The following is a 56,659-nucleotide window of genomic DNA, read 5'->3' as shown; positions in this document are numbered from 1 at the left end:
CTCGCCCACGACGCGCGCGGAGTCGACGCGCGAGTCCATCATGGCGCGGAGGTTGTCGTCGGTGTAGCGGCAGCTGACGCTACGTCCCGCAAGGTTGATCACCACGTCACTGCCGTCGACCACCTCCGCCCAAGGACCGAGCGTCCGGCCGTCCCAGGGGACTTCGCCGTCCCGCCCCGGACGTCTGGTCAGGACCACGACCTCGTGACCCGCAGCGGCGAGCGACCGACGCAGCACGCCGCCCACCTGACCGGTCCCGCCTGGCAGCACGATCTTCACTACGCCTCCCGGGTTGTGACTCTGCCTCTGGGGCCCAGTTGCTTGGACCGCTGATGTCAGCATTCGCCCCGAGCATACGTAGCCGAGCCGGCGCCCGGAGGCTGGGGCGCCCGGGGGGGCGGAGGGGCGGATGGGCGGGTGAGTGAAGGGGGGACAGCCTCGCGCATGCCGCCCACCTCAACATCGCGCCTGCGAAATGATGTTGCTGTGGCAGACTGCGGCGCGCCAAGCGTCTCGCAGCAGCAACGGAGTAGGCCATGACCCCAGGTGCACCCAAGCCGACGATCGACACCAGCAACCCGCACCCCGCCCGTGTCTACGACTGGCTGCTCGGCGGCAAGGACAACTACCCCGTCGACGAGGCCGTGGGCGATAAGCTGCCGCCCGAGGCGAAGGACGCCGCACGGCAGAACCGTGCCTTCATGCACCGCGCCACGGCCTGGCTCGCGAGTCAGGGCGTGGACCAGTTCCTCGACATCGGCACCGGAATCCCCACCGCTCCGAACCTGCACCAGATCGTCCAGGAGATCGTGCCGTCGGCACGGGTCGTCTACACCGACAACGACCCCATCGTGCTGCGGCACGCCGAAGCCCTGCTGGTCAGCCGACCCGAGGGAAAGACGGACTACATCCAGGCGGACGTCCGCCAGCCGCTGGAGATACTCGACCATGCCCGCACCCTGCTGGACTTCGACCGGCCGATCGCGCTCTCCCTCATCGCGCTCATGCATTTCCTGCCCGACGACGAGGACCCGCACGGGATCGTGCGCACGTTGGTCGACGCCATGCCCTCAGGCAGCCACCTGGTCCTGTCGCACGCCTCTTCCGACCTCTTCCCGGAGCTGTCGGCGCAGGTCACCGCGGAGTACGCGAAGGGCGGCATCCAGCTCGGCTTCCGTACCCGCGCCGGGGTCGCCCGATTCTTCGACGGGCTCGACCTTCGCGAACCCGGCCTGGTGACGGCCACCGAATGGTTCAACGGCACGGCGCAGCCGGACACGGAGGACTGCGGGATCTACGCGGCGGTGGCGCGTATCCCGTGACGGATAGAGGGGCGGGCCGGCCAGGGGCCGGGCCGGCCTGGCGGGCACGTCCCGCGCCCCCGAAACCCGCCCCCCCCGAACGCCGTACGCCCGACCCCGGACCCCGACCTCATCCGCTAGGCGTCACTTCCAGGGATCGGTGAATGACCGTCCTGGCACCGGCTTGGCGATGAGCGCCACCGAGATGAAGAAGCTGACCTGACCGATGGCGAACATCAGGGTGGCGAGCGCCTTGTCCCCGTAATGCTCGGTCGCCTGCGCGTACAGCTCGTCGGAGACCCTCTCGCCGTCCATGGATGGCTGAAGCACCGCCTCCACGAGCGCCAGCGCCGCACGCTCGGCACTGGTGAAGTACGGCGAGTCCTGCCAGGACGCCACCGAGGTGATCCGCTCTTCGGACTCCCCGGCCTTGCGCAAGAATCCCGTGTGCAGAACGGTCAGGTAGGTGCTGCCGACGATCTGACCGGCGCGCAACTGAACCAGACCGATCGTGGAGCGCGGTACCGAACCGTTGCCGGTGACCTTGAACAACGCTGCCGACACCTCCGCCAGCTCGGGAACAAGCTCCGCGGGGTCCTCGGACATGCGCGGAACCATCCGGGGCTCCGTCGTGATCGAACGTGCTGCCATCACCATCTCCTCAGAGGCTCTCAAGTTGCTGTCACTGCCACGACGGAGCACGAGAGGGAAAGGTGACAAGCGGCTGCCCGACGCGCAGGATTCCGGGCGCGGGCCGGCGCCTTACTGAGGTCGGTACGGGCGCGCCGGCGCGAGGGGGAGAGCCGCGGTGTGCCGCCGACGTTCCAGGTCAGGTCAGTCGGTGGGAGCCGGCACACGGAGGTTACGTGCTGGGCCGAGGCAGCCCGGTGGACATCCTGACCTTGATGTTGTTCTCGCCGTGCCGAGCTTCTTCGTGCAGGCCAAGCCGCCGGTAGAGGGCCTGGGCCCGCTCATTGACGACGAGGACGTCCAAGGTCAGGTCCCGGCCCTGCCGACGGGCCTGGTGCAGGAGGCCGCGGACGAGCCGGGCGCCGATGCCGCGTCCCTGGTGGTCCGGGTGGAGCTCGATCCGTGCCAGGTAGATCTCCGTCGGTCGGTGCTCGACGTGCAGCATGCCGACGTCCGTGCCGTCGGCCGTGATGATCTGCCATCGGGCCGGGGAGAACGCGTGGGCATGGAAGTCGCGTTGGGTCTGTTCGTCCCAGCCCCAGACGGATGTGACGTAAGCACCCATGGCTGCCCTGTGCAGCTGGAAGCAGTACTCGCTGTCCGCGGCAGTGGCCGGTCGCAGGTCGATGACGGTCATACAGCTGTGTCTACCGGAATTCCCCTGTCGCAAGCTCTGCTGAGATACGGGGCACGGACCCCCTGCTGTCTGGCCGGCGCCGAGGTGCCCATCTCCCCCTGCATCGGGAGGTCGCGGAGCAGCGTCCGCATGTCCTCCTGGCGCACACAGGGATGGTCAATAGGCGGAGGCCGCCGTGCCCTCTTGTGTCGATCGGACACGTGCGGCCTGCTGCGGGGATGGGGGGGAGAAGCTGGTCTGCGTGCCTGCGGGGGAGTAGTTTTGGTGGTAGGTCAGCCCTCGGCGGGTGGTATGACACCCAGCCCCCGTAGCGTGCTTCCGGCCTCGGTCGCTGATCTTTCCTCGACCGGAGGCCGTCATGTCCCATTCCCCTTTGCCCTCGAGCCCGTCCTCGATGAACGGGCCGCCTCGCCTGCCGCGCGAGGCGCGGATCACCGCCGCGTTGATCGATCTGGCCGACACCCTGGTCGAGGATTTCGACCCCGCGGAGTTCCTCTACCGGGTCGCCGAACACTGCATGGACCTCCTCGACATCGGCGATGCCGGCGTCATGCTGGCCGTGCCCAAGGGGCCCCTTCAGCTGGTCGCGTCCTCTTCCGAACGCGTGCGCCTGGTCGAACTCTTCGAGCTCGACGCCAGCGAGGGCCCGTGTTTCACCGCCTTCCACGAGGCGGCCGCAGTTGATCACACCATCAAACCCGCCCCCTCACCGCGCTGGCCGCGCTTCGACACCCGCGCGGGCCGCTCCGGCTACACCTCCGTCCACGCCACCCCTGTCCGCCTGCGCGGAGAAGTCATCGGCGTGCTGAACCTCTTCCGCCGCGTCCCCGACCCGCTGTCGGAGGCCGACCGGGACCTGGCCAGGGCCCTGGCCGATGCCACCGCCATTTCCCTGCTCCAGCAGACCACTCTTGACCAGCACCGCACCGTTCGAGCCCAGCTCCAGACGGCGCTGGACAGCCGCACCAACATCGAACAGGCCAAAGGTTTCCTGACCGCCCGTCACGGGACCGACCCCGACACCTCCTTCAACCTCCTGCGCGCCCATGCCCGCCACCACCATCTGCGGCTGGTCGACCTGGCCCGCGACATCGTCGACGGAACCACCACCCTCTCCCCGCCTCCGCGGGGGCCCAACCGGGATGCCGCCCAGCCCTGAAACCGGCCTTCATCGGCATGGGCGGGAGCCGGCTCGGCACATGGTCTCCGAGCCGCTGCTGCCGCCCGGGCACTCTCCGTTGGAGACCTTGATGGATGTTCAGCCGCAGTCCTCCATGAGGGAGGACAGAGCCAGGCGCTGGGCATGGAGTAGTTTCGGTATCGCGGCTGCCCTGAACTTGCTCGCGGGGATCGTTGATCTCGAGGGCCCGGCCTGGTTCATGCTTCGGAGTGTCGTCGCGGTCGTATTCACCGCCTCCCTTGTGGCCTACCTCATTCCAAGAGTCCAGCGACTCCGCAACCGTCGACGGAAATGAGGCAGGGGCCGAGGGTGGGATAGAGCACCCCACGAGGGCTCCAGCCCCACAACTGATCATGATCGCCGAGCGGCAAGGAGGTCAGGATGGGGCTCATGCTCTGCCCTGCAGATGACGAAGTAGCCGGCCCAGATATCTCGTGGTCGTACTACGGGTTCAACCTGTTCAGGGAGTGGCTGGCGCAAACTGAGGGGCTCCGCCTCTGCGAGATGGTTGGCTTCGGCGGAAACCGCCCGTGGAGCAGCGTCACGACCACGCTGACACCGCTACTTGACCACCCAGATGACGACGGCGACCTCACAGCCGCTCAGTGCGCGGCCATGCTGCCCCGACTGGAAGCAATCTTCGGTGAGCGGCCGCACACCGCCGACGACCCCATTCTCCAACGACGCATCGAGGACGTCCGCCGGCTGATCGACGTCATGAAGTACTGCGTGGACGAGGACATCCCGCTCGATTTCTGCTGACCACCCGGCCACGGAGCGGGCCCCCGCCAGGCAGGGCCCGCAGTTACGGGACATCCCTTACAGCCTGTTGCATCAGCTCTTGGGACGGCAGGTCTCCAGCTGTTCTGATCCGACACGGATCAGCCTGGGAACCGACTTCGGACGAACGTGGAAGCTCGGAACTGACGTCAGCGTTGCATGCGCCGGACCGGTAACCGCCCGCGACGCCCCCGGGCCGAGCGCCGCATCCCACCATCCGTGGGCAGGCGGTCATCTCTGCCTCGCAGCGCGGCCTGGACCGTCACGCCGTCGGCACCCTAGCCCGAGGGTCTTCCTGGGACGCCTCGGCGGACGAGGCGAGTCGCTGTTGCATGCGCAGATGACGGAACTCGTAGTGCGCGCCGGACTGTCGCAGCACTCCCCGGCGGTGCGCTTCGTCGAGGAACGTCATGATCCGCCAGGGCAGCCGCCCCGTCAGAGCCAGCCAGACACGGGCGACCGCCAGTTGCCCCCACGCGGTGAGCGCGAGTGCGGCGGTACCCATCGGCACCCACATCTGCGCCGCGACATGGTCGAGCCCGCCCTTCGATGCGAACGCCCAGGCCAGGACGACACACACCCCGCCGGTCATGACCGCCACGACGCCGGACCGGGACAGCGACGCCACGCGGTCCGTGCGCAAGGTGACTTGCGGATTGGCCGCCCGGATGAGATCGGAGGGAGTACTGAGCGCACGGTAGAGACCCGAAGCGGGGCCGCCGATCAGCGCGATCAGGACTCCGCCCATGGCACCGGGGAGCAGGAACCGATCGAGCGGGTGCCGGGCGGCGGTCTCAGCGAGCCAGATCCGGGACTGCTCGGGCAGCTCCGGCAGCATGTTCACCGCATTGGCCGCGGTATCGCCGGCGACGAGGATCCGCAGGTCGCCCTCGGCAACGCGGAAGGTCACCCGGGTGTCGAACGACTCGCACTTCCGGCCGCAGCTCGGCGGACGGCTGCCGTGCGGGTATGCCGTGGGCCGGACGCCCGCGCGTGGGTACACCAGGATGACAGCGATCTCCGTCGAGGACTCGACGGTGCGGACACCGTCAGGTGTTTCCTGGTGCGACCACTTCCCGAGCCGTTTGCCGTCCAGGTCGGTCGCCTGCGAGGTCTCCACCGCGGAGAACGCGCAGGCGACGGCGCCCACCGTGCCGCCTGCCGCCACTCCGACGAGCAGGCACACAGCCCAGCCGTGCAGAAGCCCGGTCATGAAACGCCGGGCGATACGGTCCTCGCCGGCAGGGGAAACGCCTGTCCGCACTCCCTGTCGTCCTGCCGCCGCCCACAGGCACAGGGCCGCGGCGAAGCACAGGGCGCCGGCCACCATCGGCCATGTGCCGAGGTCGTGCCCGAGCAGCCGTGGCTTGACGAAGAAGAGCCCCGCGAGGGCGAGGAGGCCACTCCCGGCCTGCGCCGCGAGCCGACCGGAAGGGCTGCCCGCCCAAGGCAGCCCTAGTGGCACCGCATGGCGGGCGAGCCCCGCGACCCCGAAGTACAAGGCGATGAGTACGCCGAAGACCGCGCCCCCGAACAACTCGGCCGCCCAGCCGTCGGTGACCGTGCCGAACTGCAGCCCGAACTGCACGGAGCCACCCGTGAGGCCGTACCCGAGGGTGGCCGCGGCGGCCGTCGCCATGCAGACGGTGAGCTGCCGGGGCAGGGCCGTGCGCCCTTCGCGCCGCGCCACCGACACGGGCAGGAGCAGCGCCAGTCCACCGGCGAATCCGACCAGGTTGCCGACCAGATTGGCTGCCAGCGACGGCTTGTCGTCGAAGACGAAGACGTCACCTCCGACGCTGGAGAGCAGGATGGGGATGGCCAGCACGAACGTGAGCGCCTGCGCGAGCAGGGCGGGCGCCGCAAGGCGCAGCGCCCGCGGCACACAGAGATACAGCTCCCACCAGGCGAGCCGCTTGGAGTCCCGCCGCTGCAACTCGAGGGCCAGCCAGGACAGCCAGCGCTCGGCGTCCGCGGAGCGCCACCGTGAGTCGGCGCCTCCGTCGACGAACGCGGCCGGTACGAACGCGTCGAGAAGGTGCTTCTCGATCCCGGCCGTCGTCCGGAAACGCCGGTCGTGGAGGAGCTCTTGGGGATCGCGGGACGCGTCGCCGTACACGGTGCGGGCCAGGGCCACCATGAGCGGGTTGCTCAGAATCTGCAGGAGCGGAGCGGCGGCTGCCTCGGTGCGCGAGTCCTCCTGCAGGGAATCGAGCACCTGGGTCCACACCGTCGTGCGGCTACCGCAAGGACCGCGTAACGGACGCGCGGTGCGCTCCAGATAGGACTTCGCCTCGGCGAAATCCAGCGGCAGCAGCTCGAGGACCTCCGCACCTGTCAACACGTCGCTGCACGCGACCGTGGAGTGCCAGGCCGTGGTCCGTGAGGTGACGAGCACCGGCATGCCGTCGTCCAACTCGGCGTTGAGCCTGCGCATCGCGGTGCCGTACAACGCCGGGGGCAGTTCGTCGAAGCCGTCGAGGACGGGCGCGATCAGCCCGGCGTCGAGCAGTGCCCCGGCCAGAGAGGTGCCGTCGGTGGTGGCCGCCAGCGGCCGGTACTCCGCCACGAGCCGCTCGAGGAGCCAGGTACGCAGCGGAGTGGTGCCCGGGTCCCAGGCCGCCACGGGGAAGATCACGGGCACCGCCGCCCCGGACGTACGCATCCTCAGCAGATCGAGCGTGCAGCACACGGCGAGCACACTCTTGCCCGAACCGGGGCTTCCGAGTACGACCAGGCGCCTGGACGGCACCTCCTCGAAGGCCGTGGCGATCGACGCCAGACTGTTGTCGTCGGGCCGGGGCCCCGGTACCGGGCGACCACGCCGGATGTTCCGTGTGTCGTCCGCGAGCAGCCTGTCGGCCCACTGCCAGCGGACGTTCAGCGGCTCCGGGTCCTGCAGCCGCCGCAGCCGAGCCTCCTGCGTCCACTGGATCCGTACCGCCTCGGCGAGCGCATCAGCGGTCTGCCGCAGCACGGCGCCGGGTTCCGGGGGTGTGTCGGTGCGCCGCAGGACGTCCACGAGCAGTGCCGCGACGGACACCATGACGCCGACGACGGATACGACGAACGCGGGGCCGTCGTACTGCACTTGCTCACCGTGCCCTCCGCCGACCAGACGGAGCGTGAAGGCCAGCACGCCCAACGCCGCACAGCCGACGCCGATCCACAGCCTCCGTTGTGTCCACACTTCCCGCCCACGCATGCCCGCCCCTCCGTACCCCTCGCCCCGTGTGGGACCGAGCGTTTCAAGGAAGAAGCGCCTGGCGGTGGGGGAGTGCACTTCTACGGCGGGGCGCATAGTGGTGAACCGGGGGCGCGTACGTCGTGCGCGCTCCGGGCTGGGCCAACTGGGAGAACGCCGTGTCTGTGTGGGCTCCCGGGCTGTCAGCTCGTTGCTGATGAGGCCAGGGCCTGCGCGAATTCGGCGTCGGTGACGGGTCCCAGCCAGGTGGTGCCGTCTCCGTCGGCATTGCCGACGACCATGGCGATGTGGGCCATGAGCGTGCTGTCGGTGCCACCGTGCCAGTGCTCCTCACCCGCCGGGCACTTGATGACCTGTCCGGCGCTGACCCGCACGACGTGGCCGTCGCGGGTGCCTACCAGGCCGACGCCGTCGGTGATGTAGAGGGTCTGCCCGTTGGCGTGGGAGTGCCAGTTGGTGCGGGCGCCGGGGGTGAAGCGGACCAGGGCAGTGGCCAGGCGGGCGGGTTCGGCGGGGGCTTCGATCATGTTGAGGTAGACGTCGCCGGTGAACCGCTCGGCCGGCGCCTTGGCCGTCGGGGTCGAGGTGATGTGCTCCATGACTTTGTCCTTTACAGATGGGGTGTTGAGAAGTGGGGGGTGTTGAGGGGCGAGGGGGTGTTGAGGAGTAGGGGACGGCAGGGTCAGGCGAGGTCGCGTTGGTCGGCGATCTTCTTGAGCTTGTTGATCGCGGTCATGGCGTTGGGCCAGCCCGCGTAGAAGGCGAGGTGGGTGATGGCTTCGGACAACTCCTCGACGCTCAGTCCGTTGTCCAGGGCGACGCCCAGGTGGTGGTCGAGTTGTTCGCCGCGGTAGAGGGCGGCGAGCGTACTGACGGTGACCAGGCTCCGGTCGCGGGGGGAGAGGCCGGGACGGGTCCAGACGTCACCGAAGAGGACGTCGTTGGTGACCTCGACGAGCTTGGGAGCGATGTTCGTCAGTTCCTCGGGGGCGGATTGGTGGGACATGGACGGCTCCAAGTAAGTGGGGGGCGGTGGTCGGGTCGGTTCAGGTACGCGCCGATTCCGCGTCCGTGCTCGTACGTGCCGCCGGGACGGCCTTGTCGGGAGCGCGGTGGGCGATGACGGCGCGCGTTGTCGTACGTCGGGTCGTGAGGGCCAGGGCGGTCAGCGGCAGCAGGGTCAGGCCTGCGAGGACGGCGCCGACCAAGGCGGGTCCGGTAGTGCCGAGGGAGGAGCCCAGGGCTTGACCGGCGAGCGCGGAGCCGGCGGCGATGCCGGTGTTGTACGCGGACGTGGTCAGAGCGGAGGCCAGGGTGGGGGCGTCGCCGGCGAAACGGACGGTGAGGGCGGTGACGACCGGGTTGACCGTGAATCCGGCCAGTGCCATGAGGAAGATCAGGGCGACGGCGCCGGTCGGGGTGTCGGACAGCGGGATGAGGGCGAGCAGGACGAGTGCGGTCACCGCGGCGGCCGGGATCGTCGTGGCCATCGGCCGATGGTCGCCGAACCGGCCGCCGACCGCGGTGCCGCCCAGCGCGCCGGCTCCGAATGCGATCAGTACAAGCGGCACGGCGTCCTCGGGGACGCCGGCACGGTCGGTCAGCAGGGGGGTGATGTAGGTGTAGACGGCCAGCACGCCGCCCATGATCAGCACGGCCGCGGCCAGGGCCAGCCACAGGCGGCCCTGCCGTAGCGCCCGGAGCTCGTCCCGTACGGAAACTCGTTGCCGCTGCGCCGTGCGGGGGATGAAACGGCCGATCACGACGGCGGCCAGTGCGGCGAGCGCGGCCAGGGCCCAGAACAGTCCGCGCCAGCCGGTGACGTGCCCGGCCAGCGACCCGGCGGGGACGCCGACGACGTTCGCGAGAGTCAGGCCGCCCATCATCACGCTGACGGCGCGGGTGGCGTTCGCGGGCCCGGCCGCCGCGGTGGCGATGACGAATCCGACGGCCCAGAACGCGCCGGTGGCCAGCGCGGTGAGGAACCGGGCGGCCAGGACGACGGTGAAGGAGCTGGTGAGGGCGGCCACGACGTGCCCGGCGGCGAAGACGGCGAGGGCGAGGATGAGGGTGAGCCGCTGAGGCAGCCGCAGGGTGGCCAGGGCCATGGTCGGGCCACCCACGATCATGCCGACGGCGAAGGCCGTGATCAGCAGTCCGGCGTGGGAGACGCCGACGCCGAGGTCGGGGGCGATGTCCGGGAGGATCCCGGCGATGACGAACTCGGTGGTGCCCATCAGGAAGGTGCCGGCGGCGAGTACCCACACGACGAAGGGCAGCTTGCCCGGCGCGCGAGCGGCGGGAGCGGACATGAGGAGAACTACTCCTTGCGAAGAGGGGCGGCGGTCAGGTGGCGGGTCGGAGAGGGTCGGTCAGTCGTGGTCGGTGTGGGCCAGGCATGCTGTGTCGCTCCGGGGCGGTGAGGTGACCGGCGGGCGGGCGGACGGCCGGGCCCCGGGCCCCGGGACCCATCGGATGCGGGGCGTCGGTCGGCTCGGTGCCGCGGTAGGGCCACAGCTCCGAGCCGCACACGCAGGTCACCGCGGTGCGGATGATCGCATCGGTGGGGTGCAGGATCTTCGGATCCTCGAGAGTCTCGAAGCGGATGTCGCCGGGGGCGTAGATCATTGCGCCGCGCATGAGAGGGATTCCTTTGCGTGCTGATGAGCGCTGAAGAGCGCTGATGAGTGCCGAGGCAACGTGTCGGGGGCCGGCCGTCGCCGAGTGCGGAGCCTGGTAGCTGCCGCCCGGCCGTCGGCTCCCTGGGCCGAACGGAAAGCACCACGTCATCCAGGGAACCCGCTTTCGGCTGGCGGAGCGAGGCACGGTCAAGGGGTGTACTGCCAGTACATCGCTGCGGGCCGAGGCGGGACGTACCGTCGAAGACGTGGACAACCAAGCAGAGGTCCGCGAGTTCCTGACCTCGCGGCGAGCGAAGATCACCCCCGAGCAGGCGGGTCTGCCCTCAGGCAGCCGTCGCCGGGTCCCCGGACTGCGCCGCAGCGAGGTCGCGGCCCTGGCCGACATGAGCGTGGAGTACTACTCCAAACTCGAACGCGGCAACCTCGCCGGCGCCTCCCCGGCCGTCCTGGAGGCCCTCGCCCGCGCCCTGCGACTCGACGACGCCGAACGCGCCCACCTGCTCAACCTCGCCCACGCCGCCGACGGCTCCGACGCCCTCACCCGCCCCCGGCGCCGAAGCCCGCAGTGGAAGGCCCACCGCAGCCTGCGATGGGTGCTGGACGCCATCACCGCGGGCCCGGCCTTCGTACGCAACGGACGCATGGACCTGCTCGCCACCAACCAGCTCGCCCGCGCCTTCTACGACGACGTCTACGCCACTCCCCACAACCAGGCCAACCTGGCCCGCTTCAACTTCCTCGACCCGGCCTCCCGCCGTTTCTACCCGGACTGGGGCCAGGCCGCCGACGTCGCCGTGTCGATCCTGCGCACCGAAGCCGGCCGCAACCCCCACGACAAGGGTCTGCACGACCTCGTCGGTGAACTGTCCACCCGCAGCGACGACTTCCGCACCCGCTGGGGCGCCCACAACGTCCGCCACCACGGCACCGGCACCAAACGCTTCCACCACCACGCCGTCGGCGACCTCACCCTCGCTTACGAGGGGCTGGAGATGGCCGCCGAACCCGGCCTCACCCTCACCATCTACACCGCGGAGCCCGGCTCACCCGACGAAGAGGCCCTACGCCTCCTCGCCTCCTGGTCCGCCACCCAACAGGCGGACCCCGCACGGCCCACGACCACGAGCTGACGGGGCCTGCCCACGCTGAGATCGTGTGAGGAGCTTCAGGCGTGGTCTGCTTCGGTGGGCGCAGGCCCGTCCGTCCCGCTTCGGTGCGGGCCGTCCGGCATGCCGTAGGCGTCGGCGATGAGCTCGACGGAACGCAGCCGGGCCCGGACGGAGTGCCCGACACCGCCGATCATGAGCTCGTCGGCGCCGGAATCCCGCTGGACCTGGTTGAGGTGGGCGATGACCTGTTCCGGGGTGCCGTGCGGGACGTGGGTCAGCCAGCTGTCGACTGCCTGGCGTTCCTGCGCGTCGTAGGAGTAGGCGTCCACTTCTTTGGGGGAGGGCAGCAGGTAGGACTTGCGCTGGAACATGCGGAGCATGGCGTGAGCGAGGGTGCCGGCTTGGCGGCGGGCCTCCCTCGCGTCGTCGGATGCCGCGACGGTGAAGCTGACGAGCGCGTATGGCTCACTCAGGGTCTCGGACGGAGTGAACCGTTCGCGGTACAGACGTAGGGCGGCCACCACGTCGCGCGGGTTGAAGTGCGCGGCGAAGGCGAAGGGCAGGCCGAGCCCGGCGGCGAGCCGCGCGGAGTAGCCGGAGGAGCCGAGCAGCCACACCGGCAGGCGGCCGGTGGGCGGGGTGACGCCGTTGAGCCGGTCCTGGGCGGGTCCGGGAACGGCGCACACGCGGTCGGCGTAGGGGTGCTGGGCGGGGAAGTCGTCGCCGAGGAAGTGCAGCAGCTCGGCCACCTGTTGGGGGAAGTCCTCGGTGTCGCTCGCGCCGCGGCGCAGGGCGGCGGCCGTGGCGTGATCGGTGCCCGGGGCGCGGCCCAGGCCCAGGTCGATGCGGCCGGGGGCGAGGGCGTCCAACAGGCCGAACTGTTCGGCGACGACCAGTGGTGGGTGATTGGGCAGCATGATCCCTCCCGCGCCGAGCCGCAGTCTGCTGGTCTCAGCGGTGAGCCGGGCCAGCAGGACGGGCGGGCTGGAGGTGGAGACGCCGGGCATGGCGTGGTGCTCGTTCGTCCAGTAGCGGGTGAAGCCGCGCCGGTCGGCGAGCCGAGCCAGTTCGATGCTGCCGGCCAACGCCTCCGCGGCGGTCTGGCCGGTGCCGGTCATGGCGGAGTCCAGGACGGACAGGGCGGCGGGTGCGGAGCCGTGGCGGGTGCCGCGGATCGGATCGGTCATGGTCGTGCGGTCCTTCGGTGACGCGGGAGGTAAGGGGGGAAGCCGGGCGTCGGCCGGCACCTGCGGCGGGTGCCGTTGGCCGACGCCCGGCCCTGCCCGGCGTACGCGTCCGGCGTACGTGTTCGACCTACGTGTCCGGCGTACGTGGGGTCAGCCGCGGACGCCGAAGTCGACGCGGTCGGCGAGACCGGCGGCGGCAAAGGCGGCGACGAGCTCGTCGCTGCCCTCGGTGAAGTGGGCCCAGCTGTCGTAGTGGACGGGGACCACGCGGCCGGCGTCGAGGATCTTCGCGGCCCGGGCGGCCTGGGCGCTGTCCAGGACGAGCACCTCGCCGTCGAAGAGTTCGGTGAAGCGGGGCGCTCCGGCGAAGAGGAGGGCCGTGTCCACCGGGGCGAAGCGCTCGGCGATCTCCCCGACCGCGTCGAGCGATGCGTTGTCGCCGCTGACGTAGACGGTGGGCAGGTCATCGCCGGTCAGGACGAATCCGACGACCTGGCCGGTGATCGGCTCGACCTCCTCGCGCGGGCCGGGGCCGTGGATGGCGGGCACGCCGGTCACGGTGACCGTGCCGGGCCCGCCGTCGCGGCGCTCGAGCTCGATCGCCTGCCAGTCGGCGAGGCCGGTGGCCGCCCGGCCGAGACGCTCCCCGCCGCCGGGGGTGGTGAGCGTCAGCGGGACGTCGGCGAGCAGGGCCCGGCCGGAGGTGTCGAGGTTGTCGGCGTGTTCATCGTGCGAGAGCAGGACGACGTCGACGGGGCCGAGGTCGACCGGGCTGCCGCCGGCCGCCGCCGTCTTGGTCAGGAAACCGCCCGGCGCAGGGTGGTCGCCGGGGCCGTCGAAGGTCGGGTCGGTGAGAAAGCGCAGGCCGCCGTAGTCGAAGAGGGCGGTCGGGCCGCCGAAGACACGGACCGGGAACGGGGCGGTCTGCAGGGTCTGGGAAGACATGAAAGGAACACCTCACGGATAGAGTGCGTGTTAACCGTGAGATGGACTGTACGCATGTCTCACGGATGGAGGCAACCCGTACCATGAGAAGCATGGAAGAGTTCGTGTGGGAAGAAGCCGCCCTGCCGTCGGCGCCGGGCGAGGCGGAGCACCCCTCCCTGGCCCTTGCCAACAGCGCCGTCGCACTGCCCGGCGGGCATACGGCCGACCTCCTGGGCACCCCGGCGCGGGCCGAACAGTGGTTGGTGCGGCGCGACCTCGCCCCGGCCGACGTCGGCCTCGCCGAGGTGTGCGCGACGCAGCTGCGCTCTCTGCGCGAGCAGGTCAGGTCACTGCTGGCCTCCCGGATCGCCAAGCAATCCGCCCTGCCCGCCGCCGTCGCGGCGATCAACGACGCGATGACCCGCGTACCCACCGCGTCTCTGCTGGTGTGGGACGAGAAGACCGGGCCGCGCCGCGCCGCACCCCACCCCACCACCGCGATCGTCGAGCACGCCTTGGCCGTCATCGCCGCCGATGCCGCCGACCTGCTCACCTCTCCCGACGCCGCACGCCTGACCGCCTGCGCCTCCCCGCCCTGCACCCGCTTCCTGCTCAAGCACGGGCGCCGCCAGTGGTGCTCCACCCGCTGCGGCGACCGAGCCCGCGCCGCCCGTGCCTACGCCCGCCGCACCGCGACGGACTGACGGCGCAGGGCAGGCCGCTGCCCGCGGCTTCAGGCTCGGCATCAACTCCAGCCGCCGCGCATTCCTCGTCCTTGCGTTTCAACCTCTGCCTCGATCAGTTTTCGGCTGGTCGAGGCGGACAAGAGCGCTCGCGCGGCGCCCTGTGCCGTCGGAGCTTGGGCGCGTGCCGGCGCGAAGCCGCCGCCAACTGCCCGTACTGCGTCGGCCTCTCCTCGGAGTGGGGAAGCTTCCCTCACGTCACCAAGCGGATCGCCTTGTTCGCAGTCGGCCAGGGCGAAGTAGACGTTCCGCCGCCGGTCACATCGAGCGCTGGGTCAGTAGTGCCCCTCCCAGGGGCGGCGCGAACCCGGGCCTCGCCGAGCGCATCCCCACGACCCTGGCCGCATCGCAGACCGCTACCCCTACTCGCACCACGGCGAACAGCATCACGTCCAGGGCAGCACGGTACGCGGAAGGACGGCCGCCGGTTCTACGTCCACCAAGCACGCTGACAGATCACCTCGATTGGTGATCAACGCTTCGTGACGCCGGGACGGGCTGTCGGTGAACAAACCACGTGCACCGGTTGATCAAGTTGGGTGACACTGTGCGGATGAGCTCCGCAGCCTTCCGGACATCGCAGGAACGGGCCCTTCGGCATGTAGCGGAACTGGCGTCGGGCCCTCTGATGGACCCGACGCTGCGGGTGACCCTCAACTTCCACCCGGACCGTCTGCTGCACGGCGAGCCGATCCTGGATGCCATGGCCGAGGACGGCGTCTACCGCTCGCAGTTCGTCACGGGGACCAGCAACGGCGGACTGACCGCGCATCCGGGCGGCGACCGGTGGCGCTGGGAGAGCCGGATCTTCGACGGGGCGTACGACGAAGCGGCCGCTCATGAGCGGCCCGTCTACGGAGCGTTGAACTTCCGCCGCAAGCCGGTCGGTGGGGCGCCCAGGTTCGGTTCCGCCCACTTCCGGCTGGCTGCCGAGACGCTGGCGCGGACCACGTTCTGCTACCCGGACAGTTTCCTTGAACCTTCGGATTTCGGTGTCGCGGCCCGCATGGGGCTCGTCGAGCTTGCCCTCGCCGATCGTCAGGACGAGCTCGACGACTACATCGAGGCACAGGTGCACGGGCCGGTCCGGCTGCGCTGCCATGTCGAGGCGCTGGTCCTTGATCCCTGCTACCGAGGCACGACCGTCGAGGCCGCGGCCCTGCGCCTCGGCTGCCCGGTGGAGTGGCACCCCGGCTTCCGGCTCGGGGTCGAAGAACTCCGACGTCACCCTGGCTGCCGCGGCCAGGAATACGTCGACGTGGGCACGCAGATCGCGGTCGACGGCGTGCTCGATCCTCGGATCGTCGGAGAGGGCGCACGTGCGGGTTGCTACGACCCCCAGGCGGTCAAAAAGGTGTGGCACTACCTGGCGCGTTTCGGGGCGCCCCGGGCGGCTGCTGAGAGACCGGTGACTCCTGCACCGGTGGCGGGAGCTGCCCTCCATGGCCTTGGTTGAGGGGCTGGTTCCGTAGAGCTGTGGGAGCTGTTCCGGACTGTGCCGCACGGCTCGTCCCCTTCCGCCGTGAACCGCGTCGCCGTCGTCCCGCCACGCTGTACGGCGACAAGGGCTACGACTATGACCACCCGCGGACATGGTTCCGCACTCATAGGCGTTGTCGTTGCCGCCGTGGACCGGGTCGGTCTGCAGGAGATCGACGTCGTCCTTGCCCGCTCGGCTGAACTGCTGGGGCGATGAAGGGCGTTGACGAGGGAGAGAGGTGGGGGGAGGAGGGGCGGTGACTCGAGTCGCCGGTCGCCCCTCGGTTGATGTCCGGCAGCCGAACGGTGGCGCGCCCGCCGGCGGGCCGTCAGGTGCGGTGCGCGGGGAGCCATCCGTTCTGGACCGCGTGGACGCCCGCCTCGAAGCGGCTGCGCGCCTGGAGTGCGTCCATGAGTTCGGCCGCGAAGCGGCGGGCGGTGCGGGTGGAGACGCCGAGGCGCTTGGCGATCGCATCGTCCTTCAGCCCCCGGGCGAGCAGCCGGAGGGCCTCGCGGTGCTGCGGGGTGAGGCCGTCGTTGTCCCGTTCCACCGTGGGCACCAAGGGGTTCGCGGCCTGCCAGGTGCTGTCGAACAGCTCGCACAGGGCCGTGATGACGCCCTGCCCCGTGAGGACCACGGCGCCGAAGCTCGCGTCCGCGGGGTCCAGGGGGAGGACGGCCTCGGTCCGGTCTGCGATGATCATGCGGATCGGCAGGCTGGGAGCGGTGCGGACGTGGCCGCCGCGCTCGTGGAGCCACTGGACGTGCCGGAGCGTGGGCTGGTGGTTGCGGATGCTGTCGAGGTAGATGGTCCGTACGGTGACACCGCGGTCCAGCAGGGTCGCGTTCGGCTTGCGGCTGGCCTTCAGGTCGCTCTCCGAATGGGCGCCGCCCGGAGCGAGGGTCATGATCTCGTGGCGGACGTCGGAGGCGAGTCGGGCGAGCCGGTCGCGTATCTCCTCCGCGCCGGTCAGCTCCTCGGTGTGGAGGCCGGCCGAGGGTCTGTACAGGGAGGCGCACTCCGCGACGAGTTGCGCGGCCGCGACCCTAGCGGTCTCCAGACGCTCCTGGTGGGCGGCGAGTTCGGCCTGCTGGCGGGCGAGCAGCAGCTTCATGGCCTGTTCCGGGCCCAGTACCCGGAAGGCGCTGTCGGCCTTGGCGGACGGCCGGACGAGTGCGAGGGAATGGAGCCGGTCGAGGCAGTTGCGTAACCGGTCCTCCGGCAGTGCGAGTCGCTGGGACAGTGCGGATATCCCGTCGTCACGATGGTCCAGCATGGCGCGGTAGACGCGTTCGGTGTCCGTGTCGAGTCCGAGTGCGGCCAGCATGAGGTGTTTCTCCCGATCGGTGAACGTGTCCGGCAAGGCGTGGAGGAGGGGGGTGCGGTGGTCTCCGCGACGGTCGGGGCAACCGGGGCGATCAGCCTTTGGGTGGTCCTGCGGACACGGTGTGACGATTTCTGGTGGATGCATGGGGCATGGAATGAACTTCCGATGCGGGCGTGATCTTGTCAAGGTCGCCTTTCGGCCCACGAACCCATCCGTACGGGGCTGCCGAACCCGGCTGCCACCGTGCAGGACCGGCCTCGTGAAGTCGGCTTCCGCCGTTCGGCCGACAGGTCGTCCGGGACGTACTGGCTCTGTCCGTTGCCACGGAGGGCCGGGCTGACCATGACGGATGCCGAACCGTCGGCGGCCCGCGACGACTTCGCGGGCCGCGGGCGCGCGGCCCGCGGCCCGCTCGTGCTCGTGATGTCGTGCCAAGTGCGGGGCTGAGGGGCCTGTCATCAAGCCTGCCCGCGAAGGCGGATTCTTTACGACGTTCTTTACGACGTTCTTTACGACGGCTTGGCCTTCGGCAGGCGCCGCGTGGACGGGTGGTGGCGTGCCGAGCCTCGGGTCAGCCCTTGGCCGGTGGCGCAGGCGGGCGAACGGGGCGTCACGGCGGCGGGGAGCAGGAGTTTCGGGGTGACGGTCTCGGGGACCACCACCCCGTTCGTGGGGCGGAGGCGCCTGTCGCGGGGGGGGGGGGGGGGGGGAGTGTGAGGTGACGGCGTCGGTCAGGGCGCCTTGGCGGTGCCGTCGGCCTCCGGTACAGGTGTGGCGGGCGCCCCGGACGCCCCGGATGCCCCAGGCGCGGTGGGGCCCTGTTCCGTGCCGGACGGAGCGTGTGACCCGGTCCGCAGACCCAGGGCCCAGGCGGCCGCGGTCGTCAGGACGCTGAGGAGACCCGCTGCCAGGAACACCGGGCGGGGATCGCCGTCATTGAGCGTGGTGAGCGCACCGCCCGCGAGGGCTCCGACCGGGCTCGCCGCCAACGCGGCCACCTTGGCCGTGGCGGTGACCCGGCCCAACAGGGCTCGTGGCACCAGGCGTTGGCGCAGCGTGCGAATGAGTACCACCGCTGTCACCGTGGAACCCCCGAGCAGCAAATTCAGCACCAGCAGCGGGACCAGGGAGGTCGCCACCCCCAGGGACGCCAGTGTGGTCCCCAGACAGGCCGCGCTGAGTGCGATGAGGGTCTCGTGCCGCATCCTGCGGCCGAGCCGGAGGGCCACCGCGGTGCCGAGCACCCCGCCCACGCCGCCCGCCGCGACGACGGCACTCGCCTCGGAGGCGCCGAGGTGGAGGGTGTCGCGCAGGTAGAAGACCAGGAGGTAGCCGACGGCGAGGAAGAGATTGGCGCTTGCCTGCAAGCAGGTCACCACGAGCACGACACGCAGGGACCGCAGACAGCGGAAGCCCTCGACCAGGTCGCCCCGCACCCCGCGAAGGGCCTCACGCAGCGGCGGGGACGGGGGCCGGCTCGCCCGGCCCTTGCCGCGCAGTACGTGCAGGACGGAGACGAAGGACACCGCGAAGGTGCAGGCGTTGACCAGGAGGGCGACCTGGAGGCCCCAGAGTGCCGACAGGACGCCGACCAGCCCCGGGCCGACGATCTGCGCGCTCTGGTTCGCGGCCTCCAGGAGCGAGTTCGTACGGACCAGACGTTCCTCCTCGACCAGGTCCCGCACCGCCACGGTCAGCGCCGTCTCGAAGAACACGCCGGCCCCCGCCGCGACGAACGCGAGGGCGAGGATCACCGGGACGGCGAGCTGCGAGGTCGCCGCGAGCACGGCGAGAGAGAGGAAGACCCCGAACCGTACGACGTCCATGGTCAGCATGACGTTACGGGGGTTCAGCCGGTCCACCAGCGCACCGGCGGGCAGGCCGACCAGCAGATAGCCGACGGTCCGCGGGATGGCGGCCGTCACCGCCGCGTACGGGGATCCGCTGACCTCGAGGACGAGCAGGGGAATCGCGAGGATCGCGAGGCCGTCGCCGATCAGCGAGACGCTCTGCCCGCCGAGGAAGACGCGGAACGCCAGGGGCGAGGGGCGGACGGGCGCCGCTGAGGTCAAGGCATTCGTCATAAAGGCTACGTCTCCACCGGTCGTTCAGCTCTCTACGGGCTGCGAAGTCACGAGTCGCGTCAAGGGGATCGGTAGAGGGTGACGGCATCGACCCGCCCTGAATTCCCGGTTCTCCGTGGAATTCGTGGCGTCGCACGCTGGAACACCATGCGATCGGGGAACGGTCCCCAGCAACCCCTTCGGCCTGGACGGTATCGGCCACTGCATTCATCGGCCAGCCGCGGAACCGTCCGACGGCGGCCCGGGGAAATGGCACCGCAGCTTTGCGGGTGGTGTATCAATAGTGCGTCGTATGACGGACGGACGGCCTGGGTGTCAACTGCCGGTGAATCGGGCTGTTCTGTGAGGACCACGTGCCTCACCTACGCTGACGTCGTGGTCCGCGCCGGTACGGACCGGGCCGCCTGCCGTCGAGTGAACGCAAAGGGCGCCGCCCGGGCGTGCGGACGACCGGCGGGTGCGCGGGGCCGTTCGCGGCCGGGACCGCCGTGGGCCGAGCACAGGAACATCGGCCGCGCACAGGAACATCGGCCGAGCAAAGGAACATCGGCCGAGCAAAGGAACATCGGCCGAGCACAGGAACAAAGGTGACGGGGGAGGGGGAGCCATGTATCTCGTGCATGTCCGTCTGGACGGGCCCGCTGATATGCCGCTGCCGACGGGGACGGGGGCTGCCGTGACCTCCTGCGCCGAACCGGGAGACGGCCTGGAGCACGTCAGCGTGGACCCGGACGGGCCCGGCGGGCCCGTGGTCGGCCTTTTCCTGACCGCGCCGAGCCTGGCCGTCGCGGAACTGAGGGCCGCGGCCCTGTGTTCGCGATCACTCGCCGCGCATTTCCCCTTGGCGCCCTTCCGGATGGCGTCCTGCGGAGTGGTGCTGATTCCGGAGTTCTGGGACCGCATGGCGTCCCCGTCACCCGTGGACGGGATAGGACACAACATGTTCCGTCCACCGGATCCCCCTTCCGAAGGGGACGACGAGTTGCCAGAGTAGGGGCACCGGCGAGGCGGGAGAGCCAAAAGCACTCCGAGCGGATTCCGGAAGTTCACCGAATAAGCAGAACGCAATTCACCGAAAGGCCGTTCCGTGAGACTCACCCCGACTTTCAGGACCGTCGCAGCCGGCTGCATCGCGCTCGGCGCCCTCCTCATGGCTCAGGCAGTCTCCCCGGGCAGTGCTCAGGCCTTCGCCCAGGTACGTTCCGAAAGCACGTCCACCGCCACCGTGCCGGCGGGCGACCTGTCCCAGCTCACCCCAGACGTGATGCACAGCGCCGATGTGACCTGGGGCAGTTGAGCCCGGGCGCTCCCTCCACCCCCGCCTCGCGGGCCGGGTGAGCGCGGCGCCCCTCGTCGTACGCGACCACGCCTCGGCCCGTTACCGCGACACCCCGCATGAGCGAGAGGCGCGCACGGACGTCGGCCCACGCCGATCACGGTGACGTGCCGCCGCGTCCCCGGCCGCAGCGGTCTTCCCCCGGCCGACGCCGAGTCGCCCGGCACCCGCAACGCCTCGGGACGTGTTCACCGAGCACGCCCCTCGGCCGTGCGCCGCACATCCATTACTCAGTGGAGCCCGCCCCCCGCGCGGCGGCGGCTTTGCGCGCCGCCGCGCCCGGCCCATGCCTCCCCATCCCAGGAACCGACACGGAGCAACACAGACCATGACGACTGCCGTCACCCCGCGCACCCAGGAACTCCTCGACCAGGGCTACACCCTGCTCGACGGCATCACCACCGACGAAGAGGCCGCCGCGGCCCTACAGGATCTCGGCGCCCTCATACCGCAGTACGACGGTCAGCTGCGTTATCAGGTGAAGGCCGCCCCCGGCTTCGAAGGCCGGCGCTACTCCAAGAGCACCAACACCATCCTCGTGCACACCGAGGCACCCGGTTGGAACCCGCCGCCCCGTTACCTCGCTCTCCACTGCCGGGTCCAGGCCCGGTGCGGCAGCGGACAGACCGAACTCGCCGACGCGTACGCCTTCATCGCCTCCCTCAGCGAGGAGGAGCGCCGGACGGTGCAGGGCGAAGCCATCGACTGGGTGGGCCACAACACCGGCGGCACCGGCACCGCCGGCGTGAGCCGCCCCGTGGTGGAGAGCACTCCCGAGGGCCGTGACATCGTCCGGTTCAGCTACAACCTGCTGACAGCCGGCCACTACGACCCTCCGGTCGACGCCGACGTACCCGCCGACGAACTGCCGTTGGGTTCCCTGGGACGCGAACTGGCCGTGCGGGCCGAGACGTTCTTCCGGGACAACAAAGTGTCCGTCCTCATTCCGGAGGACTCGATCCTCGTCTGGGACAACCAGCGGATGCTGCACGCCCGCTCCTCCTACAGCGACGCGCGACGCCACCTGACGCGCTACTGGCTCCAGGAGTCCTGAACCAAGCAGTGGGCCCCCGGCGCCGCCGGAAGGCGGAGCCCCGACCACCCGCGGTGCCGGTCGGCACCGCCCCCCGTGAGGACTGTGATGAACAGCGACACCCCGATCCTTGAAGGCGGCCCCGATGACGCGGTCGGGCAGGAGATCCCGGGCCCCCCGCTCCCCGAGGGCATCCCCACCTTCGATCCGAACGACCCGGTGGAGAACGCGGTGATCCGCCGACTCGTCGGCAACTGGCACCGCCGTGCCACCGTCAAGCGGGACGAGCCCGACCTCGACGAACTGTTCGACCTGTCACGCGCGGACTACCCCGAGCGGATCCTGCCCTTCCGTGACCACCCGACCTTCCGCGGCCTGGACCCGGAGAAGCGGGCCGAACTGCTGAGCTGGGCGTGGATCGCGTACAACCGGCACACCGTCATGGCCGAGCAGAAGGTGGCCAACCCCGCGTTCGCGCTGGTCATGGAGGGGGAGTACCCGGGCCTCACCGGGGAGGCGCTCAACCTGTCGCTGGCCCAGGCGATGGTCGATGAGCAGTACCACACGCTCATGCACCTCAACGCGAGCGCGGTGACCCGCAGGAAGCGGGGGCACGCCATGCCGGACAACGCGCTGCCGCTCTCCCACACCGCGCGCGTCCACCAGGAACTGCGGGACCGGGCGGGAGAGCGCTGGGAGAAGTCCCTGACGACGCTGGCCTTCGCGACGGTCTCGGAGATCTCCATCAACGCGTACCTCGACCTGCTCGCCGAGGACACGACGATCCAGCCGATCAACAGCACGACCGCGAAGCTGCACAACCGCGACGAGTACTGTCACGCGTCCATCTCGCACGTGCTCGCCGAGATGGTCTACCACCACCTCGACGCCCGCCAGCGCAGGTACTTCCTGGACATGCTGATGGAGGGTCTCGACGCCTTCGTGGCCAACGACTACTCGACCTGGCACCGGATCGTCGACCTCGTCGGCATCGAAGGCGGGCACGAGATGCTCGCGGACTGCCAGGCGGACGCGGGCCGTGCGCGGCTGGTCCGCGACTACACCGGACTGCACAAGCTGGTGGAGCAGATGGGCGTGGCCGACCAGGTGGACTTCGACTGGTCCCGCTCCCACATCGCCCACTGACGCGCCCTGGCACGCGTCGCCCACTGACGCTGCCCCGGCACGCGACCGGTGGCGGATGCCCCGCCACCGAGGACCCATGAGGATTCCGTGTGAAAACCTACTCCCACGAACGCCTGGCGGCGCTCGCTCGCGACCGCGGGATGTCCGAGGAGTACCTGCGCGACCTGCGGGTCGTCTCCTCCGTCCTGCCCTTCAAGGTGAACGAGTACGTCGCCGACCAGCTCATCGACTGGTCGGCGGCGCCCGACGACCCGATCTTCCGGCTCACCTTCCCGCATCGCGACATGCTCCCGCCGGACGTCTTCGACAACATCGCGGCCCTGCATGACAGTCAGGCGCCGCGCGAGGTCGTGCGCAAGGCCGCCGCCGACGCCCAGGAACTGCTCAACCCTCATCCCGGCGACCAGCTCGAGGCCAATGTGCCGACCCTGGACGGACGCAGGCTCGACGGGCTCCAGCACAAGTACGACGAGACCCTGCTGGTCTTCCCCTCACAGGGCCAGACCTGCCACGCGTACTGCGGTTACTGCTTCCGCTGGGCCCAGTTCGTCGGGGTGGCCGAACTCCGGCAGGCGCTGCGCTCACCCGAGGACCTCACCGGCTACCTGGCGAACCACCGCGAGGTCACCGACGTCCTCTTCACCGGCGGCGACCCCATGATCATGAAGACCGCGGTGCTGAAGCGCTGGATCGAGCCGCTGCTCGACCCGGCCATGGAGAGCGTGCGCACGCTGCGCTTCGGGACCAAGGCGCTCTCCTACTGGCCGGCCCGCTTCACCACCGACGCCGACGCGGACGATCTGCTGCGGCTGCTCGAACGCTGTGTCGCGGCCGGCCGGCACGTCGCGGTGATGGCGCACTTCTCCCACCCCAGGGAGCTGGAGACCCCGGTGGTGCGGGAGGCCATCGCCCGTGTCCGGTCGACCGGTGCGGTGATCCGCGCGCAAGCACCGCTGATCGCTCACGTCAACGACCGCGCGGACGCCTGGTCGCGGATGTGGCAGCAGCTCGTGGAGCTCGGCGTGGTGCCGTACTACATGTTCGTCGAGCGGGACACCGGCGCCCGCAGCTACTTCGGTGTGCCGCTCGCCGAGGCGCTGGACATCTACAACAACGCCATCCGCGGCGTCTCCGGGCTTGCCCGCTCCGCCCGGGGCCCGGTGATGTCGGCCTCGCCGGGGAAGGTCCTGCTGGACTCGGTGACCACCGTCGCGGGGGAGCGGGTCTTCTCGCTGCGGCTGCTCCAGGCCCGTGATGCCCGGCTCGTGGGGCGGCAGTTCTTCGCGCGGTACGACCCGAAGGCGGAGTGGTTCGACGACCTCCGCCCCGCGCTGGGCTCCTGGTTCCCCGGCCAGCCGGATTCCGAAGCGTCCGAGCCGCCACGGGCGGGTGGCCGGTGAGGGTCACCGCGCACGAGGCCAGCCTGACCCAACGTCACCTCTGGCGCTCCGCGCGGGAGGCCATCCCGATCACGCGCACGGTCATCGTCGAGGCGGAGCAGGACGGCGTGTCCGGCTACGGCGAAGCGTCCTGTTTCATGACGGACCACTACAACTCCGGCCTGGAGCGGATGCACGCCGACCTGCGGCGAACGGCGCCCCTGCTGACCACGCTCGACGTCCGCGGGCCGGACGGCGACGCCGACACCGTCTGGCGGCGGCTGGCCGCCGAGCTGCCCGACTCACCGTTCGTGCTCGCGGCACTCGATTCGGCCCTCCACGACCTGCGGGCCCGCCTGCTCGGCGTCCCGCTGTGGAAGTCCCTGGGCCTGGACCCGCCGCGGAACCTGCGCTCCAGTTACAGCATCGGCCTCGACACCCCCGAGGCGATGGCCGGGAAACTGCGCGAGCGGCCGGGCTGGTGCGCGTACAAGGTCAAGCTCGCGGACCCCGGCGACCTCGGCATCCTGCGCGAACTGCGCCGCCGGACCGACGCCCCCTTCCTCATCGACGGCAACTGCGGCTGGGATCCGGACCGGCTCGTCCCCGCCCTGCCCCATCTGCACGACCTGGGGGTGCGGCTGATCGAACAGCCCTACCCCCGCGCGGCCTGGGACGACGCCCGCGGCCTCAAGGAGATCAGCCCGATCCCCGTCATCGCCGACGAGAGCATCACCTCCCCGGCCGACCTGGACGCCTGCACGGACGCGTTCCACGGCATCAACGTCAAGCCGATGAAGGCGGGCGGCCTCACCCCGGCCCTGGCCATGCTGCGGGCCGCACGGGAACGCGGCCTGATCACCATGCTCGGCTGCATGCCCGAGTCCGCCGCGGGCGTCTCCGCCACCGCCCACCTCGGCACTCTGGTCGACCACCTCGACGTCGACGTGGTCGACCTGCTCGCGGTGGACACCGGACACGGGCTCGGCCTCGACGCCACCGGCCACGTCGCGCTGCCCGACCGGCCGGGCTCCGGATACCTCCCGGACGCCACGGCCCACGGCTGGTACGTGCACCACGTCCCGGCCGAGCGTGCGCACCTCGTACGCCGCCAAGTACCGGGCTCCGCACCGGCCACGCCGGGCGCCGGCCACCTGCGTGACGAACACCCGCAGGACGAACACCCGCAGGACGAACACCCCGCTACCCGGCACCTCGCGGCGCTGCTCCAGGGCCGCGCGGTGGGCGCCGCCTCCCTGTACGCCGAGGACCCACCGGCCGGCCACGGCCTGCCGGACCCGCGCCCCGGCCGCGCCCGGCGCCTGTACGGCATGGCCACCCTCGACGAGGTCCGCGGCACGGGTGCGGGCAGTGCGCTCCTGCGCACCGCCCTGACCGTCGCGGCCCTGGACGGCGCCGAAACGGTCTGGGGCCACGTCCCCGACGCGGCCCTCGGCTTCTACCGCAAGCACCGTTTCGACGTCTCCGGCCGGCCCCTGGACCTGCCGGGGCTCGGTCCCCATCACTTCGTGCACAGGAGCACCCGTTGACCACCGAAGCCCCGGCCGGGACACCCCGAGCCGAGCCCGCGCCGCCCGCCACGGGCCGCACCATCCACGCACGAGGGGCACGAAAACTCGCCCGCGAGGCACTCATCGCGGCGGACCTGCCCCCGGAGCAGGCCGACCAGGTGGCCGACGCACTGGTCACCACCTCGCTGCGCGGCATCGACACGCACGGCCTGCGCCTGCTCCCGCAGTACCTCACCGAGCTGTCCACCAAAGTGGCCCGCGCGGCGGCGGAGCCGACCGTCGTGCGGGACAGGGGCGCCGGGCTGCTCCTGGACGCCGACGGCTCGCTCGGTGTCCTCGCCGGACTGACGGCCGCACGGCTCGCGGCGGAGCGGGCCGCCCGGTACGGGGTGGCCGCCGTCGGCGTGCGCAACTCCAACCACTTCGGGGCCGCGTCGGTCTACACGCGCACCCTGGCCCGAACGGGCCTGGTGGGCATCGCCGTCACCTCGGCCGCCTCCCGGGTGGCACCGTACGGGGGCGTCGAGCCGCTGTTCGGCACCAACCCCATCAGCGTCACCGCGGGCGGCGGCGACGAGGAATTCGCCCTGGACATGGCCACCAGCCAGGTCTGCTTCGGCGAGGTGAAGCAGCGCAGGACCGAAGGCCGCGGCCTGGACGACGGCTGGGCCACCGACAGCGCGGGGCGGCCCACCACGCACCCCGAGGAGGCGTACGCGCTCTCGCCGCTCGGCGGATACAAGGGGCAGGGCCTGGCCATGGCCGTCACCCTGCTCGGCGCCGTACTCACCGGCACCGCACCCGACTGGCGGCTCTCCCAGGTCGGTGAGGGCGGCGCCGGAGCGAGCCGCGGCATCGGACATCTCGTACTCGCCCTCGACCCGGCCGCGTTCACCGGCGCGGACAGCTTCGCCACCGGACTGACGGATCTGCTGACCACGGTGCGCACCGCGACCGCCGCGACGGACCGGCCCGTGCTGGCTCCCGGTGACCCGCAACGCGCCCACGAGCGGCACCGGGAGACCCACGGCATCCCCCTGGACGCGGGCACCGCCGCCGCCCTGGACGAGCTCGCCGCGCGGCTCGGCCTCCCCGGGACCGAGGAGGCGTCCGCGTGATCCTCGTCCTGATCAGCCCCCGCCAGGCAGGGCTCCCGTTCGCCCAGTGGCTGCCGGAGGAGACGGGCAGGCTCGTCGCGGTCACCGCCGACGGCGCCCCCGTGGGCGAGGGCTTCACGGAGGTCGTCACCGTCCCCGACTACACCGACGACGACGCCGTGCTCACCGCCGCCCGTGAGGCCGCCCGCAGACACCGTCCCCGTGCCGTACTGGCGCTGGCAGAGGCCGACGTCGAGCGCGCCGCCCTGCTGCGCCGCGAGCTGGCCCTGCCCGGCCTCGACAGCACCGCGGCCGCCGCCTACCGCGACAAGGTCCTGATGAAGCAGTACGCGAGCGCAGCGGGCCTGCCCGTCCCCGCCTTCGCACCCGTCGCGACCGTGGGCGACATCACGGACTTCATGGCCGCCCGCCCCGGCCGGGTCGTGGTCAAGCCGAGGAGCGGCTCCGGATCGACGGGCGTGCACGTGCTCGACGCACCCGGCGAGGCGGACGCACTCGCCGAGCAGGTGGCGGGCGGCTCGTACGAGGTCGAGGAGTTCATCGACGGCACCCTGCACCACGTGGACGTCTTCCGGGCCGAGGGCGAGCCCGTCGCGGCCGTCGCCTCCCGGTACACCGGCGCCGGGTGCCTGACCCACTGGGAGGACGCCCCGCTCGGCTCGCGCAACCTCGACCCCGCCGATCCGCTCCACGAGCGCCTGGTCCGAGAGACGTGGCGACTGATCGACGCGCTGCCCTCGCCGGACACCCTCTGCGCGCACGCGGAGTTCTTCGTCACCGACAGCGGCCGGATCGTGCTGTGCGAAGTGGCCGCACGGATCGGCGGCGGGCCGATCCCCGCCATGCTCCGCCACATCCTCGGCACCGACCCGCGAGAGCTGTGGGCCCGCGTCGAGTGCGGGCTGCCCGTCGCACTCGACGCCGTACGGAACCACGCGCGCACCGCCCCCCGCGCCGCCTTCTGCGGCATCCCGCCGAAGCACGGCCGGGTCCTGCGGCTGCCCGAACCGCCGCCCGGCACCACGGACTTCGTCCTCAACACCCGGATCGGCGACGACTGGAGCGGGGAGCGCTACCGGCTGCGCAAGTCCGGCGACTTCCTCGCCACCTGGGTGATCACCGACCCCGACCCCGCCGTCCTGGACAGCAGACTCGACGCCACCGCACAACTGGTCGACGCGGGCTTCGGCTGGGACGACACCGACCCGACCGCGCCGGTCCCCGCCACCGTAGGCCGCACCGAAGGAGGGGCGCGATGACCACGACGGCGGCCACCGCCCACCACGGTTCGTTCACGGCCCGGCTGCTCCCGCCCGGCCATCACCCGGCACACCACGACGCCACGGGGCAGGACGGCACCGGGCAGGACGGCACGGGGGAGGGCGCTCACGACCTGATCTGGGACGACGTCCGCTGGCTGCGCTTCACCGCGCGGACCGACCTCCACGAGACGCACTGCCTGGAAGTGCTCGAAGAGGGACGACCGGTGGCCCTGGCCACGCTGCTGGTCACCCACAAGCCCGGCGGGCTGCTCTTCTACGACGCCCCGAGGCTGGCAGGCACCGCCTCACCCATGGCCGAGCCCGAACTCCTCGACGAGGCCGAGCGCGAACAGTGGGACCGCCTCACGGCATCCCTGCCCGAGGGCCGCACCGACCACTACCCCTCCCTGGCCCTCGCCACCTTCGGCAACCATCACGGCGTGGCCCACACCCACGGGCGCTCCCCGGAGCAGCGCAGGTCGGTCATGGCGGCGCTCCCCGCCCTCCTTCAGCAGATCTCAAACCAACTCGGCTGCCGCAGCACGGCGTTGCTCTACGTGGGTGAGCCCGAGGCAGAGGGGGTGGACGCCGCCGCCACCCGTGCCGGCTACCACGCGACGCTCCTCGGCGCCGACGCCGTGCACGAGTTGAGCGCCGACGACTGGGAGCAGTACGTGGCCGGGCTCAGCAGCCGCCGCCGAAGAGGACTGCGCAAAGAGGTCACCGCCTACGAGAACAGCGGCTTCCACACCGTGGCCACCACCGGCCCCGAAGCCCTCGACGACACGGTGACCGCCCTCCAGGTGGCCCACCGGGCGAAGTACGGACTGCCCGGCGGACACGAGCGTGTCCGCCGCGACTTCGACGCCCTGCGCGAGGAGATCGGCGAGTCGTGCGTCGTCCTCGGCGCCGTCCACGAGGACCGCATGCTCGGTTTCGCGCTGTACCTCAGGGCGGGCGACACCCTCTTCCTGCGCACCGTGGGCTTCGCCCCCGAGGCCTCCGGCTGCTACCTCGCCCTCACCTACCACGAGACCACCCGCTGGGCGCTGGAGAACGGCATCCGCCGCATCCACTACGGGCTCGCCACCTACGAGGCCAAATTCCAGCGCGGCTGCGCGCTGCGGCCCCGCTGGGGCTGGTTCGCCTTCCACGGGCCGGACGCCGAAGTCTTTCAGGAGGTACTGGGCCTCCAGTCCCGCAGCATCGAACGCCGGCTCGAGCACGTCGGCAGCCCGGCCACCCCGGTCCCCTCCCGTACCCTCCCGCCCTCATCCACCCTTCACGGAGCCGCACGATGAAGCTCACGCCCACCAGCGACATCTGGATGGACGGCAAGTTCGTCCCCTGGGACCAGGCACAGGTACACGTCCTCACGCCCAGCCTGCACTACGGCTGGGGTGTCTACGAGGGCATCCGCGCCTACCCGACGGAGCGGGGCCCGGCCGTCTTCCGGTTGCGCGAACACCTCCAGCGGCTGCACGACTCGGCGCGCGTCTACCTGATGAACCCCGGCCACAGCGTCGACGAACTCACCGAGGCGTGCCTCGAACTGCTGCGCCGCACCGGCCTGGAGAGCGGCTACCTGCGGCCCCTCGTCTACCTCGAATACGGCACCATGGGCGTCGCTCCGCGCCTGGACAGCGCCAGGGTCGCCATCGCGGCCTGGCCCTGGGGCTCGTACCTGGGGGAGAAGGCCGAGCAGGAGGGCTGCCGGCTGATGGTCAGCAGCTGGCAGCGCAACGGCGTGCACGCGGTGCCGCCGCTGGCCAAGGCCACCGGCGCGTACGTCAACTCCGCGCTCGCCAAGGTCGCCGCGATCCGCGCGGGCTACGACGACGCCCTCATGCTCACCCCCGGCGGCCACGTGGCCGAGGCGTCCGCCGCCAACGTCTTCGCGGTACGCGACGGAGTGATCACCACCCCGCCGGTCAGCGACAACATCCTGCCCGGCATCACCAGGGACACTGTCATCACCCTCGCCCGCGACCTCGGCCACGAGGTGCGGGAGCAGAGCCTGACCCGCAGCGAGCTCTACGTAGCCGACGAGGCGTTCCTCACCGGTACCGCCGCCGAGATCGTCCCCATCGCCTCGGTCGACGACCGCCCCGTCACCGAAGCGGGCAGCGGACCGCTCACGCGGCAACTGCGCCAGGCGTTCCAGGACGCGGTCCACGGCCGGACGGCAGATCCCCACGGCTGGCTCACCCGTCTCTGACCACCGCCGTACGCCAACTCCCAGCCACTCCCAGCGAGGTCGACCAACATGTCCGAGCACGTCCTGGTCATCGGCAGCGGCCGAGACCTGCCCACCCGGCTGCGCCGCGCCCGGGCCGGCACCCGCACCACCGTCATCTGCCGACTGGACTACCTCTCCAAACTCCGTGAGACGACGGAACACACCCGGGTCATCGGGGTGAGCCCCGACGCGCCGGACGACGAATGGATCGCGTTCGCCGAGGCCGTGCACGCCCGGCACCCGTTCACCCGGATCGTGGCCTTCGGCGAGCGGGACCAGGACAAGTGCGCACTCGTCGGCCAGGCGCTGGGCCTCGCCGCGCACTCCCCGCGGACCACTGCTCTGGTCTACGACAAACACGCCATGCGGGCCCGGCTGCGCGAAGCCGGCATCGACACCACGGCCTGCGCCCAGGTCTCCGACGTGGAGGAACTGCGGGCGTTCCTCGCCGCGCACGACACTCCCTGCATCGTAAAACCGGGCAGCGGCTCCTTCAGCAAGGGCATCACCCTGGCCCGTGACGCCGAGGAGGCCGCCGACGCCTTCACACGGGCCGGCGGCGGACTCGGGGACGTAGACGGCACGCCGGTCCTGGTGGAACAGTTCCACGAGGGCCCGCAGTTCAGCGTCGAGGCGTTCTCCGAGGACGGCGACCACCAGATCGTCGCGATCACCCGCAAGTACTCCGACCCGCTGAACTTCGTCGAACTGGGCCACGTCAGCCCCGCACCCCTCACCCCCGCCCAGGAGAAGCAGGTCCACCACTACGTGGAACGGATCCTCGACGCCCTCGGCATCAGGTCCGGCGCCACCCACACGGAAGTCGTCCTCACCGAGAGCGGACCGCAGGTGATCGAGACGCACGTCCGCATGGGCGGCGACGAGATCCCGGCCCTCGCCCACGACGTGACCGGCGTCGACATCGCCGACTGCCTCATCCGCCACACCCTCGGCGAGAAGGTCCTGCCCGCCATCCGCGCCGCCCTCGCCGCACCGCGTACTCCCCGCAGTTCGGCGATCTGGTTCGCCGCGCTGCCCGCCCCCGGAGTGCTCGCCGACACCACGGGCCTGGACGAGGCCCGCGCGATACCCGGGGTGACCGAGGTGCAGTTGCTGGTCCCGCCGGACGCCGCCGTCGACACCCTGCAGTCCTCCACCTCCCGGGTCGCCCACGCCCGCGCGATCGCGCCGAGCGCCGACGAGGCGCTGGCCGCCGCCCGAGAGGCGATCAACCGCCTCACCTTCCACCTGCGCGTGCACGCCGCCGACCAGGGAGCACTGTGACGACCTCGCTGCCGCGCCCCGCCGCTCCGCCGCATCCCCAGCGCATCACCCTGGCCGACTTCCACGACGCGGCCCGCGACGTACTGCCCGCCCCCGCCTACGACTACTTGCAGGGCGGCGCGGCGGACGAACGGACCGTACGCTGGAACGCCGAGGCGTACGAGCGGCTGGCTCTGCTGCCCCGGGTCCTCACCGGCACCGCGGGCGTGGACATGCGCAGCACCCTCTACGGCACGGAACTCCCCGCCCCCGTCCTCCTCGCGCCGACCGCATCGCACGGCCTGTTCCACCCCGACGCGGAAGCGGCGACCGTGCGGGGCGCCGCCGCCGCGGGAACCCTCACCACGGTGAGCACCTTCTCCACGCTGACGCTGGAGGAGATCGGCGCCGCCGCCACCGGACCGTGGTGGTTCCAGCTCTACGTGCAGAGGGACCGGGCCCTCACCGAGGACCTGGTGCTCCGGGCCCGTGCGGTCGGCGCCACCGCCTGCGTTGTCACCGTCGACACCCCGGTGACCGGTCTTCGGGAGAGGGACCTGCGCAACGGATTCGCCCTCCCCTCCCACGGCACACCCGCCAACCTGACCGGCCACACCGCGCAACCGCGAATGGCGGCCGCCCCCACGCACCACGGCATCCACGACCCGAGGATCGACCCTGCCGTCGACTGGTCCGACCTCGAATGGCTGCGCTCGGTCTCCGGGCTGCCGGTCCTGGCCAAGGGCATCGTGCGCCCCGACGACGCCCGCCGGGCCGCGGAGACCGGAATCGGCGTCTGGATGTCCAACCACGGGGGCCGCAACCTGGACACCGCGATCGCCCCGCTCGTCACCCTGCCCGCCGTCGCCGAGGCCGTGGCAGGCCGGGTCCCGGTCCTCATCGACGGAGGCATCCGCCGCGGCACCGACGTGGTGAAGGCGCTGGCGCTCGGCGCGGACGCCGTGGCGATCGGGCGCCCCTACGTCTGGAGCCTGGCCGCGGGCGGCGCCGAAGGGGTCACCGCCGCCCTGACCGCCCTGCACCGGGAGACCGAACTGGCCCTCTCCCTCCTCGGCGCCCCCGACCTGGCCGCCCTGACCCCGGACCTCGTACGCCCGTCCTGGTGATCCGGGCGGTGCGTGCTCCCGTCAGGCCGAACACACGCCTGGGCACACGCCCCGGCCCAGCCCCTGGTGTCCGACTACCGGCTGCCCTGGGAGAAACCCCTGCCACCGGATCGGCTCACACCCGGCAGCAACCACGGTGATGAGCAACTCGGTCGTGGTCGAGGGGGGTAAGGGCGGTGGGTGGTGTACGCGGCCTGGGAGATGGCCATCGGCCTCGACGAGTTCCGCCGGACGCGGCCGCCCGCGCTGAGCGAGGAGGCGCGCCGCGTCCTGCGCGCAAGCGGGGCTGAGGGCGCGGGAGTTGGTTGTCGACGTTTGAGGTGGGGGTGGGCGCCCGTCTGTGCTCGGGGCGGTCTACATTGTCGCTTGATCGTTGAACACTTGATCGTCCAGGAGGCTCCCGTGTCAGACCATGACCCCCAGTCCGGCTCAGCCGCTGACATACGCGCGCGCATCGACACCAGCACGCCGCACTCCGCGCGTTTCTGGAACTACTTCGTGGGCGGCAAGGACAACTACGAGAAGGACCGGGAGCTCGGGGACCACATCAAGGAGATCTTCCCCGGCCTGGTCGACGTGGCGCGCACGAGCCGCCTCTTCCTGGGCCGCGCGGTACGCCACCTGGCCACGGAGCAGGGCGTGCGGCAGTTCTTGGACATCGGCACGGGGCTGCCGACGGCGGACAACACGCACGAGGTGGCGCAGCGGGCCGCCCCGGACTCGCGCATCGTCTACGTCGACAACGACCCGCTGGTCCTCGCCCACGCGCGGGCCCTGCTGACCAGTACGCCCGAGGGCGAGACGGCGTACATCGACGCGAACCTCTACGAGCCCGAGGCGATCCTGGCCGAGGCGGCGAAGACCCTCGACCTGTCCCGCCCGGTCGCCCTGATCATCCTGAACACGCTCGGCCACGTCGCCGACCACGACCACGCCCGGGACCTGGTGTCGCGCCTCATGGCGGGGCTGCCGTCCGGGAGTTTCCTGGTCATCAGCGACTCCACAGCCACCAGCGAAGGCATGATCGCGGCGTCGAACGAGTACAACAAGAGTGGCGCGATCCCCTACTACGTACGCAGCGTCGAGGAGGTCGGCGGCTTCTTCGAGGGCCTGGACGTGCTGGATCCGGGCGTCGCCCAGGTCACCCGCTGGCGCCCGGACACGGAAGACGCGACGGCGGTCGACGCGTATGGGGCGGTGGGCCGCAAGCCGTAACGGCCGCAAGGTGTGACGGCCGCAAGGTGTAATGGCGTCAGCTTTCCAGGTCGGCGACGGTGCCGATGCCGCCGCTTTCGTACGTGCGCTCCCGGCCTCGACGACGTGGCATGTGGCGCCGGCGCTGTGCCGACGCCGCATGCCCGCCCCCGTACCGGCGCTATCGCCGAATAACTGAACGGATCCAGGAGAGTTGCTGGGAGACCTCCCCGGCTTCGGCGCTCTTCTCTCGGTCGGAACCGTTGAAGACACCGATGAGTGTTTCGGTGCCACGCGGGCCGACGGTCATCACCGGGCCTCCGGAGTCGCCTCCGGCGGGAATCCCGGACACCTTCTTCATGCAGAAGTCGGGGCCGCCCGGGGCGGTGTGGCCCGCGCACAACGGGTCATCCGCCCGTACGACCTTCAGGTCCGACTGCTTGAGGACGGGTGACTGGCAGGCGCTCTCGTCCGTGGTGCAGGTGGCACCCCATCCGTACTGCCGTACAGCTTGGCCGCGGTGGACGCCGACCGTGGACAGCCGCGCCGTGCGGACGTTCATCGGCGGGACCTTGACCAGCATCATGTCGGCGTGCGAGCTGCCCACGCGCTTGCCCTTCAGCGGGCGGACCGTGGTGCCCCTGCGCATGTCGAGGTGGCCCACCCGGAAGGAGATTCGCTTGTCGGCGACCGGTTGTGCTTGCTCGTAGAAGCAGTGTGAGGCGGTGAGGATCCACTGGCGTGCGACCGCTGTCCCGGTGCACGCCGGTTTGCCGTCCACGAGCATGCGCACCGCCCACGGGCCGTAGGTGCTCTTCGATCCGCCGATGACGGCGAAGGCCGGAGCGGACGAGAGCACCGAGCTCGCGACCAGCATCAGGGCGGTCAGCAGCAGTAGTCGAACGCCACGCACGCGACGCACCATGCAGAACAACTCCTCTCAGAAGTACAGCCGTACAGATGGTGAGAGGCCCTGGTGAGCAAAGGCGTTCCGCATGAGCCGCACCATATCGGGTCGGCACAGGAAGGTTTTTAGGAAGGTTTTCTGTGTGCCATCTCGAGGGAGCTCCTGTCCACATACCGGTCGCCACAACGTCCGCCCTTGTTCATGAGCCGACGGACAACTCCGTTCTGTGGCCCCCTGTCTAACCGGTTGACCGTAAGCACCACCGCACACGTACAGACTGAAGGGTCACTTCCGCATGCGCATTCACCGGACCATCGCCGCCACCGCCACCCTCACCCTGATGCTCGGCACGGCTGCCTTAGCAGCATCGACGGCCCAGGCCGCCCCGTCCGCCACCCTGCCTGGCGTCCACTCCGCCTCTCCCTCGGCGGCTGCGTCCACCGCTTCCGTCGTCGTCGCGGACGGCGAGCTCTGGTACAAGGCGGCAGCCGGTCAGCAGAACCAGGTGACGGTCGACGAAGAGATCGACCACCGCGGTGAGCACGACTCCTACTACGTCCTCACCTTCCACGACCGGTACGACATCTCCATCTCCGCCGACGCGGTGGAGTGGGACGAGTGTGTGTACCCCGAGGAGGGCGACCGCACCGCCGTGCGGTGCGCGGTCAAGATCCCGGAGAACTCGGACGACTCCGACAGCTACGACATCGACCTCGGCGACATGAACGACACCGCGACCCTCGCGCCCGACAGCCAGGCGTGGGCCGGGATCTACGGCGGCAAGGGCAACGACGTCATCAAGGCGTCGGCGTCCGCGCTCCTGCACGGCGGAGAGGGCGACGACCGCCTCGACGGCGGTGGCGGCCCGATGGGCTTCGGCCCGTGGGGCGACGCCGGGAACGACACCCTCACCCACTGCAGCCAGGACTGCTTCGGTGGCACCGGCAACGACTCCCTGACCGGCACCGGCGAGGCGAACAACCTGCACGGCGAGGACGGCAACGACGTGCTGCACGGCCAGGCCGGCGCTGACGTCCTCTACGGCGGCAAGGGCAACGACAAGCTGTACGGCGAGGCGGGCGACGACACGCTGTGGGGCAACAGCGGCGACGACGTCCTGTGGGGCGGCGCAGGCACAGACAAGCTCTCCGGCGGCCCGGGCCGCAACGAAGTCCACCAGAACTGAACGATCACCGGAACACCAGGCTGGGCTGGACATTCCCATGCACCCTGAAGAGGGGGACCGGCCGGCCCGGGCCACTGCGCTGTCACCCCTGCCTCCTACCCTGCCCCTGCTGCCTCCGACAGGCACATAGGCGGCCAGCGTGACGCTCAGTATCACGATCGAGCGATCACGAACCGAGGTAGATCGGACTTAACGTCCCCTTGGGCCTTGCAGGAAACGGTCCAAGGGGCGCTGGCAGTGCCCCAAACGCTCGTCAGGAATGGCCTGTTGCAGGGGTGGGCGATCCCACTACGGCGAACCAGTCTTCTTGGAATGGGACTTGGTGTTCGTGGGATCGCGGCCCGGATGCTCGTGGTGGTCGGACTCGTGGTTGCTCTGATCGCTCCCGGGATGGCTGCCGGGTCCGTTCCGGCGGCTCGACAGGCTGGCCTGCCGTCCTGGCGTTTCACGCCGACCGCCACGAGTAACGCGCTGATCACGCTCGACGTGGTGGACCGGGAGGTGGTGTGGGCCGCGGGTGGCGGATTCCGAGGTGCCACCAACGACGGGACCGTGGTGCGGACGGTGGACGGTGGACGTTCCTGGCGGAACGTCACCCCGCCGGGCGGGGCCGTCGACAGGTTCCGGGACGTCGAGGCGTTCGACCGTGATCACGCCCTCGTCCTGGCACTTCCCAACGGCGATGAACCCTCGCGGATCTATCGCACCGCTGACGGTGGGATCACCTGGCAACTGGTGTTCCGCAACTCGGTTCCGGACGCCTTCTACGACTGCATGGCGTTCTTCGACGACCGCCACGGCCTTGCGGTCAGTGACCCCGTCGGCGGCAAGTTCCCCATTCTGGCCACCGAGGACGGCGGCCGGACGTGGCGCCCGGCACCCGCCGACGGAATGCCTGCCGCGACACCCGACGACGGTGCCCTGGCGACCGGCACGTGCATGGTCGCGCACGACCGGCGCAACGCCTGGTTCGGGACGACCGGCACCCGCGGAGGGACCAGCCACAACCCTCAGGTGTTCCATACCGGCGACGGCGGCAAGACGTGGAGTGCTGCCGACACCCCGATTCCCGGCGAGACAACGAGCATCGCCTCGCTGTCCTTCCGGGACCCCCGGCACGGCGTGGCCGTCGGTGGCGATTTCGACCCGGACAGCGGGGTCGATTCGGGTGCGGCGGCCTCCACTGCCGACGGCGGCTCGTCCTGGTCGCTCGGTGACGCTCCCAGCGGGTTCCGCAACAGCGTGGCCTGGGTTCCCGGCGGCGGGCACACCGCTGTAGCGGTCGGCCCCAACGGCAGCGACGTGAGCAACGACAGCGGAACATCCTGGACGCCGTTCGACCGCACCCGCCTCCTTGGAGTCAACTGCCTGCCCAGCGCGGGATGCTGGGCCGTCGGGGATCGTGGCACGGCGGCTCAACTCGTCATCGGTCACCCTTGATGGACTGTTGCACTGAAACCGGTAGCGAGGGTGACGGCTCCGGAGGCGCCGTCGTGGTCACGGACGGTGGGAGAAGTTGCCCATCACCGCGGCGGCGGGTGCGTAACGGACAAGGGGCACTGCGACCGACGCGGGAACCCCTCCGCAGGCACCCCTTGGGCGCACGTATTCACAAAGGTTCTGCGTTCTTCCAGTGTGTATCCGTAGAGAGCGAGGGCCAGCCAGTTCACCAGGTGGGTGATGGCGTAGCACTGGTCGTAGGGGCAGTGCTGGTCGAAGAAGTCTGCCTCGACCCGTGTGAGGTCGAAGCGTGAAGAGATCGCGAGGCCGTAGTCGGTGAAGAAGAGCTGCACCGGGGGCCTCTCGACCTCCAGCAGGACCGTTTTCCCGCCGATGCCCGACCTCAGCGGTGCGGGCCGGCGTCCACGAACACGCACACCGTCAGCAGCCTCGCCGGTCTGCTGCGACGCGCCAACCGAAGCTGATCCGCCCCAGGGAGCGGGCTCTGCCGCCTGAAAGGGTCGCGTGACCGTCCTGGTCATGCTGCGGCACGACCAGCGCCTGGCCGGAAGGGTCGACGACAGTGAACGGCGGGTTGAGCGCCCATGACCGACAGCGTAGGGCGGCATTTCCGTGCCATGCCGGGTTTCGTGGTCTGAAACTCGAACGCGATCCCGCCTCTACAAAGCGGTCGACCTTCAGCTAAAAAGAGCAGTAAATCGAGCAATAATCCTCCAAATTGCGCCACAGGGCTTAATGGCGTCACGGCCTGTTGTACTGCTGTCTGTCCCAGGGGCCAATACGGGGGACGGGGCGGCAGTTGGGTACAAGCGTCCAAGCGGGGGACATCAGCGGGCAGTTGGTCGTCGGCGACAACAACGACGTCAACGTCGTGAACCACATCGTCGTGCTCGACTCCGGATCATCCGTCGCGCCGAGCGCCGAGGGACCACCACGCGTCCGGCGCCGCCCACGGCCGGCGGACTGGGTCCGGCCGCCGCGGGCCCCCGTGCTGCTCGGCCGTGACGAGGAACTCACCCGCATCAACAATCGGCTCGCCGAGGGATACGGCGTCCAGGTGCACGGCCCGCCGGGCAGCGGGAGAACGGCCCTGCTGAGCCGCGTCGCCGCGGACCGCGAGCCGGACGGCTCGGTGATCTTCATCCAGACCGGTGGCTCGGACACCGAGGACATTCTCCAGCAGATCTTCCAGGCCTGTTACGACACCGAGGACTACAAACCGGGCTCGGCACGGCTGAAGCGGCTCATGGCCCCCGTAGAGGCCCTGGTTGTCATCGACGACTTCGCGGATCCTGCCCCCGACGGGTTCGCCGCACTGCGAGTCGCACTGCCCGGCTGCGACTTGCTGGTCTCCTCCACCGAGCACAGCCCGACGGAGACGGGAACCGATACCCGCGCCTGTCGGCTCGGCGGACTGTCGGCGAGCGCGTCGCTCGCTCTGCTCGAACGGGAGCTGAACCGTCCCCTCAGCGACGCGGAGGCACGCGAGGCAGCCCGCTTCGCCGCCGAGGTGGACGGGCAACCGCGCGCCCTGGTCACGTCAGCGGCTCTGTTGGAAGCCGGCAGCAGTACTGCTGTGGCCTTCACAGCGGACGAGGCCGCGGTGGCCGCGGGTCTCGCCGGGCGGCTCGGCGAGGGGGCAGCCGGTCTGCTCGGTGCCCTGTGTGCCTTCCAGCCTCTTCCCGTGCCCGCGGCACTTGTCGGAGCGATTGGTGCGGGCACCCCTGTGCCGGGGGCCTGGGCGGAACTGCAGCAGTTGCGCCTGGTCACCCGTGAGCGCGGCGGCTATCGCGCCCGGGGACGACTCGCCGTCCTGACCGCCGAAAGGGTCGGCACCCTGCGGGGCGCGGCCGACGCCACCACCGAACTCGCCGCCTGGATCGGTCAACGCCCTGGCCGGCGGGAGGTCGCCGCAGGATCGGGGCTGCTGCGGCGCGCTCTCGCGGAGGCCGCACGACAGGGTGATGACACGGCCGTACGGGATTTGGCGAGGGCTGCCGCGCCTGTACTGGGCCGCAGCTTGTGCTGGGGTGCTTGGAAAGAGGTGCTGGCGCTCGGGGGAGCAGCCGCGGCCAGGATCGATGCCACCGAGGACGTCGCGTACTTCACGAGGGAGGAGGACGTACGGCGTAAGGCGCTTGGCCTGGTCGGTGCGGCCGCGTCGCTGGCTTCGGCGGCTGCGGGCGTGGCTGCCGGCCAGGGCATCAGCGGTACGGACCGACCATCGCCAGAGGGCGCACAGGACGGCGGGGCCGGTCCGTCGGTTGTTTCCGACGGAGGGCTGAGCGGTCGGCTGGAGGCCGGGATCGGGGTACTGGTTCTGGGAGCCGGAGGGCTGCTGACGGGACTGCTCGTGTCGGGCAGCGGCAGCACGCCTGCTGCGGGCCCCGCGGACACTCCCCGTTACGCTTCCGGCGTCGCCACCTCACCCGATCGCCCCGGTACGTTCGAACCCTCGCGCCCGGGAGCAGGCAGGTCGTCCGGGAAGCCGCCACGGCGGGAGGACGAGCGGCGCGACGTTTCCCGGGCGCCCCGCAACGACCAACCGGACAAACCGTCCCGCCCCGTCTCCTCGCTACCCGAGAGCCGACGGCAGTCCAGTTGTCGATTGGTGGGAGTCAGCTCAACGAATTTCCAACCCGTGCCCGTGGGGAGCGAGGACAGTCGCACCCTCTTGTACGACGGTTACGACTGCGACAGCGACGAAAGCGTCACCTTCTCCGTCACGCCGGAAACTCAGCCGCCCTCCTTCACCTTGGAGCGCCGAGGGTGTACGCCCACCGGTGACCGACAGTTCCGCTGCACCCTGATCGTCACCTTCCGTCCTCAGGCCCCGGGCTCCTACATGGCTGAACTGGACGTGACCCACGACGGCCATTCGATCGGCATGGACATTCACGCCTACACGCAAGACTCGCCGTCGGAAACAACAGTGAATCCCACCGGTTGACCGGCCGGCCGGCTTCCGCACAAACACCAAGGAGACATCATGTCCGACAAGCCGACCGGGGCCCGCTCTCTTCGGGCCCGTGACATCTCCGGTCAAGCAGTGGTCGGGGACGGCAACCGCGTCGTCGGCGCCGGAATGGGCGCCGCAAAGACCACGACCACCGTGACCGAGGCCCAACTAGCCGCTCTGCACGACGCTTTCACCAACGTGCGGGCGGAGATTCCCCCGGCGAGCCCGGCCACCGACCGCGCGGGCGAGCTTCTGGACGAGCTGGAGGGGGCCGTAACCGCCCCGCAGACGGACTTGACGACGATGGCATATGTCCGGCGCTGGTTCGCGACCAACCTGCCGGCTCTGGCGGGCAGCGTGGCCGCGCTGCTGGTGCACCCGGTCGTGGCCCAGTTGGCCGAGGCGGCGGGTGGCGGACTGGCGGCTGAATACCACGATCTGGTGAGCGGCTGAGAGCGGAACCAGTCCCACCGGTGGGGCGGTCGCCTGGCGCCCTCGCGGACGTCGCCGCGGTGTACGACTCGGACCGGCCCCGGGGCCATCATCGGAGGCTGATCCACCGGCGTGGTGAGGCCGTAGGTCGTGTCGGACATTCAGCAAGACCGCCGTCGTCATCACCGCGAAGTCCGCCGAGCGCAAGGTCTTCGGCCTCGCCACCGCAGGCGTCCGTATCGCTTGACCTCTTGCGCGTCAGTCCGGCAGCCAGTGCAGCTCGCGCGCCAGGGTTTTGGCGACGGCACGGATGCGGTGGTGCAGCGGCGACTGCTCGCGGGGGAGGACCAGGTGGATCGTCAGGCTGGGCGCGGCCCGGAGCGGTCGCCAGGTGAGCCCGGCCGGTTGTGCCGTGGCCGCGGCTTCTCCGGCCGGGGCGAGGGTGACGCCGTCGCGCAGGTCGCGTTGCGACATGTCGAAAGAGACTGCGGGCGTATGGAACCGGGGGTGCGGTCGGGTGTCCCGGAACAGTGCGGACAGCTGATCGTGGATCACGGGGTTGGCGGTACGGTCCGGGAGTCGCAGCGGATACGCGGCGGCGTCGGCGATTTCGATCTCCGGGTGTTCGGCCAGCGGATGGTGCTGCGCCAGCTGGACCCCGATGCGCGCACTCCGCAGCAGGAAACGACGCACGCCACGGCCCGGCTGTTCACCGCGGGTGATCCCGGCGTCGATGCGGCCGTCGGCGACCGCGGGGGAGATCTCCGGTGTCGCCATCGGGACCGCGCCGACCTCGAGTCCGCTGTTGCCGCGAATCAGCCTGTCCACCAAGGCCGGTACCGTCTCGGCCCCGGTGCTGAGGCTGTATCCGATGCGCAGCGTGCCCAGTTCACCGGCCGCCGCGCTCCGGGCGGTGTCCCATGCCCGGTCCAGCGCCGCCAACGCGGGCGGCGCGGACTCCGCCAAAGCCGCACCGGCCGCAGTCAATACGACGCTACGCGTGTTGCGGACCATCAGGGTCGTACCGAGTTCCGCCTCCAATCGGCGCATCCGGGCGCTGAGCGCGGGCTGTGCGATACCGATCCGTGTGGCCGCGCGGGTGAAGTTCAACTCCTGCGCCAGCACCAGGAAGTACCGCAGACTCACCGTATCCGGCGCCACGTATCCTCCCTGCCGATTGATAACGATCCGTTCTGAGCCTATCCCGTACCGGTCTTTCCCTCGACCGCAGATCAAGCCCTAACCTGCGCTTATGGCGATTCAACTGACCGCAGTACCCGTCGCCGGGATCGATCGATCTGCGTGTCAATTCAAAGTCGGACGTGTCCGGCCGAACAAACACAGGAGATTTCCATGGCTAAGGGTTACTGGGTCAGTGTCTACCCCGCGATATCCGACTCTGAGGGGCTGACCGCCTACGACGAGCTGGCCGGTCCGGCTGTCCAGGCTGGGGCGGGCGCACCCTGTCCCGGATCCCGTCCCGTGGCGGTCGCGTCGTCGCCCACGAGGCAGGCATCACGCAACGTGTCGTTCTGATCGAGTTCGACAGCTTTGAACAGGCCGTCGCGGCATACGAGAGCGAGGCGTACCAGAAGGCGCTTCTGGCCCTGCCCGACGGCGTCGAACGCGACTTCCGCATCGTCGACGGCATCGACTGAGCGGTGGGCTCAGCCATCGCTGAGCATCTGTAAGCAGGCCGCCCAGCCACACACACCACAGGCGCCACCCTCACCCGGAGCTCCGGCAGGGTGTCACACACTGCACCATTCCGTCGGGCGGACCCGCCTGGGGCTGCCCGACAGGCGTCTCCGGAGAGATCCCGCACCTCTCGCCGGCCCATAGCGAGAAGGCTGGGTTCTTTCGGTGCGGGTAGGACAGCAGCCCTCCCACCGCTTTCCGACAGCGTGACCTGCACCGGTGGCAGCGTGCAGGTGCGTACCGATACCTGGGCGGACCAGCGCGTCGGCGGACCAGCACGTCGGCGGACCAGCACGTCACAGGAAGCGGCGGATGGGCTGGACGGCCACTTCTCGGATTCGCTGGACAGCGGAGCGTTTCTTCCAGCGGTCCTGCTGGATCAGTTCACTGACTGCGGTGTCGGCGTCGAAGTGTTCATCCAGGGTGGCCGTGAACTCCTGGTCCAGGACGGCGAGCATGACTTCCTCGTCGTGGTCGAGGGAGCGGCGGTTGAAGTTCGTGGAGCCGATCAGCGCGGCGACGCCGTCGACGGTGATGATTTTGGCGTGCATCATCGTCGGCTGGTACTGGTAGATCTTGACCCCGCACGCGGTGAGTTCCTCGTAGTGGTGCTGGCCCGCCAGCTGGCACACCCGCTTGTCGGTGTGCGGGCCGGGGAGCACGATCTCCACCTCGACGCCGCGCCGCGCGGTGGCACAGAGGAGTTCGATGAAGTACGCGTCGGGGGAGAAGTAGGCGGTGGACAGCCGGAAGCGTTCCTCGGCCGACTCCAGCATCACGCGGAGCAGCGTCTGCATGTCCTGCCAGCCGAAGCTCGCAGAGCCGCGCACGACCTGCACGATGGCGCCGCCCTGCGGACGGTGGTCGATGAACCGGTCTCTCTCGTCGAAGAGTTCGTCATGGCACTCGGCCCAGTTCTGAGCGAACGCCGCCGCGAGACCGTCCACCGCGGGCCCGCGCACCTCTACGTGCGTGTCGCGCCACTCGTGCTCGTTGCGGGCATCGCCGCACCATTCCTCGGCGATGCCCACCCCGCCGGTGAACGCGGTCTCCTCGTCGACGACCAGAACCTTGCGATGACAGCGGTGGTTCTGCTTGAGCGGTGAGAGGTACAGCGGCTTTCGGAACCACGCCACCTGCACCCCGGCCTGCTCCATCGCGGCCAGCTGCTCGGTCTCGATCAACCGGCTGCCGAACCCGTCCAGGAGGAGCCGCACCCGCACCCCGGCGCGCGCCCGCTCGGCAAGCGTCTCGGCGAACCGCAGGGCGATGTCGCCCTTCCAGTAGACGAACGTCATCATGTCCACCGTGTGCTCGGCACGGCGGATCCCCGCGAGCATGGCCGCGAAAATCTCGTCCCCGTTGCGCAAGGGTATGAGAGAGTTGCCCTCCGTCGCCGCGATCCCGATCAGCCGCTCCAGGCGTCGTCGTACCCGTGCGACACGGGCCCCGACGTCGGGCCCACCCGCCTCATCGGGCGTCGGTGCATTCAGCTCGGTGGGTTCCTGCGTACTGGTCATGGTTCTCCGGGCCGGTACACAACGCGAATGTCTCAGGGCCGCGGTGCCCGGTCCGGCGCGGGCTGAGCAGCCAGCCGACTCTACCTCCTGGTGGTCGGCCGGAGGGCCGCGCGCATGGGCCCGCATCCGTGGGGAACGCGATGGAGACACCTCAACCCAGGGAGCCCATCGTGGTGATTGTCGGCATCGTGGCGGTCTGTGTCGTACTGGCCGTCCTCGCCTTCCTCGTGCCCCGTCTCTCCCGACACCCCGAACGCGGTACCCAGCGCACCTTGGGGGCCGGGTCGCGCGCAGGCGGCAAGGCTCCCGGCGTCCTGGGCCGGATCATCAGCGAGCCCTTCCGGAGCAGCTCCAAGGCGGTGGGCCGCAGTGGTTCCGCCGGACGCCGCGCCCGAGGCCGCATGCCCTTCTGAGACGGCGCGTCGGTGCCGAAGCATGCGTTACGGCACCGGTCGACAGTCCGCTGTCGGCCCGCCGTCCCACCCGGGGACAGACAGGTCCGTAGCAGCCGACTCGTTCCCCGTCCACCGACACCGAGAGCGCGCCTCAGTGGTGGGGCGTCCCGTGACCTGGCGGTCAAGTTGACCCGGGGCAGCGGCCCGAAGGCTCTCGCTACCTGGCGCCAAGTGGTCAGTCCCGGACGCTGGTGATCAGCCGCTGGTGACGTCGGTCTCGTGGTCGACAGCCCAGGCCCAGTGCTCGGCCACGGTCCGGCCCGCGGTGCCTGAGCCCGGGCCGTGGGACCTGGCCGGCGCGGTCAGGCTGGTGTACGGGGCCGGGGTGGTTTCCAGCAGAACAGCGTGGGTGCGTTCATCCGGCACGCGCCCTGTCGCGAAGACATAGGCCCGACCCGCAGTGAGTGGTGGTGCCCCCTGCTCGTGGCTGACGGTGACCGTGCCCCGTAGGCCGCCCTTGAAGCGCTGCTCGACCCGCACTTCGTAGAGGTCGGAGAGGATGCCGGCGATGTCTCGCCGACCACCACGGTTCACGACCGTGCCGGCGAACACGTCGTCTGCGGTCCCGGCGACCTGCCGGGCGTCCCGCACGTCGTAAAGCGTCACCGCCTCGCCCGCACTCGTCGCCTCCGACACAGCGGTAGTGCGGTAGACGCCCCAGGACGCGCCGACCAAAACGGCCAGTCCGGCTGCGGCGAGCGCGAGCCGACGCTGAAGACGGTTCATGGATCTGCCTTTCAGCCCCACAACGCGTGGTAGTTCCTACGGTCCCGCGCAGTCGGGGCGCCGTTGGAGGGCATGTCGAACGAGTTCGGAGCCATCAACGAGCGGTACCTCGACGGGTTCTTGTGACAGAACCCAAGGGCGTGACCGAGCTCGTGTGCGGCGATCATGCGCCGCGATCCGCGGTCCCCGTACCGCTTCCCCGGCCCGAGGTAGGCCTTGTTGAGCTTCAACAGGTCGGTGCCGCCCATGCCCTTCCAACGCCCCAGGACGCCTTTCCACGGCGGACGAGTCGCGTTCACATCCGACCATTCCAGATCAGCGATCCGGCCGGCGTCGTCCGCGGGGAACTTCACCCGATCGAGGCCCCGTTGCGACCACACCCTGTGGGCATGGCGGCGTGCGTCATCGAACACCGACTCGTCCTCCCACGCGACTTCGCCTCTGTCCACTGACGAGCGGCCCCGGGAATCCTTTTGGCCATTCATGCATGCCGCCGGGGCCGCCTGGACCGCCTGGACCGCCTGGACCGCCGAGGCGGGCACAGTGACCAGGGACAGCGCAAGCAGCGTCGCCATGAGCAGTGCGCTGCTCGGCTTACGGAGATGCCGCGCAGCGTGACAAGGATCTCCAGCGCCACCTGGTTGCGTTCGGAGGGTGACTACGAGGCAGTGCCGAGGACGCACATGTCTCCGTTCGTGAGAGGCGAGTTGAGAAGAGTCTGTGTAGCGTGCCCGCCCACCCCTATCGACGCGCTGAAGCGAGCGCTCTCTCACCCGGATGAGGTGTAAACCCCGCTACCCGCCGGGGCCCGCCGAGTACAAAGACGCACCTTCTACGTCGCCCCCACTCGGGCCGAGTCGACCGTGACCATGACCGTCGGTCCCGCGCACACGGCGACCCGCTCTCGCGACCTGTGCCGCCGACCGGCTCCCTCCGTTCACGGGGAGGTCACCGGCTCGCAGCGCCGGGGATCGGGACCCGGTAGACCGAAGTGGTGGGCGCGGGGGAGAGGCCGGCGCGCACGCCTCCACCTGCCGCGCCATCCCGCTGATATGACCCGCCGTTGCACCATCTGGCGCAGCCGCCACCCCTGCGATTGGCGACTACGCGCCGTCCCTGACAGGGGCAACCCTGTACCAGGGATGCCGACACCGGGTCAGCGGGGGCCTGGCGGGACCAGGCCTGCCTCGTACGCGGAGATGGCCGCCTCCACCCGGTTGCGTGCCCCCAGCTTTGCCAGCACCGCGCTGACGTATGCCTTCATCGTGCCCTCGACGAGGTGCAACTGGCTCCCGATCTCCGCATTGGACAGCCCTGTCCCGAGTCCCGCCAGCACCTCACGCTCCCGTTCCGTGAGCCGTTCCAGTGAGCGGAGGGGGTGTGCCGCCCGGCGCCGGCGTCGTGCTGGTCAACGGGCTGTGCGCGCTGGGCCTGGCCGATTCCGCGACCCCCGGCAACGCCCACGTCCTGTCACTGGCCGTGCTGAGCCTGCTGCTCGGGGCCCGGGTCGCCGGGGCACGGCGCCCGCTCCTGGTGCTCGCCGGGTGCGTAGCGGCCGATCTCGCGACGTGCGCGGTCCTGCGAGCGCAGCCCGTGTGGTGGTTCTACGCGCTGACCGTGCTGCCCGCCGCCCTGCTGCTGCCCTGGCTGGCCGGACGGCACTGGCGTGGCCGACGCGAACTCGTGCGGGAAGGCTGGCGGCTTGCCCAGAGCCTGGAAGAGCGCCAGCATCTGGTCGCGGAGCGGGTGCGGCTGACCGAACGCGCGGACATCGCCGCCGACATGCACGACTCCCTCGGCCACGCCCTGAGCCTGGTCGCCCTGCGCGCCGGAGTCCTGGAACTCTCGCCCGACCTCACCGACCGCGACCGCGCCGACCTCGCCGAATTACGCGGGACGATCGCGGACGCGGTGGAACAACTGCGAGAGACCGTCGCCGTCCTGCACGACCCGCCCGGCACGGACACGGGGGCGGGCCTGCCCGTCAACGACACTGTCGAGGACCTCCTCCAACGGGCGGCCGCTTCCGGGGTGCCTGTGCGTTGGGAGCGGCGCGGGGCGGGGCCCCCGATGTCTCCCCTGGCCGAACGCGGAATGTACCGGGTGGTGCAAGAGGCACTCACGAACGCGGTGAAGCACGCGCCGGACTGCGCGATCGGGGTACGGATCACCCACGAGACCGACCGTACCCGCTTGAGCATTGTGAATGTCGCCCCGTCGATCGGCGGACCGGCGCACACGGGCGAAAGCCCGGCACGTGGCGCCGGCGGCCGGGGACTGACAGGGCTTCGGGAGCGGGTGACGGTCCTCGGCGGCTCCCTGCGGGCCGCGCTGGACGAAGGCGGATTTCACGTCACCGCTGTCCTCCCGCACCAGGCCACCGCCCGTCCCGGGACGCCGACGCCGGGACCACGTACAGCGCCCGGAGCGCCGGTCGAAACCCGACGGTCCGCCGCGCCGCCGTCGGAGACCGCTCCCCACCCGAACACGCCCCCGGGCACCGTCGTACCGGAGTCCGCCATGCGGCTCGCCTCCGTACGGAGCGATGCCCGTCGCCGTTCCGCCGTCGCCTTCGTGGCACCTATCGTCGCAGCACTCTTCTTCGTGCCATCCGCCTTCTTCCTGGCCTGGCAACTGACGACGAGCGTGCTGCCGCCCTCCCGGTTCGACGAGTTGACCCTCGGCCGGTCGCGCGCCGAACTCGCCCCGCTGCTGCCGGCCCGCGCCTACCCCTACCCCTCCGACTACGCCCGTTCCGCATCCCGGCCGCCCGGCGCCCGCTGCGAGTTCTACCGTTCCGGCCGCGACCTGTTGGACCAGGTCGACCTCTACCGACTCTGCTGGTCCGGCAACACGCTGCTGACGAAGGACACCGTGCCCGCAAGCCGCCCCCGGCAGAGTGAGGGCCACGACATACGGCCTACGCTGGATCGCGGTGGTCCACCACCTCGGGGCAGTCTTGCCCGCCGCTGAGCTGGACGTCGCGCTACCGGCCCTGACGGATGTCACCGTTGCCGTTGCCGTTGCCGTTGCCGTCGCGCACGCCGAGCCGGCTCTGATCGTCGGCATGGGCTTGGCCTCGACGGCGGAGTCCCAGCCGGGCACCGAGCGGCGGCACCGACCTCGGAGTCCCATGCCGCAACTCCTGCGGATGGCGCAGAACCCCTCCGTGCCCCGTGGAGAGCCCGGTCGTCGAGGAGGGACTCAGTCCGAATTCATTCGTAACGCAGGCGCAGCGACTCCCGTTCGGCCTCCTCGATCTGGTCGACGGTCAAGCCCGGCAGGTTCAGCTGAGCCAGCGTCACCTCGGCACTGGTCGGCTGGGCGTCAGCGGGCACCCACCGCTCCGGTTTCCAGGCGTTGGCGCGCATCAGCGACTTCGGGCAGTGCGGATAGACCTGCTCGACCTGCACCACAAGCGCCGTGACCGGCGGTTTGCCGATGGGAGTGAGTTGGGCGAGCAACTCCGGGCGCGCCGAGATGCAGGCGCGGCCGTTGACGCGCAGCGTGGTCGGGCGGCCGGGGATGAGGAAGAGGAGTCCGACGCGTCCGGTGTGTAGCACGTTGTGCATGGTGTCGAGCCGTTTGTTGCCGGTCGCGTCGGGGATCACCAGGGTCCGCTCGTCCAGTACCGAGACGAACCCGGCCGGGCCGCCACGCGGCGTCACGTCCGCCCGGCCCTCGTCGTCCGCGCTCCCGACGAATACCAGGGAGGAACAGCCGATCAGCGCCCGGGCCTCCTCGGTCAGCCGGTCGATCTCCTTGCGGACCGAGTTCGGGTTCGGCTGCGGGTACAGCTCGCGCAGCTGGTCCGGGCTGGTAAGGGCGTCCGCACGGAGGGACTCGAAGAGCAAGCCGGCGGCGGCCCCAGTGTCGTCGATCATCATATGGACGACCCTAGAAGGCGATCGAGGCAGTACGCGGGTCATTGTGTGATCTCGCCCGCGTCGCCCGGTCGAGGCCTCACCGGGACGGATGGGCGGGCTGACACGGCGAAGTGGCCCTTTGGGCAGTGCGGGATGGGCCGTGCCCAGTACGGGCCGCCGTGCATCACGTTGGCTGTGGAGGTACGAACGGGTTCTGGTCCACATCGTGCGGAGCCGGCCAAGACTGTGCTTCCCGGACGACACGCGAGTCCGTAGGTCTCCGTAGGTGCTACTCGGCATCTGCCGCGGAAGAGGCCGTCACAGGGCCACGATTGCCCATCGCCGTGCTCCGGGTTCGTCGCCGGCGGCGTCCGTGCCACACTCGGTGATCCCGTAGGGGACGAGCTTTTCGACGAGGGCACGTTGGTCCGGCTCGGGGGTGTCCTCGATGTGGGAGACCGCCATGACGAGGACGTGGTCGCGGCGGTCGGTCACGTGCACCGTGATGCGCTTGCCCCCGTCGGTGAGCGCCGACTCCGCAAGTGCCCGTGTCACGTGGGCGAGCGCCTTCGCCCGGTCGGCTTTGTCGTCCAGCAGGCCCCACGTTCCTACCTGGCGCACGACCAGCTCGGCGGCCTTCCTGGGTGTCCAGGGGGCGTTCTCCAAAGGCCAGTTGCCGACACGCCTGTCACGGATGACGACACTCGTCCTCGGCCGGGCGGCAGCCTTCTTCGTCGGTGGGTCCGGCGGCGGGGGATTCGGCGGCTTCTTCGGGGGTGGCGGTGTTTTCGGCGGGTAGTCCGGCCGGGGCTGGGGCATCAGCTCAGGTGTTGTCGCGTCGTCCATGTACCGACGGTAGCCGTGCGCGACACCCGGCATCGGACTTCGGTGCAACGCGCTGTCGCGCCCAACGGGGGGTGATCCGCTCTCTACGGGTCTACATCCTTTGAACTGCGATGCTGCAAAGAGAACCGGACAGCTCCACCCATTCACGATCTGGCCAGCGACCCAGTGGGCCATGGCCCACTTCGCGGCCCGCGGGTCGGCTGGCGGGTGAAAGGCCATCGCCGTGTAGCAGATGGCTGCTTGCTTCTACCGTTGCAAAGTGGAGGTGGGGCTCCGCTGCTAGAAGCAGTTAACGGCCCGAGGCTGCAGGGCACCGTGGGTGAGAACTCCGATGAGTCAGCCGATGTCGAGCGTCCAGCGATCGGCGTCGAGGAGGAGATATCCGGGGCCGGTGACACGGATGGTCTCTCCGCTGCGCCACGAGGACCAGTTCGTCGTCCGCACCTTCACGCACACCCCTCCACACGTTGTACCTGCCGTCCGGCAGCGCTTCGCCCGTGCCCGTCGTGTTCCGCACAACGGGCACGGGCGAGCTGACCCTCCTGCGGATCGTGTATCCGGCTGCCGACGAGCGCCAGGCCTGGTGGAGGCAGCTCCGTGATCGTGAGTCTCAGCGGAGGTGGCCGAGCAGCGGGGACGGCGGTGCGAGGTGGGTCCCCAGCCCGTTGGCGACCACGCTGAAGGCTAGCTTCACCGGGTCGAGGAGCGTAGCGGAGGCGCTGCGGCGTTCGGTCTCCTGGTGCGGTGGTCAGCCGGCGAGCCGCTGGCCGAACTTGGCGCCGTTCTCGGGGTCGCCGAGCTTCGCCGGCGTGAGCGTGCTTGCGCCGGTGGTGGTCAGGCCGCCCGTGGAGCCGTAGAGGTTCCACAGGGCGCCCGAGTCGGTGACAGTGCTGTCCTCGCCGGGGGCCGTGGCGGTCAGGTCGGCGCGGCCGTCCTTGTTCAGGTCGGTGAGGAGCACCTGGCGGCCGAAGTCGTCGCCGCTCTCGGCGACGCCGGGTATTCCGGCGGTGGTCTGGTTGTAGGCGACGGCGCCCTTGCCGGTCATGCCGCCGTCGGCCTTGGACGCGCCCTTGAGCAGGACGACCGCGCCGGTGCCGGTAGCCGCGTCCAGGCTCTCGCCGGGTATTCCGGCGGCGACCTCGGCCCTGCCGTCGCCGTCCACGTCGCTCGCGCTGAGGGAGGCACCGAACGCGTCGTCGTCCTCGCTGGCGCCGGGGACGCCCGCGGTGGCCTGGGTGATGACCTTCTTGCGCGCGTCGGTCGGTCCTGCCGAGCTGCCGTACTGGATCGTGATGCTGCCCGGGTGGGAGTCGATGACCTCGGTGACGCTGCCGATGTCGCGGGTGATCAGGTCGCCGTACCCGTCGCCGTCGACATCACCGACGGTGCCGCTGTAGGCCGTGCCGAGCTTGGTTGAGCTGTGGCTGACGCCGCCGCGGCCGCCCTTGAAGAAGCGGGCGTCGTGCGTCATCTCCTCGAAGCCGTGCGTGCTGACGATGTCGTCGACGCCATCGCCGGTCAGGTCGCCGGTGATGAAGGACCGGAGGCCGGAGGGCCCGTCGCTCGTGACGACGCTGTCCTTGGACGCGGGCTTGCCGGCACGGGTGAACGGGCCGTACTCGACGGTCATCCCGGAGACGTCGGGGTCGTCGCTCGGCACGTCGTTGACGACCAGGTCGCGCTTGCCGTCGCCGTTGAAGTCGCCCGTGGCGAACTCGGAGTTCTCGTGGGGCAGGAGGGTGTCCGCGCCGGTCAGCCCGGTGGCTGAGCCCCACAGAACGGTCGCTTTGTTGCCGTTGTCGTCGCCACCGGACACGAGCAGGTCGGTGTAGCCGTCGGCGTCGAGGTCGGCGGGGGCCGTCTGGTAACCGAAGGCGAACGTGCCCTGGAGCTCGCCGGGGACGCCCGGGGTGGCGCGGCTGATGCGCTGGTGGCGTTCGGTGCCGGGCCCGGAGGCGGTGCCGTACACGATGGAGAGGTAGCCCGCGTTCTCGACGCCGTCGACGGTGCCGTGCGGCGCGGCGACGGCGAGGTCGGCGTATCCGTCATGGTTGAAGTCGGTGATCGGGGTGCGGGGCGGCTGAGGGGCCGCGGCCGCGGTGCTCGCGGTGACGGAGACGGCGAGGGGGGCGGTCAGCGCGGCGACGGCAATGGCGCTGATGAGGGTGCGGCGGGGCACGGGTCCTCCTGTTGGGAACGTCTGTGACGTAGGAGGAGACAGGCCTTGTGGACGAAGGTTGTATTCCCTATGGACTCCGTTACATGATCCAGACGTTTGACGTGCGATGCCCGCTGTTCACTCCGCGAGCATTGAGAGGGAACCGGGCGAGATGTGGAACGAGCGTCGGGAGCCGGATGCTTCCGGGGCGCCGGCGCCGGCGCCGGCGCCGGGGCCTGGGTCGGGGCTTGGTCATCCGTACGAGAAGGCCGCCGTTCCCGCAGAAACAAGCTCTCGTTCAACTGAGCCGTTTGGAACAGCCGTTCACAGTTGCAGCGGCAACCAGAGCGCTCGACACGACCAGGCGGGTTTCCCTGCCGTTGTTGAGGCATCTCGACAGACAGGGGCTGACGCGCCGATTGGACGACAAGTGGAGAGAAGTCGTACGGCGACGAGAGTGAGACGAGAGTGAAGGGGGAGGGGCCGGCCGCGATCATGCGGCCGGCCCCTTCATGGCGACAGACGAATTCGTCACGCCGCGTTCAAAAGGATGCGGGCCGTGCTCCCGCCGCCTCCCTTGACGGTCACCTGCCAGCAGCCCGGACCAGGCAGCTCCAAGCTCATCGGCAGAGGGCCGGGAACGCCCTCCGATGTGGGCGTCATATGTGCCCGCCCAGCCCCGGCAGTTCCACGAATCCCTTTCACCGAAACCTGGGGAAGGGATTTCTGGTCCACCCACAGGGGAAACTTCCCTCGGCGGTCCGCACCTTGACGTTCCAGAAGGTCACTCCAGCTGTCGGTCCGCGGCGCTATGAACCAGACGCGGCCTGATCCGACTACTTTGAGCCCTTCCCGCGACAGCTTCGCCGGCGGCCGAGAGACTGGAACCACATCATCGTCGCAAACTGCCTTGCTGAGACGCGAGGTGGAAGGTGACGGTGAGCCCGAGTGCGACGGGGCGGCCGACGGTGTTCCCTGCTGGTCACTGCAGGCGGCGGTGACCAGCAGGGCCGAGAACGACAGTGGCACGACAACAGCTCGCCAACGCCTTGTGTCAAGCGACCCCATAGCGACTCCATATCAACCCGAACGGCAACAACGTCAAAATGATGATGCCCGCGCTTTGCATCAGCCGTGTCAGCGAGTCCTTGCGAGGCCGCCCGATCGCGGTGGGATCCCCGATCACCGTTGCGATGATCAATGGAATCCCGAAGAACACGCCGTAGACGAGTCCACCCCACTGGGGCACGAGGTTGAGCAGAGCGCTGATCAGGAGTACCCACGAAGCGCAGGACATACGGAACGTTGTCCATATAAGCCCGGTGTCCAGCCCCCACAGCGACGGCGTCACCCAGGTTGGAGCGGTGCTCGAATCGTCGGACAGCGTCTTTGCGGTCTGCCGTCGCAATCCCATGGTGAAGGTACCCCGCTTGATCGCCCGGGCGTCCAGCACGATGCCCAAGGCGGCTGTTACCGAGCAGGTCGCCATCCGCGCAGGGTGCGGAAAGATGAAAAGCCTTCGCGCAGTGGGTGGCTGGTGGTCCAACCGGTCACCCGCTGCGACTGGAAAGGCCACGAGGCGTCGGCGCCTCCGTGTCGGATGGCACCTGCCCAGGGGAGAAGCGGTCGAATTACAGCCAGCTCTCTCACGAACCGTGGGCGAGACGTACTTTCGCGGGGTGCCCGACGACACCCCGACGTTGGTCGCAGATCAGGCTGCAGGAAGGCGGGTCGAGGTGACCACGACGGATGTGTAGGGCATGGTGGCGTGGCCGCCGAGCATGTCGATCGCGTTCCCGGCGCTCTCCAGGATCTCGGCCATTTCGTCTGCGGGGAGTTGGGTGAGGCCGCCGAAAGTGGGGAGTTGGTCGAGCCACTCCTCTCGGGAGTAGGTGCGCTCCCAGGTGAAGCGCCACTGTTCCGGCTCGCTGAAGCTGCCGGTCTGCCGGATCCCGTCGGCGATCTTCGCGAAGAGTGGCTGGTAGGCATCCACGGCCGATCCCCTCAGTAGGCCGGGGTTGAACGGGGACTCAGGAGCGACCCGTTGGAGTGCTTCAGTGAGGGCGTTGATCAACTCGGCCGGGAGCTGGGGTACGTGATGGAAGGGGGCGAGTCGGCCTTCGGGCCGGAGCACCTGGGCCGCCTTGGCCGCGCCGACGACGGGGTCGACCCAGTGCCAGGCGGTGCCTGCGATGACCGCATCGAACTGTCGCCCGGCCGGTTGCCAGTCCTCGAACCTGGTGACCTCGACCTCGACACGGCTGCGTCGCGCGAAGGCGGCCATCCGCTCGTCGGGCTCGACACCGAGCACTGTGCAGCCGGCCGCCTGGAACTGCCGGGCTTCGATGCCGGTCCCGGCTCCGACATCGAGGACGTACCGACCGGGGCTCGCCGCGATGACCCTGTCCACCAGGGCCTGCGGATACGGCGGTCGGGCGCGGTCGTAGCGTTCGGAGTCCACGCCGAACGACTCGGCCGTCTGCCGGTGGCGGTGGGGCTCGGGTACGGACTCGTCCGGCTGTCCCTGCGATAAAGTGGGCATGCGCCCACACTAGTGGGCGGTTGCCCACCTGTTAAGGCGGGGCGGCGCGGAAAGGGAGACAATGCCGACAGGGGTGCACATCCACAATGTGCGCGGCCAGTTGTTCGAAGCCGCCGAGCGCGTGTTGCTCCGGGACGGGCCCGACGCGTTGACCAGCCGGGCGGTCACGGAGGAGGCGGACTGCGCCAAGGGCGTGCTGCACCGGCACTTCACCGACTTCGACGCTTTCCTGGCGGAACTGGTCCTCGACCGCGTCCGCGGCATCGAGGACCGCACCACGACTCTGCGCGCGGCCGCCGGCACCGGAAGCGTGGTGGACAACCTCACCGACGCACTGCAGGACCTGTTCGGGCCGGTCACGGTGGCAATCGTCGCGCTCATCACCTTCCGCGACGGCCTCCGCGCCCGGCTGCGCGAGGCCGGTCTGACCGGCATCCCACTGGCCGTGCAAGGCACCGCCATGATCGCCGCGTACCTCACCGACGAGCGGGAGTTGGGCCGCCTGGCCGGTGACGCCGACATCGACGCACTCGCCCCCACTCTCGTCGGGGCTGGGCACCTACTGTTCGCCGACCGGACCAGCGCCCCGCCGCAGATCGCCGCCGTCCGCAGGATGGTGATCACTGTCGTCGCCGGCGCCTTGCGGCCACTTCAGCCGTGACCAAGTCATCCGCTCCGTCAGGGGCTATTCGTAGACCCGCGCTGCTGAGAGTTGCAGGGCGACTGACCGCCAGGTGACTGGTTCCAGTTCGGCGCCAAGGCTCGTGCTGCCCAGCCACGCGGCCCAGGCATCGAGCACGTTGTACAGGAGGCTGTGTGCCCAACTGCCTCCGTCGCCGGCCCAGTCGCCGCGGCTGCGCTTGACCTCGTATGCCCGCTGGTCGCAAGCGAAGTCGGTGGCGAGCGCCGCGATATACATCCTCAGGTCGTGTGGGCTGTTCACCTCGTCCCATTCGGTGACCACGTCGGCGGGAGGCGAGGCGAATCCGGGCGGGGAAGTGCGAGCCTGGTCCAGTTGGAAGGCCAGTCCCTGCCATCCGGGCTGGCCGGGAGTCTGTTCGTGCAGCGGGTCGGTACCGTCGAGCCGGCTTTCCAGAAGCCGGGCCCAGGCCCAGAGGAAGCCGTCGACCGACTGGTTGGTCCAACGTCCTGCTGCGGGTGTGCCAGGATTCTGCCCGGTGCACGCGGTCTCGCAGTCGGCCGACAGCAGTTGAAGGTAAGCGGTGAAGTCCTGGCGGGACTCCACCTGCTGCCAGGAGTCGATGTTTCGGGGTACGGGCACCTCGAGAGAGTACGAGCCCCGCTGGCCTGCGTCGATCAGGTTGTTTGCGACGGGTTTTTAGACGTGCACCTGCCGCACTGTGCGGCCTGGGGTCTCGAGGGGAGCGTCGAAGGTGCGTTTCAAGGTGGAGCGCGGCCGCCGGGCCGCGGCCCGAGTTCGGTGGTCAGGGGCACGCCGTCCTCGACTTTCTCGGCCCGCCGCCCGTGCATGCTCAGCAGCAGGACCTCCAGCGGGCCGCCGACCAGGTCGGCGTCGGTCGGGTGCGGGTGCGGGACGCGATTAGGGTCGTCGTTTCTGCGCCGTAGACGCGGCCGTTGAGAGCCCGCCTCCGAAGCCTTCAGATCGAGGGTTCAGAGACGGGGTGCGCCACGAACGAAGAAGGGAGCTCTATGTAGGAGAGCTCGTGAAATCGATGCTGTGCAAGAGATGAAGGTATGGCCCTTCGGAGCCGCCCTGCGGGGGGAGGCTTCAAACCGCCACATGCTGCGGAAGCGGTAACGCGACTGTGGTGAGCGATGTGGAAAAGGCGCCGTGAAGGCGTCAGGTAGGGATCAAGAAGACGAGCGCAAGCGAACCACTGACGAAGTGCCGTTATTGATTAGGTGACATCGAAACCGGGTGCTTCCCATCGAACCCGGGATGAGCCTGGCGGGCGCCCGCTTATTGGCCAGGTGGTGTCCGGCACGAAGGTGGCGTGAGA

50 protein-coding genes and 3 pseudogenes (1 of these 53 cut by a window edge) are annotated in these 56,659 nt (G+C 70.1%); 27 read left to right on the top strand and 26 right to left on the bottom strand.

Translation table 11 applies throughout. The annotated features are described in order from the left end of the window. Positions 1 to 279 carry the beginning of an epimerase gene (locus AC07DO_RS06855; RefSeq protein WP_479057603.1) on the bottom strand. It extends 696 nt beyond the left edge of the window, so the window shows 279 of its 975 coding nt (coding positions 1–279); the start codon lies at positions 277 to 279; its stop codon lies beyond the left edge, outside the window. Between the two features lie 257 nt (positions 280 to 536). On the opposite strand from AC07DO_RS06855, the gene AC07DO_RS06850 reads away from it, so the two are divergent. Continuing rightward, positions 537 to 1,322, top strand: a complete 786-nt coding sequence (locus AC07DO_RS06850; protein ID WP_479057602.1) for an SAM-dependent methyltransferase — start codon at positions 537 to 539, stop codon at positions 1,320 to 1,322. Positions 1,323 to 1,445: 123 nt separating this feature from the next. Here the strand turns inward: AC07DO_RS06850 and AC07DO_RS06845 are convergent, their stop codons facing one another. Continuing rightward, the gene (locus AC07DO_RS06845; protein WP_479057601.1) at positions 1,446 to 1,952 is read right to left on the bottom strand and encodes a carboxymuconolactone decarboxylase family protein; all 507 of its coding nucleotides are present in this window, start codon (positions 1,950 to 1,952) and stop codon (positions 1,446 to 1,448) included. 211 nt (positions 1,953 to 2,163) lie between these two features. After that, positions 2,164 to 2,628: a GNAT family N-acetyltransferase gene (locus AC07DO_RS06840; RefSeq protein ID WP_479057600.1), complete on the bottom strand. Its 465-nt coding sequence runs from the start codon at positions 2,626 to 2,628 to the stop codon at positions 2,164 to 2,166. Between the two features lie 394 nt (positions 2,629 to 3,022). Between AC07DO_RS06840 and AC07DO_RS06835 the strand changes: the two genes are divergently transcribed. Then, positions 3,023 to 3,787 (top strand): GAF and ANTAR domain-containing protein, encoded by a 765-nt coding sequence (locus tag AC07DO_RS06835; protein ID WP_479057599.1) that lies wholly within the window; start codon positions 3,023 to 3,025, stop codon positions 3,785 to 3,787. Positions 3,788 to 4,189: 402 nt separating this feature from the next. Then, entirely contained in the window at positions 4,190 to 4,570 is a 381-nt protein-coding gene (locus AC07DO_RS06830; protein ID WP_479057598.1) for a hypothetical protein, read from the top strand. 280 nt (positions 4,571 to 4,850) lie between these two features. Here the strand turns inward: AC07DO_RS06830 and AC07DO_RS06825 are convergent, their stop codons facing one another. From AC07DO_RS06825 to AC07DO_RS06805, 5 genes and pseudogenes are all read right to left on the bottom strand, one after another. Continuing rightward, positions 4,851 to 7,793, bottom strand: a complete 2,943-nt coding sequence (locus AC07DO_RS06825; RefSeq protein WP_479057597.1) for an NACHT domain-containing protein — start codon at positions 7,791 to 7,793, stop codon at positions 4,851 to 4,853. Positions 7,794 to 7,975: 182 nt separating this feature from the next. Beyond that, positions 7,976 to 8,392: a (R)-mandelonitrile lyase gene (locus tag AC07DO_RS06820; protein ID WP_479057596.1), complete on the bottom strand. Its 417-nt coding sequence runs from the start codon at positions 8,390 to 8,392 to the stop codon at positions 7,976 to 7,978. Between the two features lie 83 nt (positions 8,393 to 8,475). Then, positions 8,476 to 8,799, bottom strand: a complete 324-nt coding sequence (locus tag AC07DO_RS06815) for a carboxymuconolactone decarboxylase family protein (RefSeq protein ID WP_479057595.1) — start codon at positions 8,797 to 8,799, stop codon at positions 8,476 to 8,478. A 40-nt stretch (positions 8,800 to 8,839) separates the two neighbouring features. Beyond that, a complete protein-coding gene (locus tag AC07DO_RS06810; protein WP_479057594.1) occupies positions 8,840 to 10,105 on the bottom strand; it encodes an MFS transporter in 1,266 nt (421 codons plus the stop codon). A gap of 154 nt (positions 10,106 to 10,259) precedes the next feature. Further along, positions 10,260 to 10,433: pseudogene (locus AC07DO_RS06805) on the bottom strand (zinc-binding dehydrogenase); the annotation flags it as partial. A gap of 247 nt (positions 10,434 to 10,680) precedes the next feature. Between AC07DO_RS06805 and AC07DO_RS06800 the strand changes: the two are divergent. Beyond that, complete coding sequence (locus AC07DO_RS06800) at positions 10,681 to 11,565, top strand: helix-turn-helix transcriptional regulator (protein ID WP_479057593.1); 885 nt, start codon at positions 10,681 to 10,683, stop codon at positions 11,563 to 11,565. Positions 11,566 to 11,600: 35 nt separating this feature from the next. Here AC07DO_RS06800 and AC07DO_RS06795 read toward each other — a convergent pair whose 3' ends face one another. Continuing rightward, the gene (locus AC07DO_RS06795; protein ID WP_479057592.1) at positions 11,601 to 12,731 is read right to left on the bottom strand and encodes an LLM class flavin-dependent oxidoreductase; all 1,131 of its coding nucleotides are present in this window, start codon (positions 12,729 to 12,731) and stop codon (positions 11,601 to 11,603) included. A gap of 150 nt (positions 12,732 to 12,881) precedes the next feature. Continuing rightward, the gene (locus AC07DO_RS06790) at positions 12,882 to 13,676 is read right to left on the bottom strand and encodes an MBL fold metallo-hydrolase (protein WP_479057591.1); all 795 of its coding nucleotides are present in this window, start codon (positions 13,674 to 13,676) and stop codon (positions 12,882 to 12,884) included. A gap of 92 nt (positions 13,677 to 13,768) precedes the next feature. Here AC07DO_RS06790 and AC07DO_RS06785 point away from each other — a divergent pair, with 92 nt between their 5' ends. Then, positions 13,769 to 14,362 carry a CGNR zinc finger domain-containing protein gene (locus tag AC07DO_RS06785; protein ID WP_479057590.1) on the top strand — a complete coding sequence of 198 codons (594 nt, stop codon included), beginning with the start codon at positions 13,769 to 13,771 and terminating at the stop codon, positions 14,360 to 14,362. Between the two features lie 592 nt (positions 14,363 to 14,954). Continuing rightward, complete coding sequence (locus AC07DO_RS06780) at positions 14,955 to 15,857, top strand: DUF3626 domain-containing protein (protein ID WP_479057589.1); 903 nt, start codon at positions 14,955 to 14,957, stop codon at positions 15,855 to 15,857. A 352-nt stretch (positions 15,858 to 16,209) separates the two neighbouring features. Here the strand turns inward: AC07DO_RS06780 and AC07DO_RS06775 are convergent, their stop codons facing one another. From AC07DO_RS06775 to AC07DO_RS06765, 3 genes are all read right to left on the bottom strand, one after another. Further along, positions 16,210 to 17,208, bottom strand: coding sequence for a helix-turn-helix transcriptional regulator (locus tag AC07DO_RS06775; protein WP_479057588.1), 999 nt, complete (start codon positions 17,206 to 17,208; stop codon positions 16,210 to 16,212). 509 nt (positions 17,209 to 17,717) lie between these two features. Continuing rightward, a complete protein-coding gene (locus AC07DO_RS06770) occupies positions 17,718 to 17,867 on the bottom strand; it encodes a hypothetical protein (protein ID WP_479057587.1) in 150 nt (49 codons plus the stop codon). A gap of 72 nt (positions 17,868 to 17,939) precedes the next feature. Then, a complete protein-coding gene (locus AC07DO_RS06765; RefSeq protein WP_479057586.1) occupies positions 17,940 to 19,292 on the bottom strand; it encodes an MFS transporter in 1,353 nt (450 codons plus the stop codon). Positions 19,293 to 19,899: 607 nt separating this feature from the next. Here AC07DO_RS06765 and AC07DO_RS06760 point away from each other — a divergent pair. The 12 genes from AC07DO_RS06760 (at position 19,900) to AC07DO_RS06705 (ending at position 33,942) form a co-directional block, all read left to right on the top strand. Beyond that, entirely contained in the window at positions 19,900 to 20,286 is a 387-nt protein-coding gene (locus AC07DO_RS06760) for a hypothetical protein (RefSeq protein ID WP_479057585.1), read from the top strand. A 670-nt stretch (positions 20,287 to 20,956) separates the two neighbouring features. After that, entirely contained in the window at positions 20,957 to 21,682 is a 726-nt protein-coding gene (locus AC07DO_RS06755) for a TauD/TfdA family dioxygenase (protein ID WP_479057584.1), read from the top strand. 87 nt (positions 21,683 to 21,769) lie between these two features. After that, positions 21,770 to 22,807, top strand: a complete 1,038-nt coding sequence (locus AC07DO_RS06750; protein WP_479057583.1) for an AurF N-oxygenase family protein — start codon at positions 21,770 to 21,772, stop codon at positions 22,805 to 22,807. A gap of 89 nt (positions 22,808 to 22,896) precedes the next feature. After that, a complete protein-coding gene (locus AC07DO_RS06745) occupies positions 22,897 to 24,207 on the top strand; it encodes a KamA family radical SAM protein (RefSeq protein WP_479057582.1) in 1,311 nt (436 codons plus the stop codon). Then, positions 24,204 to 25,736 (top strand): GNAT family N-acetyltransferase, encoded by a 1,533-nt coding sequence (locus tag AC07DO_RS06740; RefSeq protein ID WP_479057581.1) that lies wholly within the window; start codon positions 24,204 to 24,206, stop codon positions 25,734 to 25,736. Before AC07DO_RS06745 ends, AC07DO_RS06740 begins: the two co-directional genes overlap by 4 nt. Continuing rightward, positions 25,733 to 26,836, top strand: coding sequence for an Ldh family oxidoreductase (locus AC07DO_RS06735; RefSeq protein ID WP_479057580.1), 1,104 nt, complete (start codon positions 25,733 to 25,735; stop codon positions 26,834 to 26,836). Before AC07DO_RS06740 ends, AC07DO_RS06735 begins: the two co-directional genes overlap by 4 nt. Further along, the gene (locus AC07DO_RS06730; protein WP_479057579.1) at positions 26,833 to 28,095 is read left to right on the top strand and encodes an ATP-grasp domain-containing protein; all 1,263 of its coding nucleotides are present in this window, start codon (positions 26,833 to 26,835) and stop codon (positions 28,093 to 28,095) included. Before AC07DO_RS06735 ends, AC07DO_RS06730 begins: the two co-directional genes overlap by 4 nt. Next, positions 28,092 to 29,399, top strand: a complete 1,308-nt coding sequence (locus AC07DO_RS06725) for a GNAT family N-acetyltransferase (RefSeq protein ID WP_479057578.1) — start codon at positions 28,092 to 28,094, stop codon at positions 29,397 to 29,399. The genes AC07DO_RS06730 and AC07DO_RS06725 overlap by 4 nt, the downstream gene beginning before the upstream one ends. Continuing rightward, positions 29,396 to 30,316 carry a branched-chain amino acid transaminase gene (locus AC07DO_RS06720; protein WP_479057577.1) on the top strand — a complete coding sequence of 307 codons (921 nt, stop codon included), beginning with the start codon at positions 29,396 to 29,398 and terminating at the stop codon, positions 30,314 to 30,316. Before AC07DO_RS06725 ends, AC07DO_RS06720 begins: the two co-directional genes overlap by 4 nt. A 48-nt stretch (positions 30,317 to 30,364) precedes the next feature. Next, complete coding sequence (locus tag AC07DO_RS06715; RefSeq protein ID WP_479057576.1) at positions 30,365 to 31,621, top strand: ATP-grasp domain-containing protein; 1,257 nt, start codon at positions 30,365 to 30,367, stop codon at positions 31,619 to 31,621. Continuing rightward, on the top strand, positions 31,618 to 32,727 hold the full coding sequence (locus AC07DO_RS06710; RefSeq protein ID WP_479057575.1) for an alpha-hydroxy acid oxidase: 1,110 nt from the start codon (positions 31,618 to 31,620) through the stop codon (positions 32,725 to 32,727). The genes AC07DO_RS06715 and AC07DO_RS06710 overlap by 4 nt, the downstream gene beginning before the upstream one ends. Before the next feature lie 402 nt (positions 32,728 to 33,129). Then, positions 33,130 to 33,942 (top strand): SAM-dependent methyltransferase, encoded by an 813-nt coding sequence (locus AC07DO_RS06705; protein WP_479057574.1) that lies wholly within the window; start codon positions 33,130 to 33,132, stop codon positions 33,940 to 33,942. Between the two features lie 160 nt (positions 33,943 to 34,102). Here AC07DO_RS06705 and AC07DO_RS06700 read toward each other — a convergent pair whose 3' ends face one another. After that, positions 34,103 to 34,798, bottom strand: a complete 696-nt coding sequence (locus tag AC07DO_RS06700) for a S1 family peptidase (protein WP_479058529.1) — start codon at positions 34,796 to 34,798, stop codon at positions 34,103 to 34,105. A 325-nt stretch (positions 34,799 to 35,123) separates the two neighbouring features. On the opposite strand from AC07DO_RS06700, the gene AC07DO_RS06695 reads away from it, so the two are divergent. Together AC07DO_RS06695 and AC07DO_RS06690 are read left to right on the top strand one after the other, a co-directional pair. Further along, entirely contained in the window at positions 35,124 to 36,014 is an 891-nt protein-coding gene (locus AC07DO_RS06695) for a calcium-binding protein (protein ID WP_479057573.1), read from the top strand. Between the two features lie 312 nt (positions 36,015 to 36,326). After that, positions 36,327 to 37,454, top strand: a complete 1,128-nt coding sequence (locus AC07DO_RS06690; RefSeq protein WP_479057572.1) for an oxidoreductase — start codon at positions 36,327 to 36,329, stop codon at positions 37,452 to 37,454. 83 nt (positions 37,455 to 37,537) lie between these two features. Here AC07DO_RS06690 and AC07DO_RS06685 read toward each other — a convergent pair whose 3' ends face one another. Beyond that, on the bottom strand, positions 37,538 to 37,996 hold the full coding sequence (locus AC07DO_RS06685; RefSeq protein ID WP_479057571.1) for a hypothetical protein: 459 nt from the start codon (positions 37,994 to 37,996) through the stop codon (positions 37,538 to 37,540). 317 nt (positions 37,997 to 38,313) lie between these two features. On the opposite strand from AC07DO_RS06685, the gene AC07DO_RS06680 reads away from it, so the two are divergent. Both AC07DO_RS06680 and AC07DO_RS06675 read left to right on the top strand, forming a co-directional pair. Further along, entirely contained in the window at positions 38,314 to 40,425 is a 2,112-nt protein-coding gene (locus AC07DO_RS06680; protein WP_479057570.1) for a hypothetical protein, read from the top strand. A 39-nt stretch (positions 40,426 to 40,464) separates the two neighbouring features. Continuing rightward, positions 40,465 to 40,887 carry a hypothetical protein gene (locus AC07DO_RS06675; RefSeq protein WP_479057569.1) on the top strand — a complete coding sequence of 141 codons (423 nt, stop codon included), beginning with the start codon at positions 40,465 to 40,467 and terminating at the stop codon, positions 40,885 to 40,887. A gap of 237 nt (positions 40,888 to 41,124) precedes the next feature. Here AC07DO_RS06675 and AC07DO_RS06670 read toward each other — a convergent pair whose 3' ends face one another. Then, a complete protein-coding gene (locus AC07DO_RS06670; protein ID WP_479057568.1) occupies positions 41,125 to 42,027 on the bottom strand; it encodes a LysR family transcriptional regulator in 903 nt (300 codons plus the stop codon). A 192-nt stretch (positions 42,028 to 42,219) separates the two neighbouring features. Between AC07DO_RS06670 and AC07DO_RS06665 the strand changes: the two are divergent. After that, positions 42,220 to 42,524 (top strand): annotated as a pseudogene (locus AC07DO_RS06665) (DUF1330 domain-containing protein). 336 nt (positions 42,525 to 42,860) lie between these two features. On the opposite strand, the gene AC07DO_RS06660 reads toward AC07DO_RS06665, so the two are convergent. Continuing rightward, positions 42,861 to 44,084, bottom strand: a complete 1,224-nt coding sequence (locus AC07DO_RS06660) for a phospholipase D-like domain-containing protein (RefSeq protein WP_479057567.1) — start codon at positions 44,082 to 44,084, stop codon at positions 42,861 to 42,863. Between the two features lie 170 nt (positions 44,085 to 44,254). Here AC07DO_RS06660 and AC07DO_RS06655 point away from each other — a divergent pair, with 170 nt between their 5' ends. Beyond that, positions 44,255 to 44,497, top strand: coding sequence for a DUF6411 family protein (locus tag AC07DO_RS06655; protein ID WP_479057566.1), 243 nt, complete (start codon positions 44,255 to 44,257; stop codon positions 44,495 to 44,497). Positions 44,498 to 44,734: 237 nt separating this feature from the next. On the opposite strand, the gene AC07DO_RS06650 is transcribed toward AC07DO_RS06655, so the two are convergent. From AC07DO_RS06650 to AC07DO_RS06640, 3 genes and pseudogenes are all read right to left on the bottom strand, one after another. Continuing rightward, complete coding sequence (locus AC07DO_RS06650) at positions 44,735 to 45,265, bottom strand: hypothetical protein (protein WP_479057565.1); 531 nt, start codon at positions 45,263 to 45,265, stop codon at positions 44,735 to 44,737. An 11-nt stretch (positions 45,266 to 45,276) separates the two neighbouring features. After that, entirely contained in the window at positions 45,277 to 45,840 is a 564-nt protein-coding gene (locus AC07DO_RS06645; protein ID WP_479057564.1) for a hypothetical protein, read from the bottom strand. A gap of 581 nt (positions 45,841 to 46,421) precedes the next feature. Then, a pseudogene (locus AC07DO_RS06640) lies at positions 46,422 to 46,664 on the bottom strand (response regulator transcription factor); the annotation flags it as partial. Between AC07DO_RS06640 and AC07DO_RS06635 the strand changes: the two are divergent. Next, a complete protein-coding gene (locus AC07DO_RS06635) occupies positions 46,646 to 48,238 on the top strand; it encodes a sensor histidine kinase (RefSeq protein ID WP_479057563.1) in 1,593 nt (530 codons plus the stop codon). The pseudogene AC07DO_RS06640 and the gene AC07DO_RS06635 overlap by 19 nt on opposite strands. Before the next feature lie 242 nt (positions 48,239 to 48,480). Here AC07DO_RS06635 and AC07DO_RS06630 read toward each other — a convergent pair whose 3' ends face one another. The 3 genes from AC07DO_RS06630 to AC07DO_RS06620 all read right to left on the bottom strand — a co-directional run bounded on the left by AC07DO_RS06630 (position 48,481) and on the right by AC07DO_RS06620 (position 52,156). Beyond that, positions 48,481 to 49,149, bottom strand: a complete 669-nt coding sequence (locus tag AC07DO_RS06630; protein WP_479058527.1) for an MSMEG_1061 family FMN-dependent PPOX-type flavoprotein — start codon at positions 49,147 to 49,149, stop codon at positions 48,481 to 48,483. A gap of 300 nt (positions 49,150 to 49,449) precedes the next feature. After that, positions 49,450 to 49,977, bottom strand: a complete 528-nt coding sequence (locus AC07DO_RS06625) for a hypothetical protein (RefSeq protein ID WP_479057562.1) — start codon at positions 49,975 to 49,977, stop codon at positions 49,450 to 49,452. Between the two features lie 748 nt (positions 49,978 to 50,725). Further along, positions 50,726 to 52,156: an FG-GAP and VCBS repeat-containing protein gene (locus AC07DO_RS06620; protein WP_479057561.1), complete on the bottom strand. Its 1,431-nt coding sequence runs from the start codon at positions 52,154 to 52,156 to the stop codon at positions 50,726 to 50,728. A gap of 83 nt (positions 52,157 to 52,239) precedes the next feature. On the opposite strand from AC07DO_RS06620, the gene AC07DO_RS06615 reads away from it, so the two are divergent. Beyond that, positions 52,240 to 52,596, top strand: a complete 357-nt coding sequence (locus AC07DO_RS06615; protein ID WP_479057560.1) for a SelB domain-containing protein — start codon at positions 52,240 to 52,242, stop codon at positions 52,594 to 52,596. A gap of 593 nt (positions 52,597 to 53,189) precedes the next feature. On the opposite strand, the gene AC07DO_RS06610 is transcribed toward AC07DO_RS06615, so the two are convergent. Then, a complete protein-coding gene (locus tag AC07DO_RS06610; RefSeq protein WP_479057559.1) occupies positions 53,190 to 53,624 on the bottom strand; it encodes a hypothetical protein in 435 nt (144 codons plus the stop codon). A gap of 222 nt (positions 53,625 to 53,846) precedes the next feature. Further along, positions 53,847 to 54,677, bottom strand: a complete 831-nt coding sequence (locus AC07DO_RS06605) for a class I SAM-dependent methyltransferase (RefSeq protein WP_479057558.1) — start codon at positions 54,675 to 54,677, stop codon at positions 53,847 to 53,849. Between the two features lie 61 nt (positions 54,678 to 54,738). On the opposite strand from AC07DO_RS06605, the gene AC07DO_RS06600 reads away from it, so the two are divergent. After that, positions 54,739 to 55,338, top strand: a complete 600-nt coding sequence (locus AC07DO_RS06600) for a TetR/AcrR family transcriptional regulator (RefSeq protein WP_479057557.1) — start codon at positions 54,739 to 54,741, stop codon at positions 55,336 to 55,338. A 24-nt stretch (positions 55,339 to 55,362) separates the two neighbouring features. Here AC07DO_RS06600 and AC07DO_RS06595 read toward each other — a convergent pair whose 3' ends face one another. Next, the gene (locus AC07DO_RS06595) at positions 55,363 to 55,959 is read right to left on the bottom strand and encodes a hypothetical protein (protein WP_479057556.1); all 597 of its coding nucleotides are present in this window, start codon (positions 55,957 to 55,959) and stop codon (positions 55,363 to 55,365) included. Positions 55,960 to 56,659 lie beyond the last annotated feature (700 nt).

This window comes from Streptomyces sp. NPDC045678 (genome assembly GCF_056432085.1).
Note: the sequence above shows the minus strand (reverse complement) of the source record. Positions and strands in the feature narration are given on the sequence as shown.

Excerpts from the sequence above, each read along its gene's own strand:
- AC07DO_RS06850 (WP_479057602.1), top strand. The coding sequence starts at position 537 with ATGACCCCAGGTGCACCCAAGCCGACGATCGACACCAGCAACCCGCAC.
- AC07DO_RS06845 (WP_479057601.1), bottom strand. The coding sequence starts at position 1,952 with ATGGCAGCACGTTCGATCACGACGGAGCCCCGGATGGTTCCGCGCATG.
- AC07DO_RS06840 (WP_479057600.1), bottom strand. The coding sequence starts at position 2,628 with ATGACCGTCATCGACCTGCGACCGGCCACTGCCGCGGACAGCGAGTAC.
- AC07DO_RS06835 (WP_479057599.1), top strand. The coding sequence starts at position 3,023 with ATGAACGGGCCGCCTCGCCTGCCGCGCGAGGCGCGGATCACCGCCGCG.
- AC07DO_RS06830 (WP_479057598.1), top strand. The coding sequence starts at position 4,190 with ATGGGGCTCATGCTCTGCCCTGCAGATGACGAAGTAGCCGGCCCAGAT.
- AC07DO_RS06825 (WP_479057597.1), bottom strand. The coding sequence starts at position 7,793 with ATGCGTGGGCGGGAAGTGTGGACACAACGGAGGCTGTGGATCGGCGTC.
- AC07DO_RS06820 (WP_479057596.1), bottom strand. The coding sequence starts at position 8,392 with ATGGAGCACATCACCTCGACCCCGACGGCCAAGGCGCCGGCCGAGCGG.
- AC07DO_RS06815 (WP_479057595.1), bottom strand. The coding sequence starts at position 8,799 with ATGTCCCACCAATCCGCCCCCGAGGAACTGACGAACATCGCTCCCAAG.
- AC07DO_RS06810 (WP_479057594.1), bottom strand. The coding sequence starts at position 10,105 with ATGTCCGCTCCCGCCGCTCGCGCGCCGGGCAAGCTGCCCTTCGTCGTG.
- AC07DO_RS06795 (WP_479057592.1), bottom strand. The coding sequence starts at position 12,731 with ATGACCGATCCGATCCGCGGCACCCGCCACGGCTCCGCACCCGCCGCC.
- AC07DO_RS06790 (WP_479057591.1), bottom strand. The coding sequence starts at position 13,676 with ATGTCTTCCCAGACCCTGCAGACCGCCCCGTTCCCGGTCCGTGTCTTC.
- AC07DO_RS06785 (WP_479057590.1), top strand. The coding sequence starts at position 13,769 with ATGGAAGAGTTCGTGTGGGAAGAAGCCGCCCTGCCGTCGGCGCCGGGC.
- AC07DO_RS06780 (WP_479057589.1), top strand. The coding sequence starts at position 14,955 with ATGAGCTCCGCAGCCTTCCGGACATCGCAGGAACGGGCCCTTCGGCAT.
- AC07DO_RS06775 (WP_479057588.1), bottom strand. The coding sequence starts at position 17,208 with ATGCTGGCCGCACTCGGACTCGACACGGACACCGAACGCGTCTACCGC.
- AC07DO_RS06765 (WP_479057586.1), bottom strand. The coding sequence starts at position 19,292 with ATGACGAATGCCTTGACCTCAGCGGCGCCCGTCCGCCCCTCGCCCCTG.
- AC07DO_RS06760 (WP_479057585.1), top strand. The coding sequence starts at position 19,900 with ATGTATCTCGTGCATGTCCGTCTGGACGGGCCCGCTGATATGCCGCTG.
- AC07DO_RS06755 (WP_479057584.1), top strand. The coding sequence starts at position 20,957 with ATGACGACTGCCGTCACCCCGCGCACCCAGGAACTCCTCGACCAGGGC.
- AC07DO_RS06750 (WP_479057583.1), top strand. The coding sequence starts at position 21,770 with ATGAACAGCGACACCCCGATCCTTGAAGGCGGCCCCGATGACGCGGTC.
- AC07DO_RS06725 (WP_479057578.1), top strand. The coding sequence starts at position 28,092 with ATGACCACGACGGCGGCCACCGCCCACCACGGTTCGTTCACGGCCCGG.
- AC07DO_RS06720 (WP_479057577.1), top strand. The coding sequence starts at position 29,396 with ATGAAGCTCACGCCCACCAGCGACATCTGGATGGACGGCAAGTTCGTC.
- AC07DO_RS06715 (WP_479057576.1), top strand. The coding sequence starts at position 30,365 with ATGTCCGAGCACGTCCTGGTCATCGGCAGCGGCCGAGACCTGCCCACC.
- AC07DO_RS06700 (WP_479058529.1), bottom strand. The coding sequence starts at position 34,798 with ATGCTGGTCGCGAGCTCGGTGCTCTCGTCCGCTCCGGCCTTCGCCGTC.
- AC07DO_RS06695 (WP_479057573.1), top strand. The coding sequence starts at position 35,124 with ATGCGCATTCACCGGACCATCGCCGCCACCGCCACCCTCACCCTGATG.
- AC07DO_RS06690 (WP_479057572.1), top strand. The coding sequence starts at position 36,327 with ATGGGACTTGGTGTTCGTGGGATCGCGGCCCGGATGCTCGTGGTGGTC.
- AC07DO_RS06685 (WP_479057571.1), bottom strand. The coding sequence starts at position 37,996 with ATGACCAGGACGGTCACGCGACCCTTTCAGGCGGCAGAGCCCGCTCCC.
- AC07DO_RS06675 (WP_479057569.1), top strand. The coding sequence starts at position 40,465 with ATGTCCGACAAGCCGACCGGGGCCCGCTCTCTTCGGGCCCGTGACATC.
- AC07DO_RS06660 (WP_479057567.1), bottom strand. The coding sequence starts at position 44,084 with ATGACCAGTACGCAGGAACCCACCGAGCTGAATGCACCGACGCCCGAT.
- AC07DO_RS06650 (WP_479057565.1), bottom strand. The coding sequence starts at position 45,265 with ATGAACCGTCTTCAGCGTCGGCTCGCGCTCGCCGCAGCCGGACTGGCC.
- AC07DO_RS06645 (WP_479057564.1), bottom strand. The coding sequence starts at position 45,840 with ATGGCGACGCTGCTTGCGCTGTCCCTGGTCACTGTGCCCGCCTCGGCG.
- AC07DO_RS06630 (WP_479058527.1), bottom strand. The coding sequence starts at position 49,149 with ATGATCGACGACACTGGGGCCGCCGCCGGCTTGCTCTTCGAGTCCCTC.
- AC07DO_RS06625 (WP_479057562.1), bottom strand. The coding sequence starts at position 49,977 with ATGGACGACGCGACAACACCTGAGCTGATGCCCCAGCCCCGGCCGGAC.
- AC07DO_RS06615 (WP_479057560.1), top strand. The coding sequence starts at position 52,240 with ATGATCCAGACGTTTGACGTGCGATGCCCGCTGTTCACTCCGCGAGCA.
- AC07DO_RS06610 (WP_479057559.1), bottom strand. The coding sequence starts at position 53,624 with ATGGCGACCTGCTCGGTAACAGCCGCCTTGGGCATCGTGCTGGACGCC.
- AC07DO_RS06605 (WP_479057558.1), bottom strand. The coding sequence starts at position 54,677 with ATGCCCACTTTATCGCAGGGACAGCCGGACGAGTCCGTACCCGAGCCC.
- AC07DO_RS06600 (WP_479057557.1), top strand. The coding sequence starts at position 54,739 with ATGCCGACAGGGGTGCACATCCACAATGTGCGCGGCCAGTTGTTCGAA.